This window comes from Nonomuraea sp. NPDC003709, assembly GCF_040610775.1.
GTDB lineage: Bacteria > Actinomycetota > Actinomycetes > Streptosporangiales > Streptosporangiaceae > Nonomuraea > Nonomuraea angiospora_A.
The window spans coordinates 1-56,321 of sequence record NZ_JBEXMW010000045.1 but is presented as its reverse complement, the minus strand read 5'-3'; the positions used below and the strand labels follow the sequence as shown (position 1 = coordinate 56,321).

The following is a 56,321-nucleotide window of genomic DNA, read 5'->3' as shown; positions in this document are numbered from 1 at the left end:
GCTGCGCCGTCGCCGTTTCCGCGTCGTCGAGGGACACCAGGCCCAGTCCGGCCAGGGCCCCGCCCGAGCCACTCACGACCTGGGCCAGCGCGTCGTTGAAGGCGTCCACGTACGGTGCGGCGGGGCCGGCGACCGGGAAGGCGAACGGAGGAGCCGAGAGCACCCGGACCCCGATCCCGGCGGCGGCCATGTCGTCCAGGATCGCGGGCACGTCGCTCATCGCCCGGGTCGGGATGGACAGGGGGACGTCGCCGAGGTGGAGTTCGCCGTCGCGGTCGTGCAACGGGCCGTACGGCGCCCCCGGCGGGAGGTCGAACAACTCGGGCGGCAGCCAGTGCGCGTGGACGTCGATCGGGCCGTCCGCGAGGGGACCGATCATCGACCGGCCCCGGGCAGCGGGAGCGGCGCGTTCGCGCTGTCGAGGTGCTCCACGGTGGTGAAGACGAGGTCGGTGTCGCCGATGTTCTCGATGTCGTGCAACAGGTACTGCCCCGCCCCGAAGACGAAGTGCCGGGTCTCACCGGCGGAGTAGGAGACCTCGCGCGTGGTCCCGTCACTGGTGTGCTGGCGACTGCGGCCGGCGTTCACCGCGGTCCAGAAGTAGTCCAGGACGTGCCGATGGGCGTGCCAGCGCTCGCCGGGCGCGAGCCTGATCTCCCAGACCCGGACCCGGTCGGTCTCGCTGAGCAGCCTCGAGCCCACCTCGCCGTCGTGGGCGTGCGCGTCGAACTCGGCGCGAAGGTCGTCGGACCAGCCGTCGAAGCCGGTGGCCACCAGGTCGCCGGCCAGCGGCAGGTCGGACAGGGAAGCGGTGTCGGACATCTCATCTCCTCATCTGGTTGTGTGTCAGCGGCCGGGGCCGTAGAGCCCGAAGCGCAGGCTGGGGTCTCCGGGCGTCCAGGTGTTGTGGACCTGTGAGCGTTCCCCCATCGCCACCACGCGCTCCAGCAGCCTGGCGCTGAGTTCGAGCTGCCCGGGCTCCCATTTGCGCAGGGCGGCGGGGATGTCGCCGTCGGCGGATGCGAGGGCGTCGGCGAGCGCCCAGGCGTCCGCGGCCGCCTTGGCGGTGCCCGCGGCGGCGTGTGGGCGTGCTGCCGCGGCCGCGTCGCCGACCAGGGCCACCCTGCCGTCGGCCATCCGCGTGGAGCGGATGTCGGAGACCACTTGGATGAAGGGGTGTTCGGTGGCCGCGATGACCTCGGCCGCGGCGGGCGCGAGCGACCGGGCGGCCGCCTCGCGCATGTCCTCGACGTAGCGGTCCTGGACCTGGCCCGGGTGCAGGGACACGGTGCCGGTGAAGCCGCGCTTGTCGATGAGCATCTCCGCGAGCTGTCCGCCTGCCGGCACGTTGCGGTACCAGACGTAGTTCATCAGCCGGTCCCGCGGGCCGGTGCCGCGCTCGCCGGGGATCGGGTAGAGCGTGATGTGCGAGTGCGGCACCACGCTGTAGGAGATGGCGTCGCCGAGCAGGGCGCGGGTCGTCCCGCTCAGCTCGTGCTCCGGTACGGTGCCCCGCCAGCCGATGTAGCCGGAGTATTCGAGCCGGGCGCCGGGGTCGAGCAGGGGACGGCCGGTCGAGGTGATGCCGTCGGCGAAGACGACCAGTTCGGCCTCGGCCCGGCGGCCGCTGACGAACCGGACGGTGGCGTGCTCGGCCTCCTGCGCGACGCCACAGGCGAACTCCCCGAGGTGGTAGTGGTCGGTGCCGAAGTCCGCGAGCAGGCCCCGGTAGAAGGTGCCCCAGGAGGTATGGGTCCAGCGGCGCCGATCGCGGTGCACGATCCCGTTGTCGCGGTCGAGGTACTGGACGTACTCCGTCGCGGTGCTCAGAGCGTCGAGGCTCTGCGTACTGCGCTCGGTGAACCACCGTACGGTGTCGGGCTGCAGGACGATCCCGCCGCCCCGCCCGTCCAGCGGGGTGGGGGTGCGCTCGAACACCTCGACCGAGAACCCGAGGTCGCGCAGCAGCAGGGCGGCGGTCAGCCCGCCGATGGAGCCGCCGATGACGGCGGCGCGGGCACCTTCGTAGCGGGACGTCACCGGGTCTCCTCTCCGGCGCTGACCGCGTCGCGGTCGGGATGGCTCGACGGGGCGGCGGGCACGGGATCGTCCGGGAGCGGGGCGCCGCGGGTCTCGGGTGCGGCGAACAGGGCCAGCGAGCCCAGCATCCCGACGGCGACGACGCAGGTCGTGGCGAGCCCGAGGTCCCCGCCGAACCAGGAGGCGGCGACGACGCCGGCGACCAGCGGGCCGCTCGCGGTGATATAGCGTCCGATCCCGTTGTAGAGCGCGATGCCGGTCGCCCGCACGCTCGGCGGGAAGAGCTCGGGTCCGTAGACGAGGATCCCCGACAGGGCGCCGTACAGGCCGAACCCGACGATCGGGATGACCAGCAGGAACGTGGTGTGGGTGTGGGAGAAGGGGAACAGGAACGCCACGCTCGCGCCGGAGATCGCGAAGCTGGTGGCGAAGGCCCTGCGGCGGCCGATCACGTCGGCGAGGAAGCCCCAGCTGGCGTAGCCGAGGATGCCGCCCGCGTTGAACAGCATCGACGCGACCGCGACGCGCTCGTTGGCGACGGCGGCGGGCAGGTCCGCGGCCGCGGCCGCCTGCCGGATCACCTGCGGGTACCAGGTCGAGACGCTCCAGAAGGCGACCAGGGAACCGGTGGCCAGCCCGGTCCCGATCAGCGTGTGCCTCAGCAACGGGCGGGTCAGCAGCCGCCGCAGCACGAACCGGTCCTGCGCGGTGCGGTGCCCGCGGGCCTTGCGCTCCCGGCGCGCGGCGATGCTGCCGCTGATCTCCGGCGGCTCGGGGACGTGCCGGCGGATGAAGTACACCAGCAGCGCGGGGATGACGGCGATGCCCATCATCAGCCGCCAGCCGTGCCCGCCGAGGACGGCGTAGGCCAGCGCGGCGATGAAGAAGCCCATGGCGTAGCCGGACATCATCACGCCGGATGCCCGGGCCCGGTGGCGGTTGCGCCAGGCCTCGGCGACCAGCGCGGTGCCGACCGGAGCTTCCACGCCGGACCCGAGGCCGGCGATGAACCGGAACACGCCGAGCTGCCACCAGGTGTCGGCGAAGGCGGCCAGCGCGGTGAACACGGCGTACGTGATGATGCCGGCCGACAGCACTTTGACGCGTCCGAAGTGGTCCGCCAGCATTCCGAACAGGATGCCGCCCGTGCCCCATCCCAGGAGGAACAGCGCGACGGTGAGGCCGCCGTAGAGGCCGATGCTTCCGGCGTCCGCGGCGATACCGCTGTGCGGCAGCAGCTCGATCATCGCCGGGCCCAGGACCAGCCCGTACAGGCTGGCCGCGAACCCGTCGAGGGCCCAGCCCATCGTCGTGCCCGCCAGGACCAGCCACTGCGTGCGGGTGATCTCGGCGCGCCAGTGGCCGGGCGGTGATTCGTACGATTCTTTCGGCATGGACGTTCTCCTTGGCCGGGGGGTGCGGAGGTCAGTTGAGGCGGCCGGGCGTGTCCGCGCCGTACCAGTCGACGTCGTCGGGCGCGGTGCGGGCCACGACGGTCTTGATCCAGGTGAAGTCGTCGAAGGACTCGGCGCCCGCGTCGCGGCCGGTGCCGGACTCCTTGATCCCGCCCCAGGGCAGCGAGGGCTCCAGGCGGTGGTGGTCGTTGACCCAGACCATCCCGGCCGCGATCCGGTCCGCGACGCGGTGTCCGCGGGCGAGGTCGCGGGTCCAGACGCCGGCGCCGAGGCCGTACCGGTTGTCGTTGGCCTTCGCGACGGCGTCGGCCTCGTCCTCGAACGGCACCACGACGGCGACCGGGCCGAAGATCTCCTCCTGCGCCACCCGCATGTCGTTCAAGGCGCCGGCCAGGACGGTGGGGCGGACGAAGAAGCCGCCGCTCAGCGGCTCGGGCAGATCGGGGACGCCGCCGCCCGCGACGAGCCGCGCGCCCTCCTCCACGCCCACGGCGATCATCCGCAGGACCTTGTCCCGTTGCGCGGCGCTCACCATCGGGCCGAGCTGGGTGCGAGCGTCGGACGGGGCGCCGATCCGGATCGCCTCGGCACGGCGGGCCAGCGCCGAGACGAAGCGGTCGTAGCCGCTTCGCTGCACGAGGAACCGGGATCCGGCCACGCAGGACTGGCCTGCCGCGACGAAGGCCGCGAACGCCGCGCCCTCCGCGGCCACCTCGGGATCGACGTCGTCGAAGACCACGATCGGTGTCTTGCCGCCGAGCTCGGCGGTGACGCGCGCGAACCGCGCCGCGGTCGCCACGGCGGCGGCGCGCCCGGCCTCGGTGCCGCCGGTCAACGTGACCTTGGCGATGTCCGGGTGTCCGGTGAGCCGCTCGCCGACCTCGCGACCGCCGGTCACGACGGTGACCACGTCCTCCGGCAGGCCCGCCTTGTGCAGGAGGCCGACCAGTTCGAGCGTGGACAGAGGGGTCAGTTCGGACGGCTTCACCACGACCGTGTTGCCCGTGGCCAGGGCGGCGGAGAGGCTGCGCGCCAGGATGAGCAGCGGGTGGTTGAAGGGCGTGATGATGCCGCAGACGCCCAGCGGCGCCCTGCGCTGGTAGGTGAGGTAGGGGCCGTCGGACGGCAGCACCGCGTCGCGCTGTGCGGCGAGCAGGCCGGCGTTGTAGCGGAACCACTCGGGGACCCGGGAGAGCTGGGCGCGCGTCTCGGTGACCGGCCGGCCGTTGTTGCGGGTCTCCAGCCGGTACAGCGACTCCGCCGCGTCCTCGATCACGTCGGCCGCGCGGAGCAGCAGCCGGCCCCGCCGGCTCCGGGTCAGCGCCGGCCACGGCCCGTCCAGGAACGCCGCCCGCGCCCGGCGGATCGCCGCGTCGACCTCGCCCGGAGTGCTGTCCGGCACCGTACGGATCACGGCGCCGGTGGCCGGATCGATGATCGGCCGGTCCCTGGGTTCCTCGGGGGAGTTCGACATGCCATGACCTCCGGTGGTGCGACTTCGATGAACTCAGTGTTACGGCGAAGTGTCGCCAGGACCATGTTCGAAATGACACTGTTTTCGGCATCAAGTGTTGCGATGTACATTCACGGCATGGACGGTGGAGATGCCACGGAGCTGCGCAGCTGGCTGGCGGCGGTCAGCGCCCTGACGGCGGCGGTCAACGCCGGCAGGGGGCTGCGGGACGTCCTCGACCTCGTCGCCGCGACCGCCCGGGAGCTGCTCGGGCTCGACTTCTGCGGCGTGCTGGTGCCGGACCCCGCGGAGCGGAACCTCGTGATCGCCGGCTGGAGCGGGCTCACCGAGGAGTACGTCGCCCGGGTCAACTCCGACCGGCCGGTCCGGCTGGAGGCCGACGCGTCCGGCGGCGCTCCGTCCAGCCGGGCGTACCGGTCGGGCCGGCCGTGCGCGGTCGCCGACATCTCCCTCGAGCCCGACTTCATCTGGGGCGGCGTCGCCCGCGAGCAGGGCTACCGGTCCATGCTGTCGGTCCCCCTGGTCACCGCCTCCGGCGTGATCGGCACGTTGAACAGCTATCGCTCGGCCGTGCACGAGTTCGGCCCCGAGGAGATCGACCGGCTGCAGTTGCTCGCCGAGCACGCGGCCCTCGCCATCACCTCGGCACGGGTGCTGGACGATCTGCGCGACCAGCGCGACCTCGTGATGCGCTCGGAGAAGATCCACGAACGCCTGCTGCGCGTCGCCGTACGCGCGGGCGGGGTCGAGGGCATCGCCGGCGCCCTGCACGATCTTCTCGGCGCTCCGGTGCTGGTCCAGGGCGTGCGCGGCGAGGTCCTCGCCCAGGCCGGAGGTCCGCCCGATCTCCCTGGTGATGCCGGTTACGGCCGGCGCGCCGACGGGGGCGGGCTCGTCCGCGAGCAGGGCCCGCACGTCGTCGCCGACGTCGTCCTCGAAGGGGAGGTGGCCGCCCGGGTCTGGGTTCCGGGCCGGGCCGGCGAGCTCGCACCTCTGGACCGCCGGGCCCTCGAGCACGCCTCCATCGTGCTGTCCCTCGAACTCCTGCGCCGGCGCACCGCCCTTGAGGTCGAGCAGAACCTGCGCGGCGACCTCCTCGCCGACCTCCTCGCCGGCGCCGACCCCACGTCACCCTCCGTACGTGATCGCGCCGGCCTGCTCGGCCACGATCTCGTCCGGGACCATCTCACCCTGGTCGCCCAGGTGACCACGGGCGGAGGCCCGGCTCCGGCGGGCGCCGTCCAGCGCGCGCTGACCGAGGCCGTCGCGCTCGCGTCGGGTGTGCGTCCCCGACCGCTCGTCGCGGTTCACCGCGACGTCATCGTCGCCCTGTGGCCCGTCGTCGCAACCGGCCCCGCGGCGGGCAGACCCGCCGCCGACGCGCTCCGGCGGAGCGTGCGTTCTGCCCGCGGGGTCGACGACGCCACCGTCGCCGTGGCCGACCCGGCCCAGCGCGACCTCCTGAACGCTTACCGCACGGCACGCGGCGCGCTCACTGTCGCCGGCCATGCCGGGCGGAGCGGCAGCACGATCACCCTCGACGATCTCGGCGTCGCGGGGCTTCTCCTGCAACTCGGCGATCCCGTGCGGCTGCGGGCGTACGCCGACCGTACGCTCGGCGCCCTGCTCAGGTACGACCACGACCACGGAGCCGCGCTGCTGCGAACCCTCCGCACCTACCTCGACTCGGGCGTGGACCGCCACCTGACGGCCCGGGGCCTCACCCTGCACCCGAACACCGTGAGCCAGCGCCTTCGCCGCATCGAAGCCCTCACCGGCCTCGATCTCCGCTCGTCCCAGGCAGTGGTCGACGCCCGTGCCGCCCTCATCGTGCTCGACGTGGCGGAAGGAACCGACGCCGCGCACGACCGGGTGTGAGCCTGTCTCCCGGCTCGGCGTCGGTTCCGCCGATGGTCCGGGTCACGCGGTCACGAAGGTCGTCACGCTTCGAGCGGGAAGCGTGACGGTGAAGGAACCGTTCGACACGCTGGTCGTGCCCTGGGGTGCGACGTTCCTGCCCGCGTCGGTCAGCCAGGACGAGACCCTGGACGCGGTGCTGTTCCTCAGGGTGAACTGCTGGCTCACCGCGGAGGTCCCCTTGTTGATGGCGACCACGACGATCGTGGAGCTGCCACCCCGGTACGCCGACACGTAGAGGTTCGACGCCGGGCTCGCCGTCGCCTCGATCCGCACATACCCGGGGCGGACGAACCTGGCGAAGTGTGCCATGTTGGCACCGCGCTTGCTGATCTGGCCGTCCTCGCGCATGGGGCCGTAGCCGCGCCGGATGTACCACCAGATGTACGCCTGGAACTCCGCCTCCACCATGGCGCGGTGGAGGTGCTCCCCCACGTCGAGCGCCTGGGGCCACAGGTCCGCCGAATCGGAGCTGTTGGGGTAGTAGACCTCGGTCATCCAGAGTTCTTTGCCCGCGCCCTTCTGCTTGAAGAGGGGATAGGGGAAGTTCGCGAACGATGTGCCGTAGAGGTGCGCCCCGATGATGTCCACGTTGGCGAGCGCCGTGGAGTCGTTGAGGATCGGGTCCGACATGTTCTTCAGGTACTGGAAGGACTCGGGCGCGATGACCCTGGTGCCGATCGAGCCGGCGTTCTCCCGAAGGAACCGCACCATTTCGGTGGGAGTCCACCACGTCCAGTCATGCGCGTAATCGGGCTCGTTCTGCACCGATATGCCGTACAGATTCACCCCGTTGTTCCGCAGGTAGGTGGTGAAGTCGTTCAGGTGCTGGGCGTAGGCGCCGTACATGTCGTATCTGAGTCGCCTGGCGTTGGTCTGACTGCCGCGGACGAAGGTCTCGACCATGCGGGCGGGGGGATTCCACGGCGACGCGATGACGGCCGCCCCGAGCTCGCTCGCGCGCCTGGCCGTCGCCAGATCACGGCCCCAGTCCGCCTGGTTCTCGGGGACGGGGATCCTCAGCACCGAGAACCCCAGCCGGCCCTCGCCGGTGCCGAACGCCGTGTCCCGCTGGGCAGCCGTCAGGTCGCCGATCCAGGCGGTGTGGGTCATGCCGCCGAAGCCCCGTATCGTCTGCCGCTGCACCGACGCATCGATGACCGCAGCGGCGGCAGCCATCGCGGCCGGTGTCGCGGCCGTGAGGACCGGCAGGGCTCCCATCGTCGCCAGGACGGTTCTCCGGCTCAGCGATCGCCGCTCGCCGCCGACGGGCTCGTTCCGACCTTGCGTCATGTCTCCTCCTCGTGGCTGTTGGTGCCGAGCCCTTTGGGAGCGCTCCCACTTTAGGGATGCGCCCCGGCCTGGCATCGGCAGCAAGAGTGTCCAGAGTCGCTGATTTCCCGCGTACGGCCTGCGCTGATTGTTCGCGCTAACATCTCTGCAGGAACGTAAAGCCCTTACTGCGACCCGTCAACCGGCGCGGCGGCACGGCCCTTCCTGCAGGCGACAAATCAACTCCTTATCCGCCGCAAATTACGCAGTTTCCGACGGGTGAATTCTGTGAAACTTTCACCTGCGCGGGCAATGCGGCGCGGGCCGCCGGCAGGCACGTCAGCCGGCCGTCGGGGCCTCTGTCCGTTCGCGGGAGGTGGCGGGCGGGAAGAGCGTGGCGACGGCGCGGATGACGGCGGCGCGGCGGGCGGCCGGGCTGGGGTCGGCGGCGGTACGGGGGGCGACGGCGCCGAGTTCGGTCTGGTCGATCCAGGTCATGGCGATCTGGACGACCAGCGCCAGGATGTCGATGGGATCCCAGGCGGGATCGAGATCACCGTTGGCTTGGGCGGCCCGGATTTTTTCGATCTTGGCGGGGAGCGTGCGCAGGACGGCGCCGGTGTAGGGGGTCTCACTGGGTGCGGCGGCCCGTTCCAGGCGGCCCCAGAGGATGAACCGGTGCCGGTCGGGGTTGGCCGTGAAGTAGTCGAACAGCTGGCCGGCGTAGGAGGGCAGGTCGGCGGGGTCCAGGTGGGCGGCGTCGGCGGCGGCGACGAGTTCGGCGGAGGCGACGTGCTCGTACAGCCCTTCCTTGCTGCGGAAGTAGGCGTAGACGCGTTCCTTGCTGGTGCTGGCGGCCTTGGCGATCCGGTCGACGCGGGCGCCGGCGATCCCGTGCTGGGCGAACTCAGCGCGGGCGGCGGCGATGATCCGGTCGTGGGTGGAATCGGTGCTGGCCATGCCCCAACTGTAGTCAACCGAACCGTTCGGTTTGACCTCGCCGATCCGGCGAGTAGTGTGAGAAGCGTTCATACCAAACGGTTTGGTTTGACTTTGGAGGAATTGCTGTGCAGGAGCGCACTCTTGGCCGTCAGGGTCTGGCCGCCTCAGCCATCGGCTTCGGGTCGATGGGCATCTCCTTCGCCTACGGGCCCGCCGACGAGACCGGTGGGGCGGCCTCGATCCAGCGGGCCCACGAGCTGGGCGTCACCCACTTCGACACCGCGGAGCTGTACGGGTGGGGCGAGAACGAGAAGCTGGTCGGCAAGACCGTCGCGGCGTTCCGGGACGAGATCACCATCGCCACCAAGTTCGGATTCACCCGCGACTACGGCACCGACTCGCGTCCCGAGCACATCCGCGAGGTGCTCGACAACAGCCTGCGCCACCTCGGCGTGGACCACGTGGACGTGCTCTACCAGCACCGGGTCGACCCGAAGGTGCCGATCGAGGACGTCGCCGGGGCCGTCGGGGAGCTGATCGAGGCCGGGAAGGTGAAGTACCTCGGCCTGTCCGAGGCGGGGCCGGAGACGATCCGCAAGGCCCACGCCGTGCAGCCGGTGTCGGTCCTGCAGACCGAGTACTCGCTGTTCGAGCGGGACGTGGAGCAGCTGTTCCCGACGCTGCGGGAGCTGGGGATCGGGTTCGTCGCCTACTCCCCTCTGGGCCGCGGCTTCCTGACCGGCACCGCCCAGCCCGCCGGATCCTACGACCAGGGCGACATGCGCAACCGCGACCTGCGCTGGCAGCCGGGCAACTTCGAGAAGAACGTCGAGGCCGTACGGCAGCTGTCGGAGCTCGCCGCCGGCAAGGGCGCCACTGTCGCCCAGCTCGCTCTGGCGTGGATCCTCGCCCAGGGCGAGGACATCGTGCCGATCCCGGGCACCCGCACCCCCGAGCGAGTGGAGGAGAACACCGCCGCCGCCGACCTCGTCCTCACCCCCGCCGACCTGGACGCCATCGCGGCGATCCTGCCCACCGGCGGCTTCGGCGGCCGCTACGCCGAGGCCTCCCTCCCCACCTGGGTCTGAACCCCGACCTCCGCAGCCACCCGGGGCCCGCACGGCGTGCGGCACCCCGAGGTGGGCAGCGGCTGCGGGTCCTCGGGTTCTCGGCGCGACGGTGAGCGGCCGGGCCGGGCAAGCCCGCGGGCACTCGCAGGGCTTCAGCGGGCGGCGAAGCGGGCCCCGACCCAGGCGAGGATGTCGGCCATCGCGCCGTCGTCGATCCCGGTCGCGGCACCGTAGGTGTCGTGCTCCAGGCCGTCGTAGACGCGGTAGGTGACCTGGGAGCCGGTGCCGCGGAGTTCGGCGGCGACCTTGGTGTTGACCGATTCGGGGGTGACGGTGTCCGCGCCGCCCTGCAGGAACAGCACCGGACCTGCGACGCGCTTCTGGCCGACGCTGTTGTCGCGCAGGTATCGGGTGAAGCGCGGGTCGCCGGAGTAGCCCGGCTGGATCAGCGCCGGCCCGGTCAGATCCGCGTACACCGCGGTGGCCACGCCCAGGCAGCCGTTCCTGGCGCCGTCCATGCGGGCCACGGCGACCGGGGTCAGCAGGCGTCCGACGTCGATCGCCGGGTCGCTGTACGCGGCGCCCTGGGCCAGCAGCGGGGCGAATCCGCCGTACGGGACGGTCGTGGCGACGTGGGCGGCCAGGGTGGGCAGGTCGGCGGCGGGCGAGGTGACGACCACGCCCCGGTAGCCCGGCACCGGGCGGGTCAGCTGGCGTTCGGCGAAGGCGAGTGCGGCGCCGCCGCCCTGCGAGTGGCCCCACAGCACCCACTCGCCCGACAGGCCTGGCACCGCCTGGCGCGCGGACCGTACCGCACCGGCGATGTCCTCCGCCGCGGCGGCCTTGTTCAGCAGTTCCGGACGGCCGGTCGTGCCCAGGCCCGCGTAGTCCGGGGCGACCACCGCGTAGCCCTGCTCCAGGAACCGGACCATCTGGTTGCCGTGGTAGAGGTCGCGCATCAGCGACGGCGCGCAGCCCGCCGCGATGCCGCTGGCACCGTGCGCGTCCACGACCACCTTCCAGCCACCGGCCGGACGCGGGCGGTCCTGCGGCACCAGGACGACGCCGGAGGCCGCCACGTCCCGGCCCCGGGAGGTACGGGAGTGGTACAGCACGCGGACGGCTTCGACCGGCTTGCCCTCCACCACGTAGTCGGAGGTGGTCTTCGCGCGGATCAGGGTCCCGCCCGGTGCCCACGGCAGCGGGTCGGGCGCATCGTAGAAGGCGGTGCGAGGCAGGGCGTTCTGCCGCTGGGCGGCCCAGGCCCAGTCGATCTGGCAGGCCTGGTCGCAATCGTCGGCGTTCGCGCCGGTGGCAGACACGGTGGCAGACACGGTGGCAGACACGGTGGCAGGCACGGTGGCAGACACGGTGGCAGGCACGGTGGCCAGGACGGCACCGACCGCGGCGGCCAGGGAGAGCCGGCGGACGCCGGTCAGCAGGGCATGACGAACAGACCTCATGGGAGGCTCCTCTTCATTGGGGATTGGTCAGCGGGAACGAACGGGACCTGCCGCGTGGCGGCCGTCGACCTGCTTTCCGCTGGGTCCGTAGACGAAGTCGGCCGTGGTGTCCAGGATGAACTCCATCGGGAAGCCCAGCTCGATCGCGGCGGCCTCCTCCAGCCGGTTCACCGCCTCTCCGGGCAGGTCCAGCTCGATCGCGGCGAGGTTGTCGGTCAGCTGGTCCAGGGTGCGGGCGCCGAGGATCGGGTGGATCCAGGGCCGGTGCGCTCGCGTCCAGGCGATGGCGACCTGCGACGAGGAAACGCCGAGTTCGTCGGCCACGGCGTCCACCGTACGGGCGACGGCCAGGTCGCGCTCGGAGACGGTGGCCCGCTCGACCCGGGAGGGGCCCTCGGCGCCGCTCCTGGTGAACTTGCCCGACAGGACGCCTCCGGCCAGCGGCGACCACGCGGCCACCGACAGTTCCAGGGCGGCGGCCATGGGCAGCAGTTCCCGCTCGATGTCGCGTTTGACGAGGCTGTAGGGCAATTGGAGGCCGGCGAACGGGGTCCACCCGCGGAACTCGGCGATGGTGTTCGCCTGGGCGATCAGCCAGGCGGGCGCGTCGGAGATCCCGACGTACAGCACCTTGCCCGCCCGTACGAGATCGTCGAGGGCCCGCATGGTCTCCTCGACGGGCGTGTTGGGATCCCAGATGTGGACCCACAGGAGGTCGAGGTAGTCGGTGCCCAGCCGCTGCAGGCTGGCCTCGACCGAACGGACCAGGTTCTTGCGGTGGTTGCCACTGGCGTTGGGGTCGGTGCCGTCCATGGTCAGGGTGTACTTCGTGGCCAGCACGAAACGGTCGCGGTCGGAGCCGAGCAGCTCTCCGACGATCCGCTCGCTGCTGCCCTCGGTGTACCGGTTGGCGGTGTCGATCACGTTCCCGCCCGCTTCGGCGTAGGCGGTGAACATCTTGCGGCACTCCTCGACGGAGGCGCCCCACCCCCACTCTTGTCCGAAGGTCATCGTTCCCAGGAACATGTCCGACACCCGCAGACCGGTGCGGCCAAGCAGCCGGTAACGCATCACATGCTCCTGTCGAAGAACGAAACGGTCCAATCAATGGCAGGGATTACGTAACGGTCGTCGTCGTACAACTCGATGTGGTTGCCGGTGTCGAGCAGGAAGAGTTCCTTGGGCTCGGGCGCCGCCGCGAAGGCGGCCTGCGCGTCGGCCACGGGAATGGCCTGGTCGCCGGTGCCGTGCACGATCAGCAGAGGAGCGGAGACCAGCGGCAGGTAGGAGTCGACGTCCAGCGCCAGCTCCTGCAGCACCGACAGCGCCGTGCAGCGGTTCTCCCAGCCGGGCCGGGCCCCTCGCTCCGTCCCGTAGTACTCGTACGGTTCCGGGCCGGGGTTCCCCGCGGGCATGCCTTCGGGGTTGACGGCGGGCCAGTACTCGATCTCGCCGGTGTCGGACTGCCGCTGCGCCATCTGCGCGAACTGGGCCATCAGCGCCGCGAAGTTCTCCGCGCCGAACCGGTCACGGATCAGCTCGGGGTTGTTGTAGGCGGCCGCGATCAACGCGACGGCCCTGACCCGGGGGTCGAACGCGGCGAGCTGCACCGAGTAGATCCCGCCCAGGCACACCCCGCACAGCGCGATCTTGTCGGGGTCGACCTCCGGCCGGGTGGCCAGGAAGCCGACCGCGTTGCGCAGGTCCGAGACCTTCGCTGAGGCGTCCTCGTGCTGACGCGGTTCGCCCTCGCTGTCACCCCAGTTGCGGTGGTCGAAGGCCAGGGCCACATATCCACGCTGCGCGAACCGCTCCGCGTAGTAGCCGGTGACCTGGTCCCTCACCCCGGAGAACGGGCCGGTCAGCACCACCGCGCCGCGGCCGGTCCCGGGCTCGGGCAGGTGAAGGTCGCCGGTCAGCCGGTGCCCGTCGCTGCCGAACTCGACCTTTTCCATCGACATCAGGAATCTCCTTCGCTCTCACGCAGGCGTCACCTGCGGAGTACGGCGCTTGCCGGAGAGGAGATTTTCAAATCTGACGGGCCGCTCGATAGCGTGTCCGTCACCTGTTGAGCTGTGAATTTTTCATAGCGACGGGCGGCCTCAGATCCAGCCCGCCTCGGTGGCGATCCTGATGGCGTCGACGCGATTGCGAGCGTCCAGTTTCGCCGCCGCGGACGTGAGGTAGTTGCGGACGGTCCCGGGGGTGAGGAAGAGCTGTTCGGCGATCTCCCCAGGGGAGGCGCCCGTGGCCGACAGGCGCAGCACCATCGTCTCCCGCTGCGACATGGGGCTTGCCGACGCCTCCAGCGCCGCTGCCGTGAGCGCCGGGTCCAGCACCCGGCCTCCCGAGGCGACGGTCCTGATCGCACCGGTCAGCTCGGCGTGCCGTACGTCCTTGGGCAGGAACCCCGCCACCTGAGCGGCGAGCGCCCGGCGGAGCTGGCCCGGCCGGTTCAGACCGGTCAGGATGAGCACCCGGCACCCGGGCAGCCGCTCGCGGAGCCGTTCGGCGGCGGTCAGGCCGTCCACCTCGGGCAGGTCGATGTCGAGCACGGCCACGTCAGGCCGGACCTCCAGCGCGGTCGGCACGATGAGCGCGCCAGAGGCGAGCTCCGCCACCACCTGGAGGTCGTCTTCCAAGGACAGCAGCCCCACCAGCGCCGAACGCAGCAGCTCCACATCCTCGGCGAGCAGAATCCTGATCACGCCGAACATTATCACCAGGCCTTCCGGCAACCCGGTGTGGTGTCAAGCAGGTGGTACCGGATGATTGGTCCCACTAATCTCCATTTTCCCGACGCGGCAGTGAAGGACGACCCGGTGGACGACGAGTTGGACGACACTCGGGATACGCGGCTGCGGTTGGTGCGGGCGATGATGTGGGCCGCCCTCGGCCTGATCATGACCTTCCGGCTGATGGTGGCGTTGGAGGAAGGGCTGGGGTGGCCGGTCGTGCTCGTCACGATGGCTCCCTATCCGCCGCTGGTGGCGTTGCTGACCGGGCCGCATCGCCTCCGGGTCCGCAACGGCCTGCTGGCGGCGCTGGTGATCCTGTACGCCGTGCCGTTCGCCGTCGCGGGCACGCACTGGGAGTGGCTGCCGTGGCCGCTGGCGGTCGCGGTGCTGTGCTCCTTCCGGGGGCGGGTGGCCTGGCCGCTGTTCGGGCTCCTCCTGGTCGCCACGGGCGTGGCCGGATTGTGGGCCGGCGACGACGTGCTGACGACGATCATCAGAACGCTGAAGACCGCCACCAACGGTCTGATCGTCTTCGGCCTGTACGCCCTGACGGTGATGGCGGCCAGGCTCGACGCGGCGCGCGGGGATCTGGCGCGGTTGGAGCTGCAGCGGGAACGGCGACGGCTCGGCGGCGAACTGGGCGCGGTCGTCGGCGAGCACCTGCGAGCGGTCTCGGAGCGGCTCGCGCAAGCCGTCGACGCCGAACCGGAGATCGCACGCGACCGGCTCCACGTGGCCGTCGGCGCCGCCCGGCAGGCGCTGGCCGACATCCGCGCGACGGCCGCCGGCTACCGCGTCTCGCCCCCTCTGCCGCCGCCGATCGAGTCGCCGAAGGTGGCGCGCCTCATGCTGGCCGCGCTGATCGCCTGCCAGGCCACGCTTCACGCGGTCGTCTCCGTCGTGACCTACCACCGGCCGTGGACCCTGCTCCTGACGGTGCCGTTGATGGCCGCGGCCGGAGCGGTCCAGCTGCTGATGAAGCCGTCACGCAAGCAGCTGATCCTTCTCGGGCTGCTGCTGGGTGTCCCCGTCATACCGTTCGGCTACCTGCTCTGGGAGCTCGTCTTCCTCACCTGCCTGTGGCCCTTCTTCCTCGGGCTGGTGCTCACCCGCATGCGGCCGCCGCGCTCCCTGATCCTCACCGGTGTGGCGGTGGCGCTGTACATCGCGCTCCTCTTCTACCCGCCGCCGGCATCCAACCTGGCGGGGATGGCGGCGAACCTGATATCCCTGACCATCCTCACCTGGGTCTCCTACGGTTTGATCCGGCTGTCGAATCTGGTGGTCCTGCTGCACCAGGCCGAGCGGGACCTGACCCGCGAAGCCCTCATCCAGGAGCGCACCCGGGTCGCCCGCGACCTGCACGACCTGCTGTCCTTCAGCCTGTCGGCGGTGGCGCTCAAGGGAGAGCTGTGCGAGCGGCTGCTGGACATCGACCCGGCACGCGCCCGCGCCGAACTGGCCGCACTGCCCGAACTGGTCGAGCGCGCACGGGCCGAACTGGAATCAGTGGCCCACGCGACCGTGGGGCTGAACCTTGACCAGGAACTCGCCGCGGCGCACACCGTCCTGGAGACCGCCGGGATACGGACCGTCGCCACCGTCGAGACCGGACCCCTGCCACCCGAGGTGGACACGGCGATGGCCGCGGCATTGCGCGAGGCGGTCACCAACGTCGTACGGCACAGCACCGCCCGAACCTGCACCATCACCATCGTCTCCGTGGGCCACACGGTCCGGCTGCGCGTCGTCAACGACGGAGCCGCCGAAGCCCCGCCCTCAGCCCCGCGACCGGGCCCCGGCGGATCAGGGCTGACCGGCCTGGCCGAACGCACCGGAGGCCGGCTCACCGCCGGATCGCAAAGGGGCGGCCGCTTCGAACTGGTCGCCGAATTCGCCACAGGCCCTTAGGGCCGGGAGGAGTGTGCGTCGGCTAGGCGATGTGGTAGCCGACTCCGGGCGTTGTCGCGATGACCGGCGGGTCGCCGAGCTTGCGCCGCAGCCGGCCCATCGTCACTGCGACGGTGTTGGTGAACCGGTCGGCGCTCTCGTCCCACACCTGTTCGAGCAGGGTTTCGGCGCTCAGAAAGCCGGGGCTCGTCCGCAGCAGCGCCTCCAGCACGGCGAACTCCTTCACCGAGAGGTCCAGTTGCCGCCCGTCGCGAACGACCGTGCGGCGGACCGGGTCCAGCTCGATCCCGGCCGCGCGCAGCGTCCGGGGCCGCGCGTCGGGCTTGCGGCGGGCCAGGGCGTGGATGCGCAGGACGAGTTCCGGGAAGTGGAAGGGCTTGGCGAGATAGTCGTCCGCGCCGAGGGTCAGCCCGCTGACCCGGTCGCCGGGCGCGCTCGCCGCGGTCAGCATCAGCACCATCGGCCGCGCCGCCCGGTCGGTCATCATCTGGCACACCGTGTCACCGTGCAGGCCGGGCAGGTCCCGATCCAGGACCACCACGTCGTACGGGGTGAAGTCGAGCTTGGCCGCGGCGGCCAGCTGCCGGATGCGCTGCTGCGCCTGGCCGGAGGGATTCCCAGCGGGGCCGTTGCTCTTGCGCTCGCCGGAGAACAGGAAGGTCAGGCCCAGCAGTCCGACACCCGAAAGGAGGAACACGACGGCGTACAAGAGGGTGAACCGTAACCCGACGGTCCCGCTGCGCAGCCCGATCATGCCTCCAGCATGCCCCGGAGCACCTAACAGCAGCGTGACAACGCCGCTTCGGGCCGCGTTACGGTCCGATCTGTAGAACCGGCGCCATGTCGACGACCCAACTCATCCGGTCCGAGTGGCCCGCGTTCCGTCGCTCGGGCAGGCTGATCGCCCTGGCCGCCGCCGGGCTCATCGTGATCGCGGTGGGCCTGCAGTTCGCCTCCGGCAACCGCTCAGGCTGCGACGGTCCCTGCCGGCAACTGGTCTCCTACGACGACACCGTCGTCAGAGACCAGTTCTCGTTCCTGCACCGCGACCTGGGCCGCGAGGGCGGCATCACGGTCCGGCTGACCTCGATGACCGGCACGATCACCTATCCGCCGCCGAACCACGACCAGATCGTGCCCGGGCTGGTGCCGTGGGCGAAAGCCGGCATCGTCATCAAGGACGGCGTGCGGCCGGGCTCCCGGTACGCGGCGCTCATGATGACCGGCGGCCACGGCGTACGTTTCCAGTACGACTACACGCACGACGTCGCCGGACGCGGCGGCGACGTCTCGCAGCAGTCCCCTCGCTGGCTGCGCCTGACCCGCTCGGGCGACAACATCACCGGCGCCGAGTCCACCGACGGCAGGCAATGGCACACCGTCGCCTCGGCGAAGCTCGACGGGCTCCCGGACAACGTCCAGGTCGGCCTCTTCGCCACCTCCCCCAACAACCTCACGCTCCGCAAGGCCGGCCTTGGCGGCGCGATGGGGCAGGAACGGCATACCCAAGCTGTCGGCGTCTTCGACAACGTCACTCTCGACGGTGCCGCCGCCGGCGCGTGGCACAGCGAACCGGTGGGCGGCGCGAGCACAGCCGACTGGGAGAAGCGCAACCCGTCGAGGGCCGTGGAGAAGGACGGCGTCATCACGGTCAGCGGCAGCGGCGACATCGGGCCGTCCGGCGACGAGGGTGTCAAGGCTCTCCTGCTCGGGCTGCCGATCGGGCTGATCATCGTGCTCATCGTCGCGGCCCACTACGGCGCAGCCCTCGAGGCGCCGTCCCGGCGGGTGATCGACGCCCGGACGATCGTCGTCGCCGCGGCGACCTTCGTCACCGGTCTCGTGGCCGTCGGCATCGTCGTGCCGGCGGGGATGGCGATCTTGAAGGGCAACGGCATCCTGGTGCCGGTGCCCATGCTGACCGGCGCCCGCGTGGTCACCGGCCTCGCCGTCGTGCTCGCCCTCTGCGGAATCCCCGCCTTCGGACTCGGTCTGCGGCTGCGCCGCGGCTGGACGGCGAACCTCATCGGACTGTCGTTGATCGCCCTGCCGTACACGGTCGCCACGCTCCCGCTGCTGCCCGACCCCGTCTCGGAGTGGCTGCTGCGGCTCACCCCCGCCGCCGGCTTCGCCGTCCAGCAGACGATGACCGAGTACCCGCAGGTGACCGCGCATTACGCGCCGTCGGCCGGCTACTTCCCGCTCCCCTGGTGGGCCGGGCTCGCCGTGCTCGGCGCCTACACGGTGATCGTCATGTGGATCGCCGTCGGCCGGAAACCGGTCGCGGACACCGACTGGCGATAGCGGACGTGCGGGACGGGAGGGCCTGACGGGCGTCGGCCGGCCGGCGGGAAGTTTGGTGAGCTTCTGGACGGCTTCTATCGCTTTGCTGGACTGCCTCCACAACGGCGGTTCCTAGGGTCGTGGACGTTCCCCTGGCCCCGACGGCCGGACGACGCGTCCGGGCGCGGTGCCGTCCCCCACCTTGATGGAGGCTTCGTCGATGAAGGCCATAACCCGTGTCCTTGCCGGTGTTCCGCTTGCCGTGATGCTGTTCGGGCTCGTCGGCTGCGGCGGCTCGCAGCAGCCGGCCGCAGCACCAGTGGCCGGCGCGCAGGCGGGCGAAAAGAAGGAAGAGCCGCCGCTGACCGGTGAGGTCAAGCAGAAGGCCGAGGAGGCGGCGCTGGCCGCCTATCCGGGCACGGTGCTGAAGTCCGAGCACGACGCCGAGAAGCCCGGCATGTACGCCGTGGAGGTTCAGCAGGCCGACGGCAGCGCGGTCGAGGTCTACCTGGACAAGAGCTACAAGGTCGTCGACACCAAGAAGGAAGGCACCGAAGAAGAAGACGAGGACTGACCGCCGGCCTGACCTTTTATCAGCTGCGAAGGAGAACAACGTGTCGGCTCCTCGGAAACCCCGTCTGCCACGTGCGGGGCGCGTGCTCCCGCTCCGCCGGACTGTCGCCGCGCAGGCCCCCGACGAGGCGGGCGGCGAGTCCGTACGGCAACGCCTCGGCGACGGCCACCGTGACGCTGCCGTCCCTGGCGTGCGCCGCTGGACGGTGCTGGCCTTCGCCGTCGCGGCGCTGGCGGTGCCCGGCTTCACGGTGGCCATGACGATGGTGAGCGAGTCGGCCTCGCAACCCGTCCCGTCGGTGACCTGGTCGCGTGGCGAAGTACCGATCGGGGTGTCGCAGGAGTCGTCGGCCGGCCCTGCCGACACGCCTGCCGCGACGCCCGGTCAACGATCCGCCTCCCCGGCCGGTCCGCGCCCCGGCCGGAGCGCCGAAACGCAGCCGACAGGCGCGCCCGCCGATGACCGGACCGATGACCGGACCGATGACCAGGCCGATGACCAGGCCGATGACTGGGCCGATGACTGGGCCGATGACGAGCGGCGTGACGGGGAGCGCGGTGGCGGCGATGATGACGGGCGCCACTGAGGCGTCCACCGCCGTGCGGCAGGTCGTCCACCCCGCACCCGGACCGGAGCGCTCGGATAAGCTCGGTGCCGGTCCGACTCCCCAGCAGGTTGTGGTGTTCACTCCTCCCGCGGTGCCCGGATTGTGTCAGCCTGACGGCATGCTGGTGCTGCTGATCGAGGATGACGACCGGATCGCCGACCCGCTGACCGAGGGCCTGGGCCACCACGGCTTCACGGTGGCCCGCGCCCGCACCGGCGCCGAGGCGCTGGCCCTGGCCGGCCGGGCCGCCGATCGGCCGGAGATGGTTCTACTGGACCTCGGGTTACCCGATATGGACGGCCTGGACGTGTGCCGGGCGCTGAGGACGGGTTCGGACGTGCCGATCATCATGATCACCGCGCGCGGTGAGGAGATCGACCGGGTCCTGGGGCTGGAGCTGGGGGCCGATGACTACCTGGCCAAGCCCTTCGGTGTACGGGAACTGGTGGCGAGGATCCGCGCGGTGATGCGCCGCGTCCGTGCCGGCAGTCCGGCTCTGACCTCCCCCATCGCCGACGCGACCCCGTCCGCGGCGGCGGACGGAGTACAGCATGTCGGAGCGCTGGCCATCGATCGCCGCACCCGCCAGGTGCGTCTGGCCGGGAACGAGGTGGCGTTGACGCCCAAGGAGTTCGACCTGCTGGCGTATCTGGCCACCGACGCCGGCGCGGTCTACTCCCGTCAGCAGATCCTGGACGAGGTGTGGGACCCGCACTTCTTCGGTCCCACCAAGACGCTGGACGCGCACATCGCGGCCCTGCGCCGCAAGCTCGGCGATTCGGCGTGGATCGCCACCGTGCGCGGGGTCGGCTTCCGCCTGGTGGACCCCGTCGCCGAGACTCCCGCCGTCCAGGCTGCCGGGCGGTGTGGTGCGGTGCCGCGGTGACCCGGCGGCTGCTGCTCAGCTACCTGGGCCTGGTGCTGCTCGCGCTGGCCGCCCTGGAGATCCCCCTCGGCCTGGTCTACGCCAGTGGGGAGCGGGACCGCTTCGCCGCCTCGGCCGAACGGGACGCCGCGATGCTGGCCGAGCTGGCCGAGGAGGAGATCGAGGAAGGCAACCTCGCCGCCCTGCCCGACCTGGCCCGCCAGTACGCCGGGCGCACCGGCGGGCGGGTGGTCGTGGTCGACCGGCGCGGGCTCGTCCTGGCCGACTCCGGCGCGCGGGAAGCAGGGGCCGACCTGTCCGGTGAAGCGGACATCGCCTCGGCCTTGGGCAACCGGCCCACGATCGGCACCCGGGCCACCCCGGCCGGTGAGGTGCTGTCGGCCACCATGCCCGGTGCCTCGGGCGCCACCGTACGCGGGGCGCTGCGCCTGACCTACCCCATGAGCGCCGTCACCGACCGGGTGCGTACCCTCTGGCTCGCGCTGGCCCTCGGCGGCGCATGCGTGCTGGCCGCCGCCGCCCTGATCGCGTTCGCCCTGGCCCGATGGGTGACCCGCCCGGTCCGCGCTCTGGAGGCGGCCACCGCCGCGCTGGCCGACGGGCACGAGCCCGACCCGGCCCTGTCCAGGCTCGGGCCGCCCGAGCTGCGCCGCCTGGCCGCCACCTTCACCCGCACCGCCACCCGGTTACGGCATCTGCTGCACGCCCAGCGCGCGTTCGCCTCCGAGGCATCCCACCAGCTCAAGACCCCACTGACCGCGCTGCGGCTGCGCCTGGAGAACTTCGAACCCTACCTGCACCCACGCGCCCACCCCAGCCTGGATGAGGCCGTCGGCGAGGTGGATCGGCTGGCCCGGATGGTCAACGGGCTGCTCGCGCTGGCCCGGCTGGAGCACGCGGCCACCGTACCCGAGCCGGTCGACCTGGACGCGGTGCTGGCCGACCGGGCCGCCGTCTGGGCCGCCCTGGCCGCCGAACACCACGTGCACCTCACCCTGAGCGGCCAACCTGCGGGGAAAGTGCAGGCCATCCCGGGGGCTCTGGAGCAGATCGTCGACAACCTGGTCTCCAACGCGCTGCGTGTCGCACCGCCCGCCAGCACGATCACGCTGCACCGCGAGCCCGCCACCGCATCCGACGGCACGCTGTACGTCCAGCTGCATGTGATCGATCAGGGGCCGGGCATGAGCGCGGCCGACCGCACCCGTGCCTTCGACCGGTTCTGGCGTGCCCCCGGCACCACCCACCACGACGGCACCGGCCTTGGACTGCCGATCGTCCAGCAGCTTGCGCAGGCCGGCGGCGGCCAGATCACCCTCAACCCCGCCTCCGGCGGTGGCCTGGACGCCACCGTCCGCCTCCACCCCGCCGCTGCCGTCCGCCGGGCCGCACCTGCCGAGCGGACTCGGCACCGATCCCGCACCGGCATACGCACCCGTTGAGGTCCTGCGCGGCTCGTGCTCGCCCGGGAGCTCGTCGAAGACATTTGACAAACGGAATTTTCAAATCCACTATGCGTCTATGGCTGCGGAACTCGATGTGGTACGCGGATCGCTGTCACCACTGCGCAAGCGGGTGCTGGAGGAACTGCGCGAGCCGGCATCTGCCACCACGGTCGCCGCGCGGCTGGGGGAAACCCGGCAGCGGGTCAACTACCACCTCCGCGAGCTGGAGAAGGCCGGGCTGGTCGAGGTGGTGGAGCTGCGTCAGCGGCGCGGCCGCCAGGAGCGGATCGTGCGCGCGACCGCGCGGACCGTGGTGGTGGCGCCGGAGGTGGTCGGCGCGCCCTCTCCCGGCGAGCAGGACCGTTTCGCGGCCGACACGCTCCTGGCCGTGACCGCCCGCACGTTCGGCGACGTGGCCGAGATGCGCGAGCAAGCCGCGCAGGAGGGCAAGCGGCTGGTCACCTTCACCATCGAGACCGACGTGGGCTTCGCCGAACCGGCCGACATCAGCCGGTTCGCCACCGACCTGGCCGCCCGCGTGGCCGACCTGGTGGCCTCCTACGACTCACCCGAGTCGACTCGCCGGTACCGCCTCATCATCGGCGGCCACCCCACGCCCGTAAGCGATCAAGAACGAGAGGACAGGCCATGAGTCACCAGAAGCGTCCGTTGGTCGAGCTGACCGTCAACGCGCGCCAGGACGCGGTCTGGCGTGCCGTCAGCACGCCGGAGGGATTGCACGAGTGGTTCGGCTACGACTATGACGCGAGCCACACCGCTCCGGCCAGGCCTGCCACGGGCCTGGCGGAGGAGATCCGATCCTTCGTCGACGACTCTGAGCTGCATCCGCCCGAGCGGGTCGCCTTCGACGACGGCACCGAGCTGACCTTGACCGCCGACGATACGCGCACGGTGGTTCGGCTCGTGGTGCCCAACCTGGAAGGCGCGGACTGGCAGGACCTGTACGGCGGAGTCGCCGAAGGATGGCGGTTCTACCTGGAGCAGCTCCGCTTCTACTTGGACAGAGCTCCGTCGGGGCGCCGCCGTACCATCTACCTGGCAGGCCAGGCCACCGGGGCGCAGGTGATCGAGATCATCGGCCCGGGCACCCGCTGGCACGAGGCCGGCATCGTGAACGACGAGGGCCACCTCGTCTCGGTCGGCGCCGACCCCGCCGATCCCCAACCTGCCCAGGTCAACGTCATCGTCAGCACCTACGGCCTGGACGACGGCGACTTCGCCGCACTACGCGACCGGTGGGCCGCCCGCTGGCAGGCGAACGTCAAGGACCCCGAGGTCATCCCGTAACGCCGGGGAGTCGAGAGGATCAGGCCGCCGCTGCACCACCGCGAGCGAGAACGACAGCAACCCGCCCACGATTGCGCCGTCATTCCGCCTCTTGAGGACCGGTGGACGCTCTGTCCAGCCCGGTTAGCCGGGCCAGAACGGCGAAGCCGTCGTCGGTGCCAGGCCAGTGCCTGCGTACGGCGGGCAGCCCGGCGCGGCGTACGACAGAGCGCAGGACGGCGGTGACGATGATGGCGTCGTCGGCGTAGCCGAGCAGGGGGATGAAGTCGGGCACCAGGTCGATGGGCAGGGCCAGGTACGCCAGCAGCAGCGCCAGCCGGACCCGTACCCCGCGCGGCAGACCGGGATCGGCCGCCAGCCGGCGCACCAAGCGCAGCACATCCGGCAGCAGCCGCAACGCCTCACGCAACAGGCCGCCACGGGGCCGGACGATCGCCAGCGCGCCGATCAGCACCACCCAGGCCACCAGCAGCGCCACCACGATCCCGATCAACAGGTCCCAGAACCACGAGCCGGTCATGCCTCATCACCCTCACGCACATCCGACGGCCCGACGCCGATCGGGGCCTCGGCCGCCAGCGCCGCCTGCTCGAAGGCGGCCAGGTCGGCGGACGCCTCCTCGACCGCCGCCTGAGCCGCCGCGCCGGTCGGGGCGGCGAAGTAGTCCCGCGCGTCGATCTTGGCCATCCAGGAGCGGAACCGTTCCAGATCCGCCTCCGACTCCTCGACCTCGGCGTAGGTGGCCCGGCCCCGCTCCCGCTCCGTGGCCAGCTCGCCGCGGAAGGCGGGCAGGCGCTCCAGCACCTCGGCGTACTCGGCGTCGCGGGCGGCGTTGAACTCGCCGATGACCTGCCGCTCCTCCGCCGCGTCGGTCAGGGTCAGACGCAACATGCGGCCCGTACCGCCCTGCTGGCGCACCCGATCCAGCAACCGCCGCACCTGCCGCAACGTCTGCTCCCGCTCGGGCAGCAGACATACCGACTGCTGCAGATACAACGCACCCAGCGAACGCAGCTTGCGCCACACCTGCACACGAAGCGTCGGCGCGGCCCCGGCCGTGGACACGCTGACCAGCAACCATCCCGCCTCGTCCGTATGATCCGTCACGCCGCCATGTTACATCCGTAACAAATGGCAGCAAGAGGTGTACATCGCATCGGATGCACACCCGCGCCGTCGCCCGGGGTCGGCGGTGCGGGTGCTCCTGGTTGTGGGAGGGGCGCTGGTCGTCCCCTTGCCGATGGCGCAGGCTGAGGCTCTGCTCGCGCCTCCTCGGCCCCGCACGAGTGAGCTGTCGTGATCGAACTTTATTCGGGCCGGGCGCATCGAATCCCGCATAGTCACTGACAAACGGGGATGATGCATGGCGACGAAACTGCTGGATGGGGATCCGCAGCGGCTGGGGCAGTACTGGCTGGCAGGGCGGCTGGGCGCGGGCGGCCAGGGGATCGTCTATGAGGCCTACACGGAGGACGCCCGCCGCGTCGCGATCAAGGTCCTGCACAGCGACCAGGCCGCCCAGCTGGGCAGGGAGATGACGGCCGCGCAGCGGGTGGCCTCGTTCTGCACCGCGCGCGTGCTCGACGCCCAGTTGGAGGGGACTCGCCCGTACATCGTCAGTGAGTACGTCGAAGGGCCGAGCCTGCGTCAGGTCGTCCTCGACGGCCGCCGGTTCGTGGGCGGGGACCTGCACCGGCTGGCCACCGCCATCGCCACCGCCCTGACCGCCGTCCACGAGGCAGGCGTGATCCACCGTGATCTGAAGCCGGACAACGTGCTGCTCGGGCCGGACGGCCCGCGAGTGATCGACTTCGGCATCTCCCGGACGATGGAGATGTCGCTCACCGAGACCGGCCTGGTCTCGGGAACGCCCACGTACATGGCCCCGGAGGTGTTCACCGGGCACCGGGCGGGGGCGCCGGCGGACGTGTTCGCCTGGGCCGGCATCATGATGTTCGCCGCCACCGGCGAGGACCCGTTCCAGGCCGAGAGCCTGGGCGGGGTCATGCACCGCGTGTTGTCCGCCAGCCCGGATCTCAGCGTGCTGCCGGAGTCGCTGCACCCGCTGGTGGCCGCCGCCCTGGCCAAGGATCCGCTCGACCGTCCGACCTCCCGGGAGCTGCTGCTCGGCCTGGTCAGCGGCGGCGGGCAGCTGGATGTCGCCGGGCTGCTCGCCATGGGCGGCCGCGAGGCCACCCGGATCGCGGTGACGGCCGACGATCCCGCGCTGGGCGCGCTGGCGGAGGAGGCGTACGCGATGCTCGGGCCGGCCGAGCGCGAGATGGTGGCCGAGGTCTTCCTGCGGCTGGTCACCGTGGACGAGCATGGGGAGCTGATCGGACGGCGGGCGGCCCGGGCCGAGCTCCTCCAGGGGAGAGGGCAGCACGAGACGGCGGCGATCAACCGGATTCTGGAGGTGTTCACGTACCTCCTGGCCACGGGCGGCGAGGAGATCTGGCTGGCGCGGCCGGCCCTGCCGCACGCCTGGCCCAGGTACAGGCACTGGATCGGCAACAACCGCGACGGGCTGGCGGTCCACCGGGAGATCCTCACGGCGGCGCGCCGGTGGGACGGGGCCGGCCGGCGGGACGGCGATCTGTTCCGCGGCAGCAGTCTGGACGACGCCCTGCAGTGGGCGGCCAACTCGCGGCGCGATATCACGCTGGCCCCGGTGGAGCGAGGTTTCCTCCAGGCGAGCGCGGACCTGTCCAGACGCGGCGCCAAGCGTGCCCGGCTGGTGTCGCTGGCCCTGGGCGGGCTGCTGGTGATCTCGCTGGCGGCCGGCGGGCTGGCCGTCCAGCAGGGCTTGGTCGCCGATCGGCGCGCTGAGGAGGTCACCGCGTCGCTCGGCAGGTCGGAGGCGACCCGGCTGGCCGGGCTCGTGCAACAGGTACGCGTCACGGATCCGATGCTGGCGATGCGGCTGAGCGTGGCGGCGTGGAGCCTGGACCGCACGCCGCTCACCAGGGCAGGGCTGATGACGGCGCTCGCGCAGCGCGAGTCGGCGACGTTCACGGATCGGGTGAGCGCCGGCGACACGGTCCGGGCCCTCGGTGCCGACGGGCGTACCCTGGCCGACGTCAGCCAGGACACCGCCCAGGTGTGGGACGTGCGCACCGGGAAGCGGATCGGTGGGATCAACCGGCTGGGGCTGGCCGGAGACCAGGTGACCGCGGTGGCCCTGGCCCCTTCGGGCCGTACGCTCGTCGTCCTGACGGACAAGCGGATCCGGGCCTGGGAGCTGTCCGGCGGAACGGCCATCGGGACCTGGGTCTTCGATCGCCCGCTCGACCTCGTGAACGGCTGGGCGGAGATCGTCCGCGCGGACGACCGGACGGTGGTGATCCGTGATCCCGACAAGTACCAGCAGTGGAATCCGCAGACCGGCGAGCGCACGCGGCCTTCCACGGTCGCCGCGACGGCGAGCGCGGACGGCAGGTGGCAGGCGACGCCGCGGGCGAAGTCGGTGCGCCTGACCGACGTCGAGGACAGGTCCGTCGTGGACATCGGTGTCAAGGACGGCGCCGGCACACAGGGGACCTGGAACCGCGGCGCGGTGACGGTCAGCGGGGACGGGAAGCTGCTCGCCTCGATCACCGGCAAGGAGGTCCAGTTCTGGCGGATGGCCGATGCCCAGCTGCTCACCGCGGTGCCGCTGCTGGGCAACATGGACACTGACGGCGAGCAGCCCCAGGGCGCCTTCGACGGCCGGACGTTCCGCTACCTCGTCGAGGACCGGGTCTTCTCCGTCGACGTCTCCGACCTCTCCGTCACCCCGGCGGACTCTTCGACCAATTTCGGCAGGCTGAGCCCGGACGGGCAGCTCTCGGTGACCCAGACCGGCGACCGGACCCAGCTACGCGACGTGCGCGGCAACAAAGCGGTGGGCGCCCTGCCCGCCATGGAGGAGGCGTACTTCAGCAAGGACGGCAGGCTGCTGGCCGCGGTGGACCAGGGCACGGTGAAGATCGTGGACGTCGCCACGCGAGCCGCCCTGGGCCAGATCGACCCGGGAGATCTGGAGCCCCACGTGGTGAGCTTCAGCCCGGACGGCACCCGCCTCGCGCTCGTCCTGCGCAGCCCGGACGATGGCCGCGCCGTGCTCAGGTACGCCGCCCAGGTATGGGACTGGAAGGCCAGGCGGAAGCTCTGGAACACGACGCTCCCGGAGACGAACGACGTGGCCTTCTCCCCCGACGGCAAGCGGCTGGCTCTCGCCGGTGCCGGCCAGCGCCTGCTCGACGCCGCCACCGGACGGCCGGTGACCGGGCCCTTCAGCGCCAGCGGAAGGGACACCGTCGGCCGCCGGATCTTCTTCCGCCACAACGGCGGCGGCGTGGTGGTCCTGGACTCCCGAGGCCGCCTGACGCTGTGGGACACCGCCGGCAAGCGCCTCGGGCCGGTCGTCCGCGACAAGTCCGGCGATCTGTCGATCGCCGCCTACTCCCCGCGTGACGACGTCGTCGCGGTCGGCGCGACGGACGGCAGGGTGCGGTTGTTCGATCCGGTCACGGGAACGAGCCTCGGTACGCTACGTGACTTTGGGGGAGGTCGGGATTCGGAGATGGGGCAGCTCCAGTCGATCGCCTTCACGGCTGACGGGGCCGGCGTCGTCACCCTTGATCTCAACGGGGTGGCGCGGACGCACGTCGTCGAGCCTGCCGGCGTCATCCGGGCGATCTGCCGGCGGGCGGGCGGCTCCCTCACCACCGCTGAATGGAGGGCCTACGTCCCGGATCTTCCGTACCGTGACAGCTGCTCTTGAGCGCCGGAGCCCCAGTCCGCGAGTTCGGTGAGCAGGAGTGCCTCGGCGAGGCAGGCGCGTTCGAAGTCGGCCAGGTGCAGGTTCTCGTCGGTGCTGTGGGCGCGGGCGGCTGGGTCGCCTCCGGGGCTCGTGATGAGGACGGCGGCTTTCGGGTACGCGGCGGCGAATTCCGCGACGAAGGGGATGGCGCCGCCGCCTCCGAGATCGACCACGTCGGCGTCGAAGGCCCGCTGATAGGCGCGGCGTGCCGCGTCGAAGGCCGGACCCCGGGTGTCGACCGCGTATGGCTGCGCGATCTCCGCCTCGGTGACCTCGACCTGCGCGCCCCAGGGTGCGTGGTCGCGGAGGTGCCTGGCCAGTGCGGCGCGGGCCCGTACCGCGTCGTCGCCCGGCGCGATGCGCAGGCTCACCTTGGCTCGGGCGGATGCGGTGAGGGCGTTGGCGGCTCCGGATACGGCGGGCGCGTCGATGGCCAGGACGGTCGCCGCGGGTCCGGTCCAGACCCGTTCGGGGATGCCGCCCGAGCCGAGCAGCCGGACGCCGTCGAGCACGCCCGCCTCGGCCCGGAACCGTTCCGCGGGGTAGCCCGTCCGCGGCGGGCGGCCGGAGACCAGGCCGTCCACCGCGACGTGGCCGTCCTCGTCGTGGAGGGTGGCGAGCAGGCGGCACAGCGTGGTGAGCGCGTCGGGAGCGGCCCCGCCGTACGTGCCGGAATGCACGCTCTCGGCCAGCGTCCGCACCTCGACGACGCAGTTGGCCATGCCGCGCAACGTGGTGGTGAACGAAGGGACGCCGACGTCGATGTTCTCCGAGTCGGCGAGCACGATCACGTCAGCGGCGAGCCTGTCACGGTGCCGGTCGAGGAAGGCGCCGAGCGTCGGGGAGCCGATCTCCTCCTCTCCTTCGACGATGACGACGACCCCGACCGGCGGACGCCCGCCGTGCGCGCGCAACGCGGCCAGGTGGGTGGCGATTCCCGCCTTGTCGTCGGCGGATCCGCGGCCGTACAGCCGCCCGCCGCTTTCGCGCGGCTCGAACGGCCTGCTCGACCACAGGGCCGGATCGCCGGCGGGCTGCACGTCGTAGTGGGCGTACAGCAGCACGGTGGGACGGCCGGGTGGTGCGGGACAACAGGCGAGGACCACCGGCCGGCCGCCGGGGACGTCGTCCAGGATCTCCACCTCCTGCGCGGCGCCGGAGCGGAAGAGCTGTGCCGTCAGCTCCGCGCAACGGCGCACGTCCTCGGCCGCGGCCGGGTCGGCGCTCACCGAGGGGATGCGGATGAGGGCTTCGAGGTCGGCTCGTACGCCCGGCAGCGCCTTCTGCACGGCGCGCCGCAGGTCATCGCTCATTGATGGGCTTCCTTTCCGATCGGGTGTCGAGCCAGGAGGGAAGAACGGCGAGAGCCAGCACCGCGACGATCAGCGCGAACCCCGCCGGATATCCCGCGGGCCCGGCCACGAGTCCGAACCCGACGGCGCCGATCCCCATCCCGCCGTCGTAGGCGAGGTTCCACAGCGCGCTCACCCGGCCGAACGCGGAGGAGGAGGACCGCGCGAGCATCAGCACCAGGGTGACGTTCTGGGCGGCGCCGAAACCGGCGCCGAAGAGCGCCGCCCCCGCGATCACCGCGTAGGGGTTGTCGAGCCAGACGATCCCGGCCATCCCGATGACCGCGGCGAACACGGCCGGCATCAGCAGGACGGACTGGCCGTGGCGGTCGCCGTATCGGCCGGCCGCCCACCGTGCGAGCGGCATCGCGCAGGAGTGTGCGAGCAGCGCCGTCGCGGCCGTCCCCGCTGAGCTGGCGGGGACGGCCAGCGGCAGGAACGTCAGCAGCACGCCGGCCGCCAGTGTGATCGTCGCGAAGACGATGACGGGCCGGGCGAGACCGGCGTGGCGCAGAGCGCGAAGGACGCCTCCATGCTGCTCGACCGGCGCCGCCCTCGCGGGCAGCCCGGGAATCCCGATGAGCGCGAGCAGCGCCAGCCCCGTCCCCGCGAGGAAGACCGGACCGTAGCCGATGAGCGGAACCAGCCACAAGCCGGTCGGCAGCCCCAGGATCGCGGGGATCCCGACGGCCACGCCGTACGCGCCCAGCGCCTCGCCCCGGCGTTCGGCCGGGGCCAGCTCGGCCACCATGGCGGGGCCCACCACGACCACGATGGCCAGGCCGGCCCCGCGCGCCAGGCTCGTGGCCAGCACCATCGGCAACGCGGAGGACAGGACCAGCAGGGCCGGGGGAACGCCGAGAAGGAGGACGCCCAGCGCCATGCCGACGCGGTAGCCGTACCGGGCCAGCAACGCCGGCATGGCCAGTTCCATGAGCACCGTCGCCAGCATGGTGACGCCGGTGGACAACCCGGCGCCCATATCCCCCGAACCACCTGACGCCGTGTACAGCGGAACGATCGGAACAAGCAGGTAGAAGCTCGTCATCGCAGCGACCGAGGTCATCCCCAGGACGACCATCGGACGGCTGAGCAGCGGTTGCACACCGGTCTGGATCACCGGGCCAGCCTCGCCAGAACGGCCGCCGAACACATCGGGCGAATGCCCTATCCGCCATCCCTAGGTTTCATCCCGATCTGAGAGCCTGTGTCCCATGGTCTTCGTAGGCAGGGACGCGGAGCTGACCGCTCTGGGCGAGGCCTACGCGCATGCCCGGGAAGGCTCTCCCGCGACCGTGCTGCTCGGCGGCGAAGCCGGGGTGGGCAAGTCCCGGCTGATCGCCGAGTTCACGGCGCCGCTGACTGGAGAGGCGTGGCTGCTCTCGGGCGACTGCCCCCAGGTGGGCGAGAACGGCCTGGCGTTCGCGCCGTTCACCGCCATGCTGCGCCGCCTGCTGCGCGAGATCGGCGCGGACGGCTTCCTCCGCCTCCTGCCCCGTGGCGAGCCCGGTGAGCTCGGCAGGCTGCTGCCGCTCCTGGGCCGGCCCGCCGGCGACGGCGATCCCGCCCTGACGCAGGCGCGGCTCTTCGAAGAGTTCCTCACCCTGTTCGAGAACCTCGCCGAGGACCGGCCCTTGGTGATCGTCGCCGAGGACGCGCACTGGAGCGATCGCTCCAGCCGGGAGCTGCTCGACTTCCTCATCAGGAACCAGCAGGCGGCCGCGGCGTTCCTCCTGGTCGTGACCTACCGGAGCGACCACCTGCACCGGACGCATCCGCTCCGCCCCGTGCTGGCCGAATGGGATCGCCGGCCGTGGACGACCCGGATGGAGCTCGGCCGGCTCAGCAGGGGCGAGGTGGTCCGGCAGCTTCGCGGCCTGCTCGGCGGCGAGCCGGCCCCCGCGGTCATCGAGGACGTCGTCCGGCGCAGCGAGGGCAACCCGCTGTTCGTCGAGGCGCTGTCTGCCCGGGCGGGCGCGCCGGTGCCCGCGTCCATTCGCGACCTGCTGATCACCCCGCTCGACCGGCTGCCGCGGGAAACCCGCCGGGTGGTCCACGCCGCGGCCGTCGGCGGCGCCCGGGTCGGCCACGCGCTGCTGCGCACCGTCACGGGGCTGGACGACGCCGGCCTCACCGACGCGCTGCGCCCCGCGGTGAGCGCGAACCTCCTGCTGATCGAGGAGGAGGTGTACGCGTTCCGTCACACGCTGATCCAGGAGGTGCTCTACGAGGACGTGCTTCCCGGGGAACGCGGGCACCTTCACGTACGCTATGCCGAAGCCCTGGAGACGGACCCGGAGCTCGCCCCGCTGGGCCGGGCGGCGTACGAGTCCGCCCTGCACTGGCACGCCGCCAAGCGCCATCCGGCCAGGACGCTGGCGGCCGCCCGCCGTGCCGCCGCCGAGGCCGCGGCGTCCCTGGCGCACGCGGAACACCTGCACATGCTGCTTCGCGTGCTGGAGCTGTGGGATCAGGCGCCCGATCCGGCCGCCTCCAAGGCAGACGTGCTCGACGAAGCGATACGCGCCGCCATCGCCGCGGGCGAGAACTCGACCGCCGTCCAGCTGGTCGAGACAGCGCTCCCGGCCGAGGTCGATCCCGCGCGTGCCGGCTGGCTGATCGCCCACCGCGGCGAACTGCGCCACCTCCTCGGCCTGCCGGGCGACCTGGACGACCTACGCGAAGCGGCCCGGCTCACACCGGACGAGCATCCGGCAAGCGCGACCGTACTCAATCTGCTCGCCAATCGCCTCCTCACGGTCCCGCTGGAAGAGGAAGGCCGCGTCGCCGCCCGCGAGGCGCGGGAAGCGGCGCAGGCCGCGGGCGATGCCAGGGCTGAGGTCATGGCCACCGTCAACCTGACGTACGCGCGGGCACGCGCGGGCGACCTCGACGCCCAACTGCCTCACCTGATCACCGCCCAGGCGACGGCCCGCCGCATCGGTGACGAGGGCGCGCTTTTGCACGCTTATCGCTGTGAGGCCGACGTCCTGCAGGGCGCCGGCAGGTACGCCGAAGCGGCCGAGGCGGCCCGCCGGGGACTCGCCGCCGCCACGCGGGCGGGTCTCGCCCGCACCGCGGGCCCGACCCACGCGGGCAACCTCGCGGAGGCGCTGATCGCGCTGGGCCGGTGGGACGAGGCCACCGAGATCGTCGAACACGCCCTGCGGATCACCCCGACACCCAGCCTTCGCGCGTACCTGATGGTGCTGACCGGCACGATCGCGCTGGCCAGAGGCGACCTCGCAGGCGCCGAGCACGCCGCGACCCACGCCCGCGAGGTCTTCACCAGAGGCACGTCCTATGCCCAGGACCACCTGTTGCTGGTGCGCCTGGAAGTGGATCTGCGCAGAGCGCAGGGGCGCACGGCCGACGCCGCGCGACTCGTGGAGGAGGCGCTGAGCAGCGGAAGAACGAGCCCGCGCTACCTGTGGCCGGTGATCGAGGCGGGCGCGTCCCTGCCCGTACCCGGCCTGGCCGAGACCGCGGCCGCGTTGCCGGTGATCGGGCCCGTCCAGGAGGCCCACCGCCTCGCCCGCACCGCCGCGACCGGACAGCCGGACCTTTGGGCCCGCGTCGCGGCCGCGTGGAGAGATCTTCGCCAGCCGTACCCCCAGGCTCTGGCCCTGCTGCGGGCCGCGGAACACGCCGCGGAGACGGGAGACCGCTCCGCGGCCTCCTCCCATCTGACCGACGCCTCCCGGGAGGCGGGCCGCCTGCGGGCAGATCCCTTGATCGTCCGGATCGAACGGCTGGCGCGCCTGGCCCGGATCCCCCTCGCCGTGCAGGTCGGGACCGAGCCGGACGAGGAGCGCGAATTCGGCCTCACGCCGCGCGAGCGGGACGTGCTGCGCCTGGTCGCCGACGGCCGTACCAATCGGCAGATCGCCGAGGAGCTGTTCATCTCGGTCAAGACGGCGGGCGCGCACGTGAGCAACATCCTCGCCAAGCTCGGCGTACGCAGCCGCGTCCAAGCCGCCACGGCCGCCCACCGGCACGAGTTGATCTAGTTCTTCTGAAGGCGTAGGCGGTCAGGACCCGGGCAGGTCTCGGGCGGCCGTGGCGCTGTGACGCTGGTAGTGGCGTGCCGCCCGGGCGCGGTTGCCGCAGGACGGCTTGCACCACTCCTGCCGCCCGTGGCTCTTGACGAAGTAGCGTACGCAGCGCGGCGCGTTGCAGGACCGCAACTGCTCACGCTGCGGACCGCTCAAGAAGTCGATGGCGGCCCGCGCCAGGCCGGCGATCAGCCGGACGCCGGCGTCGCGCTCGCCCGACAACACTGCCGTACGAGGTGTCCCGCCCTCGGGCCAGTCAAGTTGCGGGACGATCGCCTCACGGGCGGCCGCCGCGTTGAGGTGCGCCAGCGCCTGCTCGGCGGGCATCAGCCGATGGGCGTCGGCCCGGCTGGGCGGCGCCGGGCTGACCGCCCGCGCGAACAGCGCCCGCACGGCCCGGCGCAACTCGACGATCTCGCTCCTGAGCTCCTCGCCCATCGTCAGCCCCGCAAGGTCGACGTGGCCGGCCAGCAGCTCGGCCTGCTGGTGGATCCAGCGGGTCGCGCTCTGCAAGGTCGCCAGGTCGTCGGCGACACCGCCGTCGCCGTCGTGACGGATCGTGCTCGCCAGTTCCAGGGCCGGCCAGCGCTCCACTCGAACCTCCCGGTTGCTTGCGTCCCATCCATACCTTATGTTCCTAACGCTAAATCTTATTTAACCATTAGAGACCAAGCGGGAGATCGTACGATGACGTTGCTGCTGGCCCAGATCAGCGACCTGCACCTCGACGGCACCGACAGGGCCACCCGGCGCGCCACCCGGGTCATGGACTATCTGAGAGCCCTGCCCCGCCCGGTCGACGCCCTGCTGGTCACCGGCGACATCGCCGATCACGGCGAGGAGGCCGAGTACGAGCAGGCCGCCGAGATCCTGGCCGCCCCCTTCCCGGTGCTCACCTGCCCCGGCAATCACGACGTCCGCCCCGCCTACCGCAAGGCGCTGCTGCGCCGCCCACCCGGCCCCGGCCCCGGCCCCGTCAACCAGGTGCACCACATCGCCGGCACCGCCATCCTGATGTGCGACTCCACCATCCCCGGCCATGACGAGGGCCGCCTGGACCCCGAAACCCTCGCCTGGATGCACACCACCCTCGACGGGCTCGCCCCGGACACCCCCGCGCTGATCGCCTTCCACCAGCCGCCCGTCGAACTCCACCACCCGTTGCCCGACTCCGCACGGCTACAAGAGCCCGAAGCCCTGGCCGCGCTGCTCCACGCCCACCCCCAAGTCGTCGCCGTGCTCACCGGCCACGCTCACACCGCCGCCGCCTCCACCTTCGCCGGCCGCCCCCTGATCGTCGGACCGGCCGTCACCTGGACCTTGCGCCTGCCGTGGGAGGGCGACCGGCCCGCCGACCGCGGGCAACCGCCCGGCCTCGCCTTCCACATCCTGGACGACGACCTCCGCCTCACCACCCACTACCGCGTCGTGCTCCCGGCATGATCCACCCGTACGCGGTCGCCGCGTTCCTCCTGGCGATCCTGCCCGTCATCGCCACTCCGGGCGCCAGCCTGACCCTGCTGATCCAGCACGTCACGACCGGCGGCCGCCGCCAGGCTCTCCCCGTCATCCTCGGCACGGTCACCGGCCTGTACGCGCACGCGACCCTGGCCGTCGCCGGCCTGTCGGCGCTCGTCATGCACTCCAGCCAGGCCTTCGCCGTCGTCAAACTCCTCGGCGCGGCCTACCTCGTCGGCCTGGGCCTGTGGACCTGGCGCTCCACCACCCTGCCCCCACCTCCCCCGCGCACGGAACAGCCGGAACGGACCGGCTCCGTCTACACCCAAGCCCTGCTCGCGAACGTACTCAACCCGAAGGCCGCCTCCATCTACCTGACCCTGGTCCCGCAGTTCGTCCAGCCCGGTCGTCCCCTCGGCGGGCAGATCCTCACCCTGGCCACCGCCCACGCCCTGCTGATCGCGGTGTGGCTGCTGACCTGGACGGCCCTCATCCACCAAGGGGCGCACCTCGTGCGCAAGGCCCGCTTCAAGCGGGCGCTCGGCAAGGTGACAGCCGTGGTGCTCGTCATCCTCGGCGTCCGGGCCGCCGCGACGTAGGCGCCGCCTTCCGGATCGCCGCGCTTATTGCACCAATCGGTTCAGTGTCGTAAAGTAAACCATATGGTTCAGCAAGAGGTCCTCGATCGCACGTTCGCCGCCCTCGCGGACGGAACCCGGCGGCAGATACTCATCCGGCTCGGCCAGGGTCCCGCCACGATCGGCGAGCTGGCCGAGCCCTTCGGCATGTCGCTCACCGGCATGAAGAAGCACGTGCACGTCCTGGAGAACGCCGGACTGGTCACGACAGAGAAGGTCGGCCGAGCGCGGCAGTGCCGGCTGGGAGCCGAGCGCCTGGAGGACGCCATGTCGTGGATCACGTTCTACCAGCGCCTGTGGGAGCGCCGGCTCGACGGCCTCGACGCCTACTTCACCCTCAAGAACGCCCCTGAGGCGAACACCGGGAAGGACACCGAGCGATGACGCGGAACGACACCGAGGCCATCCAGTTGCGCAAGACCCGCGTGCTGCCCGCGACCCCCGAGGAGGTCTTCGACGCCTACACCGACGCCGAGAAGCAGAAGATCTGGTTCAGCATCCTCGACGAGGAGCCCGGCATCGTCGAGATCGAGGTCGACCTGCGCGTGGGAGGCCGGCAGACCGCGGTCTGGGGACCGGACGCCGACAACCTGTTCCGTGAGACGCAGACCTTCCTGGAGATCGACCGCCCGCACCGCCTGCTCACCGAGTCCACCGGCAGCACGCCCGACGGCATGACCATGACCACCACTGTCGAGGTCACCTTCGAGGAGCACGAGGGCGGCACCCTGCTCACGGTCGTGCAGAGCGGCTTCCCGGCGCCCGAGATCCGCGACTTCTTCGTGAAGGAGGTCTGGGCGGGCGCGCTCGACCGGATCGAGGCGTACCTGCGCCGCGCGGGACAGCCGTCCTGACGCAGAACGCGGAGACGACCCTGACAGCAGGCGCCTGAGCCATGCGTGACGGGCTCGGCCGGGATCGGATCGCAGGGTTCAGGAACGGGGGCGGTGTTCGTCGAGGGCTGTGGTGAGCAGTGCATGGGCTGACCACCGCATGGTGTCCGCCGCCTGCTGCCGGGTGAGCCCGGCGATGTCGGTGAGCCAGATGAGCGATTCGATGCCGGTGGCCGAGCGGATGGTCACGGCCAGCCGGCGGATGTCCAGGCCGGGGTGGGTGTCGCGGAGCGGGGCCAGGGCGTCTTCGATCCAGCCGATGGCCCGCCCACCGCGCAGTGCCGGCTGGCCGCTCTCGGGTTGCAGGGACAGGCGCAGCGAGGCCCGCAATTGCGGCTCCCAGTCGAGGGTGAGCTGGGTGAAGGCCTTCATCACCAGCTCCAGCCGGGCCGCGGGGTCGGCAGGCGGATCTGGGGGCAGCAGGGATGCCTGCTCGATCTGGGGGTGGGCGGCGGCCAGCAGGGCGTGCTGGTTGGGGAAGTACCGGTAGGCGGTGGTGCGGGAGATCCCGGCCGCGGCGGCGGCGTCTTCGACGGTGGGGTCGGTGCCTTCGGCCAGCAGGTGACGGGCGGCCTCGACCAGGGATCGGCGGGTGCGGGCTTTCTGCTGTCGGCGGCCGGTCAGCTCATATGGTACTGACATGCCCATCATGGTACCGTCGTCCCATGTAGCCGTTGATGAGCCGAAGCCTCTGCGAGGTGTTCATGAGCGCCGATCCCGCGGTGACGAACCCGGATCTGTACACGGTGGTCTTCGAGAACGAGCGGGTCAGGGTGCTCCGCTACCGGGACCGGCCAGGGGACGCGACCTCCCCGCACGGACATCCCGACAGCGTGATGGTCACGTTGTCGTCCTTCACCCGCCGCCTCACCTCGGGCGGGCATCAGGTCGAGCTCGCGCTGGAGGCGGGGCAGGTTCGGTGGCTGAGCGCGCAAGAGCACGCCGGGCAGAACATCGGCGACACCGAAACGTACGCGATCTTCGTCGAGCTCAAGGAGGCGGCGAGCACGGTCCCGGCCAGGACGGCGCTCGGCCCTGAGACGTGAGGCGGGGGCAGGAGCCGGGCGGCGCGCCGATCCCGGAGGTGCTCGACGAGGTGACCGCCCTCCACCGCGTGGATCACCCTCTGAGTCGTGGCACCGCCGCCAGCAGCGCGCGCGTGTAGTCATGCGCCGGCTCGCCCACCACCTGCTCGGCGGGCCCGTGCTCGACGATCCGGCCGTGGTGCATGACGGCTATCGTGTCGGCGACGTACCGGACGACGGCCAGGTTGTGCGAGATGAACAACATCGACAGTCCGAGTTCGTCGCGCAGCCCGCGGACCAGGTTGAGCACGGCCCCCTGGACCGACACGTCGAGCGAGCCGGTGATCTCGTCGGCGACCAGCAGGGCGGGGTCGCCGCCCAGGGCACGGGCGATCGCCACCCGCTGCCGCTGACCGCCCGACAGCTCGCGCGGGTAACGTCCGGCCAGCTCGGCGGGCAGTTGGACGAGACCGAGCAGCCGCGGCACCTCCGTGGCACGGCGGCGCTTCTCGATGCCCTCCCCGACCGTCTCGCCGATCGTCATGCGCGGGTCCAGCGACGCGTACGGATCCTGGAACACCATCTGGATCCGCGGCGCTCCTTCGATCCCGCCCGTGTAGGGCACGAGCCCGCTCACAGCCCTGGCCAGCGACGACTTGCCCGATCCCGACTCGCCGACGAGGCCGACGACGTGGCCGTCGGGGATCTCCAGGGTGACGTCGTCGACCGCGGTGAAGCCGCCGTAGCGCACGGTCAGCCCTTCGATCCTCACGAGGTGACCTCCCAGCAGGCGACCCGCTGCCGCGGGCCATGGACCACGAGTTCGGGACGTTCCGTCCGGCATTGTTCGGTGGCGAGCGAGCACCGGCCGGCGAACGCGCAGCCCGCGCCGACCTGCGCCGGGGCCGGCTGGGTGCCGGGGATGCCGGCCAACGGGCGGCTCCGGTCGGTGTCGAGGTCGGGCAGGGACGCGATGAGCGCCTTGGTGTAGGGGTGCGCGGCACCGTCGGCGAGCCGGTCGGCGGACAGTTCCTCGACCACCCGGCCCGCGTACATGACGACGACGCGGTCGCACAGCTCGCCGACGACGGCGATGTCGTGGGAGATGAACAGCAGGGCCGCGCCCGTCTCCTCGACGACCTCGCGCAGCAGCCGCAGGATCTGCCGCTGCACGGTCACGTCGAGGGCGGTCGTGGGCTCGTCGGCGATGATCAGGCGTGGCGTGCCCATGAGGCCCATCGCGATGACCGCGCGCTGGCGCATGCCGCCGGACAGCTCGTGCGGATGCTGGACGGCGTGCTTGGCGGGGTCGGGCAGCTGGACGTGGCGCAGCCGGTCGACGGCGCGGCGGCGGGCATCCGCGCGGCTCGCGCCCTGGTGGACGACGGCCACCTCGGCGAGCTGGCCGCCGACCTTCAGCGCGGGGTTGAGCGAGGCCATCGGGTCCTGGAACACCATGGCGAGCGCGGTGCCCAGTTCCTTGCCGGACATGGTGGCGACGTCGGCTCCGCCGAGGACCAGCCGGCCGTACGTCACTGATCCGGGATAGGGAACGAGGCCGCCGATGGCGGCGGCGGTCAGGCTCTTGCCGCTGCCGGACTCTCCCACCAGGCCGACGATCTCCCCCGGCGCCACGGTCAGAGACAGCTCGCGTACGGGGGTCGAACCGCCCGGGAACGAGACGGTCAGGTCGCGGACCTCGAGGACGGCGTCCGGGTCCGGCGGCCCGGCCGGGTCCGGTGGCTCAGGGCGGACGCTGTCGCGCTGCCCGGCCGGGGATCGGGCGGCGGCCCTGGCCAGGGTGTCGCCCAGCAGGTTGAAGCCGATGCCGGCCAGCGCGACGGCCGCCGCTGGACCGACCGCGACCACGGGCGTGACGTAGATCCGCGCGAACCCGTCGAACAGCAGGCGCCCCCAGTCGAAGTCCGGCGGCTGCACGCCGAGGCCGAGGAACGACATGCCGGCCAGGCCGAGCAGCGCGCCGCCGAGCGACTGGGCGAGGTTGAGGATGAGCGGTTCGGCGATGTTGGGCAGAATGTGCCGGGCGAGGATGCGGCGGCGGGGCACGCCGAGCATGCGGGCCGCGGCCACGTAGTCGGCGCCGGAGACCGAGGCGGCCAGGGTCTGGGTGAGCCGCGCGAAGCCGGGCGCGATGGCCACGCCGATCCCGAGCACCGCACCACGCGCGCCGAGCCCGCTGACCACCGCCGTGAACATGGCCAGCAGCAGGCCGGGGAAGGCCACCAGCGCGTTGACCGTGCCGGTGACCATCCGGGCGGCCCGGCGGGGCAGCACGGACGGGAGCGCGCCGAGCAGGATGCCCCCGACGGCGCCGATGAGCGTGGCCGCCAGCGCCAGGGCCAGCGAGTAACGGCCCGCCACCAGGACCCGGGCGAGCAGGTCGCGGCCCAGGTTGTCGGTGCCGAGCGGGTGTTCGGCGGAGGCGCCCTGGAGGATGGCGCCGGCGTCGATGCGTTCCGCGGCCTCGCCCCAGATGATGGGCCCGGCCACGGCCAGCACCGCCATGAGCAGCACCAGCACGCCGCCGATCAGCGCCGGGGCGCTGCGCCACAGGCCGCCCCGGGACCTCGGCCCCTTCTTCGCGTGGCCGTCCACGGCCCGGGGGCCGTCCGGTGCCGTCCTGGCCCACATCAGGCCGAGACCTCCTTGATCTCCGAGGTGGGATCGAGCGCGCCGAGCACCAGGTCCACGACGAGGTTCACGACCAGCACGATGGCGCCGTACACGAGGATCACGGCCTGCGCGACCGGGTAGTCCTTCTGCGTGATCGACTCGACGATCTTCAGGCCGAGTCCGGGCCAGGCGAAGACGTACTCGACCAGGACGCTGCCCGCGATCAGCGAGGTCAGCAGCAGGCCGCCCACGGTCAGGGTGGCCGTGAGCGTGTTGGGCAGCACGTGCCGCAGGTGGAGCCGGGCCGCGGGCAGCCGCTTGGCGCGGGCCAGGCGCACGTAGTCGGTGCCCAGCTCTCGCAGGGTCTCGACGCGGGTGATCCGGGCGATCATGGCGATCGGCCCGGCCGACAGGGCTGCGACGGGCAGCACGTACGTGAGCGGCCCGGCCTTGCCCGCGGGCGGAAACCAGCCGAGGCCGACGGCCAGCGCGGCCACCAGCGCGATCGAGTACAGGAACTCGGGCACGGCCACGGCGGTGCCGGTGACCGTGCCGAAGGCCAGGTCGGTGCCGCGGTTGCGGCCGTTCTCGGTGCGTACGGCGGCCCACATCCCGAGCGGCACCGCCACGATCAGCGCCACGGCGGTGGCCAGGAGGGCCAGAGTCAGGGTGTTCGGCAGGCGGGCCGCGATGACGTCGCCCACCGCCTCCCCCGTCAGGAAGGACGTGCCGAAGTCACCGGTCAGGACGTGGCCGACGTACGTGATGAACTGCTCAGGCAGGGGGCGGTCGAGGCCGAGCGCGGCCGTACGGGCCTCTATCAGCTCGATCGGGGCGGCCGGCCCGAGCGAGGCGCGCACCGGGTCGCCCGGGATGAGGTGGATCATCGCGAACGGCGCCACCAGCAGCGCCGCCAGCGACACGGCGAACCGCACGATCCGGCGCACGGCCGTACGCAGCGTCCTGCGCACGGTCATGCTTCCCGACTTGCTGCCCGGGCGCCGCGTGGTCCGGGGGTCGCTCACTAGTCTCCTTGCGTGAGGCGGATCGAGGTGGGCACCAGGCTCCCGGCCGTGGTGCGGAACGTGGCGCCCTTGCCGGCCAGCAGCGCCGTGCTGTCCACCACGGGCACCAGGTCGGCGCTTTCGAACAGGGCCGACTCCGACTCCAGCCACAACGGGCAGGCCTCGGCGGCGGGGAGCTTGCTCGCCTTGGAGACGAGCTCCTCGTAGCGCTTGTTGGCCAGGTGGGCGAAGTTGGCGCCCTTGGGGGCGGACGGCCCCGACAGGAAGCCGACGAGCTGGCTGGGCAGGGTGACGCCGATCGGCAGCCACACGACGTCCCAGTCCTGGGTGGCGTTGAGCGACTCCGACAGCTTGGTGTCGATCACGCCGTTCAGCTTCACCTCGACGCCGAGCTTCTTCCACGCCTCCGCCATGTACTCGGCGGCGGCCTGGAAGCCGGGGCCGCGGGTGGTGGCGTACATGTAGCGCAGGCTGAGCCGCTTGCCGTCCCTGGCCCTGAAACCGTCGGCGCCGAGCTTCCACCCGGCCGCGTCGAGGGCGGCCGCGGCGGCCGCGGCGTCGTAGCCGGGCACGTGACCGGCTACGGAGTCGCCCGGGCAGGGACGGGGCGCCAGGACCAGGCCGGTGGCCGGCTTGCCGGTGCCGCCGGAGGCGATGCCGGCCAGCTCCTGGAGGTTGAGCGCCCGCGTGAGGGCCTTGCGGACCTCCGGGTCGCGGGCCGGCCGGTCTTCGCCCTGGTGATAGAAGAACTGGCCGTTGCCAGCCGTGATCGACTGTTTGGTCACGCCCGGGGACGCCTCGACGCGGGACCGGTCGGCACCGTTGAAGAGGGCGCCGTTGAGGGAGCCGGCGATGAGCAGGTTGGCGGAGGTCTGCTCGTTCGGCACGACCTTCATCACGAGCGTCTCCGGCAGGTCCTTGGCGGTGGCGCCGGCGGGGCCCCAGGCGTAGTCGCGGCGGACCTTGAACGTGTAGTGGTCGCTGGGGACGGCCTCGGTGAGCTGGTAAGGCCCGCTGCCGGAGGTGGCCCGAGCGATCGAGGCACGGTCCTTCACCCCTTTGCCGCAGACGATGAACATCGTCCGCGTGCTCTCCAGGATGAAGCTGAACGGCTCGGGCATGGACAGGGTCACGGTGCCGGCGGCGTCGTCGGCCTTCGCCTTCATGCCCACGGGCACCAGCACGCCGTAGATCGGCGACTTGGCGGCGGGGTCGGCGATGTGGTTGACGTTGTCGGCCACGTTCGAGGGGGTCACCGGGGAGCCGTCCGAGCAGGTGACCCCCTTCCGCAGGGTGAAGGTGACCGACTCGGGCTTGACGTCCCACTTCTCGGCCAGCTCGGGGATGATCTTCCCTGATTCGTCGACGGAGACGAGCGTGTCGTAAGCCAGAGCGAGCACGTTGTTGGTGACTGTCAGCACGCCCGTGGCCGGGTCGAGGACGCCGGGATCGGCCGGGATCGCGAACGTGAAGGTGCCGCCGGTGGCCGGCTTGCCCTGCTGCTCGGGACCGCTCGTCGTGCCTCCGCACGCGGCCGTGAGCAGAGCGAGCCCGGCGAGGGCCGCGACTGCTGGTTTTGTCATGAGGACTCCAGACGAGCACGGGGGGTGTGCACAACCTTCCTGCCTGCGCAGATCCGGTTCTATGTGCCTGCACACGAAAAAGCCGGGCAGGCTCGTGCTAGCGACCGAAGATCCGCATCTGCAGCATCGCGGTGAGCCGGGCGTCGGGGTCGGACAGGTCGAGGCCGCTGATCTCGACCAGGCGCTTGAGCCGGTAGCGGAAGGTGTTGGCGTGCACGTGCACCTGGGCGCTGGCCGCGTTGACGTCGCCGAACGCGTCGAGGTAGGCCCGCAGGGTGGGGGCCAGCTCGGTGCCGTGCTCGGCGTCGTGGTCGAGCAACCGCTGATAGGGACCGGTGGGCGTCTGCTCCTCGGCCGCGGCCACGTCGGCGACCTGCAGCAGCAGCGACTCGAAGTGCACGGTCGTGTAGCCGGCGACCTGGCCGGTGGTGCCGCGGGCGCCCAGCACGCGCAGCGCCCGGTCGGCGTCCGCGCGCGACCTGGCCACCTGGGAAAGGTTGGCGGCCAGGCGTCCCACGCCGATGTTGGCGGCATGGCGGGGCCCGACCCTGGCCAGGAAGCTCTCCGCCACGCGTACGGCCCGCGCCTCCTCGTCTCCTATCGAGTGCAGCGGCAGCACGGCATACGCGACGGAGCCGACGAGCGCGGCGGCGGCCTTGGGGTGGATGGCGGCGACGTGGAGCGCCAGCGCGTCGCAGAACCGCTGCCGATCGCTCTCGCCGCGGGCGGGATCGGCGGCGGTGTCGTCCGGGACGAGCTGGGCGGCCAGCACGCAGAGCCGGGCGGTGGCGATGCCGAGCCGCCCTGCCGCCTCGGGCGCGTCGCCGCCACCGGCCAGCACGGTGGACAGCAGGTCGGCGCGCAGGCGCCGCTGGGTGTCGGCCCCGGCCCGCTCGCGCAGCAACTGCAGCGCGACGATCTTGGCGGCGTCGGCGAGCGCGCGTTGGCGCTGCTCGCTGAGCGGCTCGCGCACGGCTACCCAGATCGAGCCGAGGATCTCGTCGCCGCTGCGCACGGCCACGGCGGCCCGGTTGATCACACCCTCGTCCTCGAGCTCCATGTAGACGGGCGCGCGGCTCTGGTAGAGCTGTTTGAAGAAGCCGCGCTCGTCGAGCATCCGCAGGTAGCGCTCGGGCACCTGACGGCCGAGGACGGTCTCCACGCGGCCCGGGTCGGCCTCGTCCTGCCGGCCGGAGAAGGCGAGCACCCGGGACGACCTGTCCTCGATGGTGACGGGCGCGTCGAGCAGCGCGCAGACGGCGTTGGCCAGCGAGAACAGGTCTCCCTGCGGCCCTTGCTCGGGCTCGGCCAGGTCGGCCTCGGCCAGCAGGGAACGCAGCAGCGCGGCGACCTGCGCCCAGGAGGCGGCCCGGGTGAGGCCGAGCACGGCGACGCCGGTCTCCAGCACGGTGGCGCGGACCTGCTCGTCGACGTCCACGGGCAGCTTCACGACGACGCCCGCGGCGGCGGGCGCGCGTTCGATGAGTGAGCAGATCTCCGCGGCGCCCCGCACGCCGACCGCGAGCAGGATCCCACCCGGGGGGACGATCAGCTCGTCGAGCGGATCGAAGATGTGCACGCCGGTGACCTCGGCGTCGAGGTCACCGGGTGAGGCCGCCACGTCGAGGACGGTGGTGCCGAGGTCCTGCAGGATCCGTCCCAGGCTGGCACGGGGACGGTTCCTCACACGGTCACGATAGTCCACGAAAACCGACATCAGCGGAGCCGGTCGACGGCCAGGCGGGCGGCACGGCCGATGGCGGCGTCCGCAGCAGGCAGGCGGGACCGGATGACGTCACTTCGTACGAACACGGCGACGGCGTACCGCTTGCCGTCGGGGTACTCGACCACGCCCGACTCGTTGCGGATCCCCCACAGGGTGCCTGTCTTGCCCGACACCTTCACCTCGTCGGGGAAGCCCGCGGCCAGCCGGTGCGGCCAGATCTGCTCGCCCATGACCTTCCGCACCTCCGCGCACGCCTCGGGAGGGCCGGCCTGGTCGCGCCAGATGAGGCCCAGCAGCATGCTGATCTCGCGCGGGGTGCCGGCGGTGGTGCGGGCCGGGTCGCGCACGGCCATGGCCCGCAGCTCGTCCTCGGTGGCGGCGTCCCAGTCCGCACCGATGTCCTCGGTGACCTGCCGAAAAAGCTCCGCGCACCCGCCTATGAGCCGCGTGCGGCTCAACCCGAGCGTGGCGAGGGTGCCGTTGACCCGATCGAGCCCGACGCGGCGCAGCAGCACGTCGGTCGCCGCGTTGTCGGACATCGTGATCATGAAGTGGGCCAGGTCGCGCAGGGTGAGCGACACGTCGTCGAGGCAGCCGGAGGTGCCGATGCCGCCGTCCTTGTCGGCCGCGGTGACGGTGAGCCGCTCGCCGCGGGCGATCTCGCCCGCGGCGGCCTGCCGGGCGTACTCCAGCGCGATCGCGATCTTGAAGACCGAGGCGAGCACGACGGGTTCGTCTGGGTCCAGCCCGATCTCGGCGTCGCCGTCCACCTCTCGGGCGTGCAGGAAGCCCCGCACGCCCGCTTCGTCGAACACCTCCCGCAGGTCAGGCACGGGCCACCGCACGGCCGTTGTGCAGGTAGGCGGCCGTCCCGTCCCGCATCACGAACGTGACCACGTCGTGCCGGCCGCCCTCGGCCTCGACGGCGATGAACGACTCGCCGTGAAGGTGCACGTACCGGGTGGTCGTGCGGGTGGAGCCCATGCTCTCCATGAGCGGGCCGGGGATGAGCGTGACGTCCAGGCCGTCTCCGGCGGCGGCGACCTCGTAGCCGAGCTGCGGGCCGGTGTAGCGGCCCGCGTACGGAGCGCCGTCCACGGGCTTCGGCGCCTGCGGCGGCAGCGGCCGCGCGGGCATCGTCAGGCCGGTCGCCTCCTCGATGACCGGCCGCGCCACGTCGTCCATGAGGCCGAAGAACGAGCCGCCGTTCCCGCTCATCGCGATCACGAAGCCCGACTCGGGAACGACGCGCCAGAACGTGCTCTGCCCGGGCGTGCCACCGTCGTGGCCGAACGCGCCCCAGCCGAACAGCTCCACTCCGAGACCCCAGCGGTCGGCCAGCGCGCCGCCCACCCCGGGCACGTGGATCTGCGGCGTGAGCATCGCGGCCACCGACTCCTCCGACAGCAGCCGGGTGCCGTTCGGTGCCAGGCCGCCGGCCGCCAGCGCCCGGCCGAACACGACCAGCTCGCGCGGCGCCAGGCACATGGTGGAGCCGGCCGGAGCGTTGGAGCGGGGCATCTGCCAGCGGGGGTAGACGGCGGCGTCCGGTCCGACGTGCCCCGCCGACGCGCGGAAGAGCACGGCCTCCTCGCCGAACAGCGCCGCGTGCGTGGCGCCCAAGGGGGTGAGCAGGCGCTCGCGCATCGCCTGCTCCCAGGTGCCGCCGCGCAGCCTGGCCACCAGCGCGCCGAGCACGCAGTAGCCGGCGTTGCAGTAGGAGAACAGCTCGCCCGGCTCGTGCACGTGCCCCGCGGTGCGCAGGTGGTCGAGGAACGTGTCCAGGCAGTCGTCGCCGCGCCCGGTGTCCTCGAACACGTCGCCGTCGAAGCCGGCCGTGTGCATGAGCAACTGCCGGACGGTGACGCCGCCGAACGCGAAGTCCGGCAGGTGCTCCCCCACCGGTTGGTCGAGCTCGACCAGGCCGTCCTCCACGAGCTGCATGACCAGCGCCGCCGTCCACACCTTCGTGGTGGAGCCGACCTGGAACACGCTGTCCTTCGTGGTCTCCACGCCGGTGGCCGTGTTGACCATGCCCGTGGCGGCCTCGTGCAGCTCGCCGTCGTGCCACACCGCGACGGCCGCGCCGGGCACGCCATGCTCGCGCGCCGCCTCGGCGAGGCGATCCCGCAGGTCCATGTCCTTCTCCTCAGCCGACCTTGGGAGTGGCGCGAGCGCCCATGTGCATGTACAGAGTGCCATCGGCCAGCTCGAAGAACACGGCCGCCATCCAGTCGCGGGTGCCCGGCGCCTGGAACAGGAACAGGTTCTCATCGACCGGGACGAAGTCGGACTCCTCGGGCTCCTGCAGGGCGGCCAGTTCGCCGGTGGCCTCCAAGCGCAGGCGGGCCTTGCCGTCGTCGAGCACGCTCACCGTGATCCGGGCGCCGGCCCGCTCGTAGACGCCCGCGTACGGCGCGACGTCCACGCCGGCCGGTGTCTCCGGCAGGGACGGCGCGGGCGGCACGGTCAGGCCGTCGAGCTCGGCGAACAACTCGGTGGCGACGGCTCGGGTGAACTCGCCGCTGCGGCCCCCGTTGGCGGTCACGCAGACGACGGTCCCGGTGTCGGGCACGGCCCACAGCATGGCGTGCTGGCCGATGGTGTTGCCGCCGTGGGAGATGACCTTGTGCCCGCTCCACTCGTCGATGATCCAGCCGATGCCCCACTGCCTGCCCAGCGTGTACGGGTTGGGGATGTCGACCTGCGGCTCCCACATGGCGGCCGGGTTCTCCAGCAGGCCGCCCTCCAGGTGGGCGCGGCCGAAGGCGACCACGTCGGCCGGGCGGGCGCAGATCAGCCCGGCCGGGCCCATCGACCGCATGAGGCCCCACACCGGGGCGGTCTCGCCGTCCTCGTGGCCCATCGCGGCGCGGAAGCGCAGCACGTTCTCCGGCAGCGTCCAGGTGTGGGTGAGGCCGAGCGGCTCGCAGATGCCCTCGCGCAGGACGTCGTCCCAGCGCTTGCCGGTCAGTTGCTCCAGCACCCGGCCCGCGATGACGAACCCGGAGTTGCAGTAGGACTGGGTGACGCCGAGCGGGTGGTTCTGTGCCAGGGTCGCGCAGGCCTCCACGTACTTCTCCACGCAGTCGTCGCCGCGGCCCGTGTCGATGAACTGGTCGCCGTCGATGCCGCTGGTGTGGGAGAGCAGGTGCCTGATCGTCACGTTCTTGGTGACCTCGGGGTCGGCCACCCTGAACTCGGGCAGTACCTCGATGACCGGCGTGTCCAGCGTGAGCCGGCCCTGTTCGACCTGCTGCATGATCAGAGTCGCGGTCCACACCTTGGTGACCGAGCCGATCTGGTAGAGCGCGTCGGTGGTCGCCTCGACGCCGGTGTCGACGTTCAGCGTGCCGGCCGCGAACTCGTGCAGCTCGCCCTGGTGCCAGTACGCCAGCGCCGAGCCGGGAACCTCGTACTCGGCGATCAGCTCGGCGAGCCGCTGACCCATTGCTCCAGCCACGCGATGATCCTTTCGTTGTAGTCGTACCTGTGCGAGGGGCGCCCGCTCAGGATGAACAGATGGCTCGCGCCGGGATAGCGCACCAGCTCGACGGGCACCCGGCGCTCGCGCAGCGCGGTGAACCACTGCTCGGCCTGGCCCACGGGACAGCGGTCGTCGTCCTGGCCGTGCAGGATGAGCGTCGGGGCGGTGACGTCCGCGACGTGCGTGATCGGCGACTGGGCGGCCAGGTCACCGGCGTACTCGTGCACCTTCATCAGGTGGCCGAGGTCGGAGGTGCCGCTCAGGCTCGTCAGGTCGCTCACGCAGCCGCCCGGGATCGCGGCCTTGAACCTGCCGGTGGTGGCCGACAGCCAGCAGCTCATGTAGCCGCCGTAGCTGTAGCCGGTGACGGCCAGCCGGTCGGGGTCGGCGACGCCGTCGGCGACCAGGGCGTCGATGGGGGCGAGCAGGTCCTGGGCGTCGCTCACCCCCCAGGCGCCGAGGGAGGCGGTGTAGAAGTCCTCGCCGTACCCGTCGCTGGCGCGCGGGTTGACGGTGAGGACGGTCCAGCCGCGGGCGGCGAGGAGCTGGTGGTAGAGGTGGAAGCCGTCGAAGACGGGCGACCAGGCGTTGTGCGGGCCACCGTGCACGTCGAGCAGCAGGGGGCCGGGCGTCCGCGCGGTCTCGTCGCGCAGGACGAAACCCTCGACCTGGGTGCCGTCGGGGGCGGTGAACGTGCGGCGGCGGGCGGTGAACAACTCGACGTAGTCGAGGCCGTAGTCGGTGAGCCGGGATATATCCGGCGCTAACGCGCCAGATATATCCGACATTTCGCCCGACGTTGCTTTTTTCGGGCTTGGGGTCATCAGGTAGACGTCTCCCGCGCTGTGCTGCGTCGCCGCCACGTACGCGACCGCCCCCGCCGCCGTGCTGATCCCCGAGATGTTGACCTCACCGGGCACCAGCCGCTCGCCGGGCGCCCCATCGGAGACACGGTAGAGGTGCGTCGAGCCACCATCGCGCGCACAGAACAGCAGGTCCTCGCCGAGCAGCGCCGGGGTGCCGCCGGGGTAGCCGGGGGCGCCGGTCATGACGTTCCGGTCGAGGGCCGTCTCCACCTCGGCCCACCCGCCAGGGCCGAGCGCGAACAGCCGTTCGTGCCCCACCACGGAGCCCTTCAGCCCCGCGACGACCAGCCGGTCGCCGAGCCACCAGACGCCGCCGCAGATGAGGCCGGGATCCGTCAGCCGCTCCGGCACACCACCCTTGGCCGCCTCGACGGCGTACGCGGCCCCGCCCGCCTCCAGGTCGCGGTCGGCGTCCATGGCGGCGGCGAACGCCAGGCGCAGACCGTCGGGCGACCACGACGGCTCGCCCGCGTGGAAGTCACCCTGGGTGACCTGGACGGTCTCGCCGCCGGCCAGGTCCGTGACGAACAGGTGCCTGGTCAGGCCGCGCAGCAGCCCGGCGCCGTCGGCTTTGTGGTCGAGCCGGTCGGCCACAACAGGGGCGTTCGGGTCGGGCATCCCGCCGTCCTCACCCGTTCCGACGGGTGCGGCGAACGCGATGCGGGAGCCGTCCGGAGACCAGACGGGCGCGCCGGCGCCGAGCTTCGCGGAGGTCACCGGTGCGGGCTCGCCACCGTCCATCGACATCAGGTGGATCTGCGGCCTGCCGTCCAGCGGCCGCAGGAACGCCAGCGTCCGGCCGTCCGGCGACCACCGCGCGGCACTGCCCGCGGCGAGGCGCCGGGGCTCGGCGCCGGGAGCGGCCAGCCAGATCTCGGTGCGGTTCTCGTCGGAGTCCCGGACGGCGGTCGTCAGCGTGTACGCCACCGCTCCCCCGTCGGGACGCACCTGGGGATCGGAAGGGATGGCGAGGCGGTACAGGTCGTCGAGCGCGAGATGCGGCATGAACGAACCGTAAGCCTCCGCCGTCCGGGCATCTTCGGCGCTCCCGACGAACGACGCTGCCCGGCTTGTGCGGGAGCCCAACGTCCGGACCGTCCCGGAGCGGAATCAGGCGCCCCGTCGGCTTCCTGCCGCTCTTGCCAGAAGCCCCGTGGAACCACCGCTCATGCCGCCGCTGCGGCGCCGGCAGTAACGCGCCGGGCCTTCTCCCTTGCCCATCGGCACGGAACCGGAGCGGAAGCAGAACGGAACAGCGGTTTCGTAGGGTCCTCCGACAGCGGCAACGGCCAGATGGGAGCCGACGCCCTGCCCGAGCCGCTCGACGAAACCTTCCTCCGCGCACGGGGCGAGCAGGCCATCCGCGAACTCACCTTTACGCAGCTCCTAATGAATATTAGATGCGTAAAAATGGATGTAGCGCCACAAGTCTGAAGAAAGTAGGCTCATGATCTTTGGAGCCAACGGCCCGACCGGGCGGCTCGCCACTACCCAGGCGCTCGCCGAGGGCCGTGCCACCGCCGCGGTCACCGAGCCGGCCGATCAACGATAGGAGAACTGTGCCAAGAAGAACTTCCCTGCTGGCCACCGCCCTCGTGGTGTTCGCGACGTTGTTAACCGCTCCAATGGCCAACGCGACGGTGACCGGAGAGGACGTCACGGATGCCATCGGCAAGCGCGGCATCACCTGGGGGCCGTGCGAGGAGGAGCCCACCGTCGAGTGCGGCCTGCTGGCCGTACCGATCAACTGGTCCAACCCGAACGGACCCACAGTCAACCTGACCCTCGCCCGGCGCAAGGCCGCCGACCCCTCCGCGAGAATCGGGTCCCTGCTGACCAACCCGGGCGGACCCGGCAACTCCGGTGTGAACGACATCCTTCGCCCCTCCGGCTTCAGCGAGGACGTCCAGCGGCGGTTCGACATCGTCGGCTACGACCCCCGGGGCGTTGCCCGCAGTGGCTCGGTGACCTGCTCGGCTTCGGTGTACAACGAGATGCCGTACCCGGTCATGACCAGCCAGGCCGACTACGACAACTGGGTCGCCTTCAACAAGAAGCTGCGCGCGGACTGCCGCAAGCTCACCGGCCCTCTGTACGACCACATCGACTCGGCCAACGTGGCGCGTGACATGGACGCCATTCGCGCCGCGCTCGGCGAGGAGAAGCTGACCTCGTACGGCGTCTCCTACGGCACGCTCGCCCAGCAGATGTACGCCGAGCTCTTCCCGAACCGGATCCGGGCCATGGTGCTGGACAGCAACATGGACCACAGCCTGAACGTCAAGGCGTTCCAGGTGACCGAGGCGGCCACCGTCCAGGACAGCTTCGCCGAGTTCGTCGCCTGGTGTGACCGGAGCACAGACTGCGTCCTGCACGGGCGCGACGTCCGGGCGCTGTGGAAGGGACTGCTCGAGAAGGCGGACCGCGGCGAGCTGTACTGGCCGGGCGTCACCGACCGCCCGGTGAGCGCTCATAACCTCCTCTGGCTGGGCGTGGTGCTCAACGAGGCGCCCGCCTGGCGGCAGGAGGCCAAGGTGCTCCTCGCCCTGGACGGCGGGCCGGTGCCGGATGACATGCCGGGCCCTCCCGGCAACGGGCCCGTGGGCGGTGAGTTCGCCGAACTCCCCACCGCGATCCTCTGCGAGGACTTCAACCTGTCGCTCCGGAACTACAACGAGTACGCCGACGTGATGCGCAGCTCCAACGCGGTGGCCCCGGACCTGCGGTACAACCCGATGCCGATGGGCGACATGCCGATCTGCCAGGGCCACCCGGTCAACAACCCGCAGCACCGGCTGCGGTACACGGGTAGCGCTCCGCTGCTGGTGGGCACCTCCATGCACGACCCCGACACACCGTACGAATGGTCGGCCAACGTGGCCCGGCAGCTCGGCTCCAAGGCCACGCTGCTCACGTACGAGGGCTGGGGCCACGGCGTCTACGGCATGACCCAGTGCAGCACGGCCGCCATGGACGACTACCTGATCTCGCTGACCGTGCCCGCGCGGGGCACCCGCTGCCCGGCGGAAGAGCCCCAAGGCTAGATCTTCACGCCGGGTTCTCCAGGTCGTTCTGGGAGCCTGTGGGGTAGTCCACGAACGCGAACGCCGACCCGTCGGGCGCCCAGCTGGGGACGTTGATCGTGCCCTGCCCACCGTGCAGCGCCACCAGCGTCTCCGGCTCCTGCCAGGCGTCGACTGACACGAGCCGCAGCTCGACGGGGAGGTCGGCGGGGTGCCCGGTCGTGCCGGGCGGGTAGCTGAGGTACACGGCGACATCGCCGGTGGGTGCGACGTGCGGGAACCAGTTCACCCGCTCGTCGAAGGTGAGCTGCTCCAGCCCGGTCCCGTCCGGCCGCACCCGGGCCAGCTGCGCGTGCCCTGGGGCGGTGGAGAACTGTTCGGTGTTGAACACGATCCACTCGCCCTCGGGCGTCCACGCGCACCCGTCCGCCGGGCCCGGGTCGGTGGTGACCGCGACGTCGTCCTGCCCGTCCAGCCCGACGGTGTGGATGGTGGCCGACGCCCACCAGTTGTCCCCTTCCGGTTCCAGGCGCACGTAGCCGAGGCGCCGCCCGTCGGGGCTGACGCCGTGCAGGAAATGCATCCCCCCGTCCTCGGCGGTCACTCGGCGAGCCTGCCCACCGGCGAGAGGGGCCTCCCAGATGTGCCAGTCGTTCGCGGAGGCGAACACTGTGACGCCATCGGGGGCGAGCACGTGGTCGTTGTTGACGTCGGGCAGGCCCGTCACGGGGATCTGACGTGGCGGGGCCGAACCGTCAGCAGAACCGTCAGCGGGGCCGTCGGCGGGCAGGAGCCAGAGCCTGCCGTCACCGTTGACGAGCAACTGCCCGTCCGTCGTCCAGTTCGGCGCCTCGTAGAGCCGGTCGCGGGACTCGAACACGGTACGCACGGTGCGGGTCGCGCGCTCCCAGATGCGGATGCGCGCGGACTGACCAGGCCGCAGCACCCGCTGGGGGATCTTCTCGTCACTCACTTTCCGGCCTCCTCGGCGAGGTGAGCCCGGATCCCGGCGACGATGAGGTCATGGTCCTCCATCGATGACAGGCCGGACGCGGTCGCGGCGGCGACGACACCGACCCCGCGGACACGGATGGGGAACGATCCGCCGGTGACCGCGTAGTCCGCACCCAGCCATCCGACCGCTGCCGGGTCCACACCGGCAGCGGACAGGCGAGCGTCGACCAGGGCGCTGCTGTTCTCCATGCGCAGCACCACCGCGGCCTTGCGGGCGATCCACACGTCCTGGTCAGGGGTGATGCCCGGCAGCGCGGCGCGGAACAGGATCAGACCGGGCCGGCGGATGTCGATGCCGACCTTGTGCCCGGCTTCCTGCGCGATCGCGGTGATGCGGGAGCCCAGCCGCCAGGCGTCGGCGTGGTCGAACGCGTCGAAAACCAGCTCCTGTTCCTGCTGCTCCAGCGCGGTGATCAGATCCGTCATGGGCGGGCTCTCCCTCGGGTCGCGGATGGCTTCACGACCCTACGAGCTGGGCTCGGGCCTGGTCGATGGTAGCGATGATCGAGACGGTCTCCTCCAGCGGGTGCACGGGCGACTCGGTGCGGCCCTCGCCGACGAATCGGGCCAGGGCGGTCGCCTCCCAAGAGAGCCCGTCGAAGCCGCGCAACCCGGTCGGGTCGCTCCACCGCAGCGTCGGCGAGAAGTGGTCGGCACCGGACAGGGTGAACGAGGTCGGCGTGAAGAAGGGGCCGTCGATGCTGAGCGTCGCCTCGGTCCCGGCGATCGCTCCGGTCATCGGAGTGCGTGCCTGGATGGACGAGTACAGCGTCGACAGCGCGCCCTGCTCGTGACTGAGCACGAGCGTCGAGTACGCGTCCACCCCGGTGTCCGTCATCCCGCCGACCGCGACAACCCGCGTGGGGGCACCGAGGACCATCGAGGAGAACTGCACCGGGTAGACGCCCAGATCCAGCAACGCCCCGCCACCCAGCTCGGGACGGTTGAGCCGGTGCTGCGGATCCGCGGTGATCGCCTGCCCGTGGTCGGCCAGTACCGCCCGCACGTCCCCGAACACTCCGTCGGCGAGGAGCTTGCGGATCACCGAGGTCTGCGGCAGGTACCGGCTCCACATCGCCTCCATCACCAGCACGCTGGCAGCGGTGACGTCGTCCCAGGACATGCCGCGCGGCACTGGCACCGCCTTCCTCGGAGAAGTCGCTCTCGAGCACCTCGGCGCGCTCCGCGAGTCCAACCGCGGCCATCGCGCTCCGGTACGCCTCGGCACGAAGACGGCCCACGGCTCCACCTCGTCCGCCGACATAGACGATGTCGCGATGCCCGAGCTCCACGAGGTGCTCGACCGCCAGACGAAGCCCCTCGATCTCATCGACATGGACGTTGTCGACGTCGAGCTCGTCCACCCATTCCCCGAGCCACACCACAGGCACGAGCTCGCGCGCATCCGCGAGGGCGCGCGACGCCGGATCCGGATTGAACGCGACCAGCGCCTCGACCCGCTCCTCCATCAGCTCCGCGACCACCACGTCGGTCGGCCGATCCGACGTCGTCGGCCCCAGCACCAGCCCGAAACCCCGCTCCGCGGCACGAACGAACAAGCGCTCGATCAAGCGTACCTGGAACGGATTGCGCATCCAGAAAAGCGCGCCGATCAGACGCGTACGGTTCTGGCGCAGCAGCCGCGCTGACGCATTCGGCCGGTAGCCAAGCTCATCGGCCGCGGCCAGGATCCGTTCCCTCGACTCTTCGCTCGGCCCCGGGACGCCCCTCATCACGAGCGAGACCAGCTGACGCGACACGCCCAGATGGTCCGCGACATCCTTCATCGTCGGGAGCCGGCCCGCGCCCCTGCCCGCTCGACGTTTCTGCGCGCCACCCACCCCGGTCGCCATGGCCCCAGTCTCGCACGTGCCGGCGCAGCGGCTCGGCTCAGCGCAGGCATGCCTCCCCCGGCCGCGAATCCCCGGGGAGGAAGTCCTCGTTTCAGGCGTTGGGGTCCTGGACATAGCGCTGGAAGCGGGGGATGAAGCGGGTGCCCAGCAACCGTCGCCAGCCGCGTGGCCGCCCGGCCATCGCCAGGGCGAGCGGAGCCAAGTCGAAGTACGAGATCCGCTCGGCGATCAGCCCGTCCACAAGGACGAAGCGATCGACCGCCGTCCAGGCCAGTTCGCGGCCGCCGAACGTCCCGCTGAGAGTGAACTCAATGAAGATCGCGTCATCGGTGGCGCTCCAGCGGTGAACGGTCGCGTGAAGGTCCGGGACGAGTTCGAAGAGCCGGGCGAACGCGACGCGGCACTCGTCACGTCCCCGCAGCGTGCCCATCAGCGGCTGAACGAGGACGATCTGATCACTCCACAGAGCCTCGTGCTTGCGCAGATCGGGCGTCCGCCAGCCGTCCTTGAACCTCTCGACGAACGCGGCCGCCGCATCGTGATCAATGACGTCAGGAGTGAAGGCTGCCCGCATGATCCGACTCTAGAACGCGCACCGAGGCGTGTCATTCGCGCTCCTGCGAGCGCGGCCTTCGCGGGCGCCGCCGTATTCGCCCGCATCGCTCAACCGGCGAACGGGGCAGGCGTTCTCCCTCACCCAGCCGGTAGTGCCCGTCGCGCCGTCCGGTCGACGGCGGGGGTCTGCACGTCCGGCCCGGTCTCGCCGCCGTACGTGGCGATCTTGTACTCGACGGCCGTCAGGGAAAGGGTCAGCTCACGGATCCGACGGCGGATCGTGTCGCGATGCTCGATGAGCAGGTCGAGCCGCTCGGGCACCGTGTGCTCCCCGGCGTCGACGAGCGAGATGTAGTCCTGCAGGTCGCGCATCGCCATCCCGGACAGCCGCATCCGGGTCAGGAACACCAGCCGCCGCACCGCGGCGCCGTCGTAGACGCGATGACCGTTGCCGTCCCGGGCCACCTCGACCAGCCCGGCCCGCTCGTAGTAACGCAACGTGTGCGGCGAGATCCCGAGCAGGCCGGCGACCTCAGCGATCGCCATCGGCTCGGACACCTCGGCCGGCTCGGTGAGGGAGTGGATCGCCTCGACCGACATCGCGCCGTCGTCGCCGAGCGTGTCGAGCGCCCTGGTCATCAGATCGTCGGTGGCCATGACCACCAGCCTAAATCGGCCGGACCGATGCCGGGAGGTCCGGGAAGTCGGCGCTGCGGGCGGTCTCGGCCCACCGCTCGACCTCCTCCAGGCCACGCCGGTACGCCCCTGAGATCCGCTCGACGGCCTCGCGCCCGAGTGGCAGCCGCAGCGGCACCTGCTCGCCGTGCGCGAGGGACACGATGATCTCGGCCGCCCGCACCGGGTCGCCCTCCTGGCGGCCGTCGGCGCCGGCCATGTCCGAGCGGACGGCGGCCAGCAGCTCACGGTAGGTCTGCGACGCCTCCACGAACTCCAGCGTCTCACCCGCGTGGAACTCGGTCCGGAA

General features: G+C 71.6%; 50 protein-coding genes and 2 pseudogenes (1 of these 52 running past the window's edge). 18 read left to right on the top strand and 34 right to left on the bottom strand.

Translation table 11 applies throughout. The features are described 5' to 3' along the window. The 5 genes in view from ABZX61_RS61940 to ABZX61_RS61920 are tightly spaced (at most 31 nt apart) and all read right to left on the bottom strand, a layout consistent with a single transcriptional unit that may run on beyond the window. Positions 1–379, bottom strand: partial view of an amidohydrolase family protein gene (locus ABZX61_RS61940; protein WP_355211679.1) — the 5' end (the start) only. 593 nt of this gene lie to the left of the window's left edge; only the first 379 of its 972 coding nucleotides appear in the window; it begins with the start codon at positions 377–379; the stop codon falls past the left edge of the window. Then, positions 376–822 (bottom strand): hypothetical protein, encoded by a 447-nt coding sequence (locus tag ABZX61_RS61935; RefSeq protein ID WP_355211676.1) that lies wholly within the window; start codon positions 820–822, stop codon positions 376–378. The genes ABZX61_RS61940 and ABZX61_RS61935 overlap by 4 nt, the downstream gene beginning before the upstream one ends. A gap of 24 nt (positions 823–846) precedes the next feature. Beyond that, a complete protein-coding gene (locus ABZX61_RS61930) occupies positions 847–2,040 on the bottom strand; it encodes an FAD-dependent monooxygenase (RefSeq protein ID WP_355211673.1) in 1,194 nt (397 codons plus the stop codon). Beyond that, entirely contained in the window at positions 2,037–3,434 is a 1,398-nt protein-coding gene (locus ABZX61_RS61925; protein ID WP_355211670.1) for an MFS transporter, read from the bottom strand. Before ABZX61_RS61925 ends, ABZX61_RS61930 begins: the two co-directional genes overlap by 4 nt. Before the next feature lie 31 nt (positions 3,435–3,465). After that, on the bottom strand, positions 3,466–4,929 hold the full coding sequence (locus tag ABZX61_RS61920; protein ID WP_355211667.1) for an aldehyde dehydrogenase family protein: 1,464 nt from the start codon (positions 4,927–4,929) through the stop codon (positions 3,466–3,468). Between the two features lie 117 nt (positions 4,930–5,046). Between ABZX61_RS61920 and ABZX61_RS61915 the strand changes: the two genes are divergently transcribed. Further along, entirely contained in the window at positions 5,047–6,807 is a 1,761-nt protein-coding gene (locus tag ABZX61_RS61915) for a GAF domain-containing protein (RefSeq protein ID WP_355211664.1), read from the top strand. Between the two features lie 42 nt (positions 6,808–6,849). Here ABZX61_RS61915 and ABZX61_RS61910 read toward each other — a convergent pair whose 3' ends face one another. Next, positions 6,850–8,139 (bottom strand): glycoside hydrolase family 30 beta sandwich domain-containing protein, encoded by a 1,290-nt coding sequence (locus tag ABZX61_RS61910; protein ID WP_355211662.1) that lies wholly within the window; start codon positions 8,137–8,139, stop codon positions 6,850–6,852. A 318-nt stretch (positions 8,140–8,457) separates the two neighbouring features. Beyond that, entirely contained in the window at positions 8,458–9,078 is a 621-nt protein-coding gene (locus tag ABZX61_RS61905) for a TetR family transcriptional regulator (protein ID WP_350742078.1), read from the bottom strand. Positions 9,079–9,185: 107 nt separating this feature from the next. Here ABZX61_RS61905 and ABZX61_RS61900 point away from each other — a divergent pair, with 107 nt between their 5' ends. Continuing rightward, complete coding sequence (locus ABZX61_RS61900; protein ID WP_355211658.1) at positions 9,186–10,148, top strand: aldo/keto reductase; 963 nt, start codon at positions 9,186–9,188, stop codon at positions 10,146–10,148. 134 nt (positions 10,149–10,282) lie between these two features. On the opposite strand, the gene ABZX61_RS61895 is transcribed toward ABZX61_RS61900, so the two are convergent. The 4 genes from ABZX61_RS61895 to ABZX61_RS61880 form a co-directional block, all read right to left on the bottom strand. After that, positions 10,283–11,593, bottom strand: coding sequence for an alpha/beta fold hydrolase (locus ABZX61_RS61895; RefSeq protein WP_355211655.1), 1,311 nt, complete (start codon positions 11,591–11,593; stop codon positions 10,283–10,285). Positions 11,594–11,620: 27 nt separating this feature from the next. Next, complete coding sequence (locus tag ABZX61_RS61890; protein WP_355211652.1) at positions 11,621–12,664, bottom strand: aldo/keto reductase; 1,044 nt, start codon at positions 12,662–12,664, stop codon at positions 11,621–11,623. After that, positions 12,664–13,554 (bottom strand): alpha/beta hydrolase, encoded by an 891-nt coding sequence (locus ABZX61_RS61885; RefSeq protein WP_355211649.1) that lies wholly within the window; start codon positions 13,552–13,554, stop codon positions 12,664–12,666. Before ABZX61_RS61885 ends, ABZX61_RS61890 begins: the two co-directional genes overlap by 1 nt. A gap of 141 nt (positions 13,555–13,695) precedes the next feature. Further along, complete coding sequence (locus ABZX61_RS61880; protein WP_355211647.1) at positions 13,696–14,301, bottom strand: response regulator transcription factor; 606 nt, start codon at positions 14,299–14,301, stop codon at positions 13,696–13,698. Between the two features lie 114 nt (positions 14,302–14,415). On the opposite strand from ABZX61_RS61880, the gene ABZX61_RS61875 reads away from it, so the two are divergent. Continuing rightward, complete coding sequence (locus ABZX61_RS61875) at positions 14,416–16,242, top strand: histidine kinase (RefSeq protein WP_355211644.1); 1,827 nt, start codon at positions 14,416–14,418, stop codon at positions 16,240–16,242. Between the two features lie 22 nt (positions 16,243–16,264). Here ABZX61_RS61875 and ABZX61_RS61870 read toward each other — a convergent pair whose 3' ends face one another. Then, positions 16,265–16,996, bottom strand: coding sequence for a response regulator transcription factor (locus ABZX61_RS61870; protein ID WP_355211641.1), 732 nt, complete (start codon positions 16,994–16,996; stop codon positions 16,265–16,267). A gap of 86 nt (positions 16,997–17,082) precedes the next feature. Here ABZX61_RS61870 and ABZX61_RS61865 point away from each other — a divergent pair, with 86 nt between their 5' ends. The 7 genes from ABZX61_RS61865 to ABZX61_RS61835 all read left to right on the top strand — a co-directional run bounded on the left by ABZX61_RS61865 (position 17,083) and on the right by ABZX61_RS61835 (position 23,345). Further along, complete coding sequence (locus ABZX61_RS61865) at positions 17,083–18,546, top strand: hypothetical protein (protein ID WP_355211638.1); 1,464 nt, start codon at positions 17,083–17,085, stop codon at positions 18,544–18,546. Positions 18,547–18,745: 199 nt separating this feature from the next. After that, positions 18,746–19,099: a hypothetical protein gene (locus tag ABZX61_RS61860; protein WP_355211635.1), complete on the top strand. Its 354-nt coding sequence runs from the start codon at positions 18,746–18,748 to the stop codon at positions 19,097–19,099. Positions 19,100–19,181: 82 nt separating this feature from the next. Next, positions 19,182–19,685 (top strand): hypothetical protein, encoded by a 504-nt coding sequence (locus ABZX61_RS61855; RefSeq protein ID WP_355211632.1) that lies wholly within the window; start codon positions 19,182–19,184, stop codon positions 19,683–19,685. Positions 19,686–19,824: 139 nt separating this feature from the next. Then, on the top strand, positions 19,825–20,592 hold the full coding sequence (locus ABZX61_RS61850; RefSeq protein ID WP_355211630.1) for a response regulator transcription factor: 768 nt from the start codon (positions 19,825–19,827) through the stop codon (positions 20,590–20,592). Further along, positions 20,589–22,034, top strand: coding sequence for a HAMP domain-containing sensor histidine kinase (locus ABZX61_RS61845; protein ID WP_355211627.1), 1,446 nt, complete (start codon positions 20,589–20,591; stop codon positions 22,032–22,034). Before ABZX61_RS61850 ends, ABZX61_RS61845 begins: the two co-directional genes overlap by 4 nt. 79 nt (positions 22,035–22,113) lie before the next feature. Further along, the gene (locus ABZX61_RS61840) at positions 22,114–22,689 is read left to right on the top strand and encodes a helix-turn-helix domain-containing protein (RefSeq protein WP_355211625.1); all 576 of its coding nucleotides are present in this window, start codon (positions 22,114–22,116) and stop codon (positions 22,687–22,689) included. Then, complete coding sequence (locus ABZX61_RS61835) at positions 22,686–23,345, top strand: SRPBCC domain-containing protein (RefSeq protein WP_355211622.1); 660 nt, start codon at positions 22,686–22,688, stop codon at positions 23,343–23,345. Before ABZX61_RS61840 ends, ABZX61_RS61835 begins: the two co-directional genes overlap by 4 nt. A 79-nt stretch (positions 23,346–23,424) precedes the next feature. Here the strand turns inward: ABZX61_RS61835 and ABZX61_RS61830 are convergent, their stop codons facing one another. Together ABZX61_RS61830 and ABZX61_RS61825 are read right to left on the bottom strand one after the other, a co-directional pair. Next, a complete protein-coding gene (locus ABZX61_RS61830) occupies positions 23,425–23,865 on the bottom strand; it encodes a DUF1232 domain-containing protein (RefSeq protein WP_355211620.1) in 441 nt (146 codons plus the stop codon). Continuing rightward, a complete protein-coding gene (locus ABZX61_RS61825; protein ID WP_355211617.1) occupies positions 23,862–24,452 on the bottom strand; it encodes a Chromate resistance protein ChrB in 591 nt (196 codons plus the stop codon). The genes ABZX61_RS61830 and ABZX61_RS61825 overlap by 4 nt, the downstream gene beginning before the upstream one ends. 256 nt (positions 24,453–24,708) lie before the next feature. On the opposite strand from ABZX61_RS61825, the gene ABZX61_RS61820 reads away from it, so the two are divergent. After that, on the top strand, positions 24,709–28,110 hold the full coding sequence (locus tag ABZX61_RS61820) for a serine/threonine-protein kinase (RefSeq protein ID WP_355211614.1): 3,402 nt from the start codon (positions 24,709–24,711) through the stop codon (positions 28,108–28,110). Here ABZX61_RS61820 and ABZX61_RS61815 read toward each other — a convergent pair. Together ABZX61_RS61815 and ABZX61_RS61810 are read right to left on the bottom strand one after the other, a co-directional pair. Beyond that, positions 28,071–29,462 carry a M20/M25/M40 family metallo-hydrolase gene (locus tag ABZX61_RS61815; protein WP_355211611.1) on the bottom strand — a complete coding sequence of 464 codons (1,392 nt, stop codon included), beginning with the start codon at positions 29,460–29,462 and terminating at the stop codon, positions 28,071–28,073. The genes ABZX61_RS61820 and ABZX61_RS61815 overlap by 40 nt on opposite strands. Further along, on the bottom strand, positions 29,452–30,621 hold the full coding sequence (locus ABZX61_RS61810; protein ID WP_355211608.1) for an MFS transporter: 1,170 nt from the start codon (positions 30,619–30,621) through the stop codon (positions 29,452–29,454). Before ABZX61_RS61810 ends, ABZX61_RS61815 begins: the two co-directional genes overlap by 11 nt. Positions 30,622–30,715: 94 nt before the next feature. Between ABZX61_RS61810 and ABZX61_RS61805 the strand changes: the two genes are divergently transcribed. Then, positions 30,716–33,511 carry an AAA family ATPase gene (locus ABZX61_RS61805; protein ID WP_355211605.1) on the top strand — a complete coding sequence of 932 codons (2,796 nt, stop codon included), beginning with the start codon at positions 30,716–30,718 and terminating at the stop codon, positions 33,509–33,511. A 21-nt stretch (positions 33,512–33,532) separates the two neighbouring features. Here the strand turns inward: ABZX61_RS61805 and ABZX61_RS61800 are convergent, their stop codons facing one another. Beyond that, on the bottom strand, positions 33,533–34,150 hold the full coding sequence (locus ABZX61_RS61800) for a CGNR zinc finger domain-containing protein (RefSeq protein WP_355211602.1): 618 nt from the start codon (positions 34,148–34,150) through the stop codon (positions 33,533–33,535). A 93-nt stretch (positions 34,151–34,243) separates the two neighbouring features. On the opposite strand from ABZX61_RS61800, the gene ABZX61_RS61795 reads away from it, so the two are divergent. The 4 genes from ABZX61_RS61795 (at position 34,244) to ABZX61_RS61780 (ending at position 36,506) form a co-directional block, all read left to right on the top strand. Beyond that, positions 34,244–34,999 carry a metallophosphoesterase gene (locus ABZX61_RS61795; protein ID WP_355211600.1) on the top strand — a complete coding sequence of 252 codons (756 nt, stop codon included), beginning with the start codon at positions 34,244–34,246 and terminating at the stop codon, positions 34,997–34,999. Beyond that, a complete protein-coding gene (locus tag ABZX61_RS61790) occupies positions 34,996–35,613 on the top strand; it encodes a LysE family translocator (protein WP_355211597.1) in 618 nt (205 codons plus the stop codon). Before ABZX61_RS61795 ends, ABZX61_RS61790 begins: the two co-directional genes overlap by 4 nt. Positions 35,614–35,676: 63 nt before the next feature. Next, positions 35,677–36,036: a metalloregulator ArsR/SmtB family transcription factor gene (locus ABZX61_RS61785; RefSeq protein ID WP_350742115.1), complete on the top strand. Its 360-nt coding sequence runs from the start codon at positions 35,677–35,679 to the stop codon at positions 36,034–36,036. Continuing rightward, positions 36,033–36,506, top strand: coding sequence for an SRPBCC domain-containing protein (locus tag ABZX61_RS61780; protein ID WP_350742117.1), 474 nt, complete (start codon positions 36,033–36,035; stop codon positions 36,504–36,506). Before ABZX61_RS61785 ends, ABZX61_RS61780 begins: the two co-directional genes overlap by 4 nt. Positions 36,507–36,584: 78 nt before the next feature. Here the strand turns inward: ABZX61_RS61780 and ABZX61_RS61775 are convergent, their stop codons facing one another. Next, entirely contained in the window at positions 36,585–37,187 is a 603-nt protein-coding gene (locus ABZX61_RS61775; RefSeq protein WP_355211593.1) for a helix-turn-helix domain-containing protein, read from the bottom strand. Between the two features lie 35 nt (positions 37,188–37,222). Here ABZX61_RS61775 and ABZX61_RS61770 point away from each other — a divergent pair, with 35 nt between their 5' ends. Further along, a complete protein-coding gene (locus ABZX61_RS61770; protein WP_355211591.1) occupies positions 37,223–37,591 on the top strand; it encodes a hypothetical protein in 369 nt (122 codons plus the stop codon). A 73-nt stretch (positions 37,592–37,664) separates the two neighbouring features. Here the strand turns inward: ABZX61_RS61770 and ABZX61_RS61765 are convergent, their stop codons facing one another. The 9 genes from ABZX61_RS61765 to ABZX61_RS61725 all read right to left on the bottom strand — a co-directional run bounded on the left by ABZX61_RS61765 (position 37,665) and on the right by ABZX61_RS61725 (position 49,896). After that, complete coding sequence (locus tag ABZX61_RS61765; RefSeq protein ID WP_355211588.1) at positions 37,665–38,342, bottom strand: ATP-binding cassette domain-containing protein; 678 nt, start codon at positions 38,340–38,342, stop codon at positions 37,665–37,667. Further along, on the bottom strand, positions 38,339–40,222 hold the full coding sequence (locus tag ABZX61_RS61760; RefSeq protein WP_355211585.1) for a dipeptide/oligopeptide/nickel ABC transporter permease/ATP-binding protein: 1,884 nt from the start codon (positions 40,220–40,222) through the stop codon (positions 38,339–38,341). Before ABZX61_RS61760 ends, ABZX61_RS61765 begins: the two co-directional genes overlap by 4 nt. Further along, on the bottom strand, positions 40,222–41,229 hold the full coding sequence (locus tag ABZX61_RS61755) for an ABC transporter permease (RefSeq protein WP_355211582.1): 1,008 nt from the start codon (positions 41,227–41,229) through the stop codon (positions 40,222–40,224). Before ABZX61_RS61755 ends, ABZX61_RS61760 begins: the two co-directional genes overlap by 1 nt. After that, positions 41,229–42,812, bottom strand: coding sequence for an ABC transporter substrate-binding protein (locus ABZX61_RS61750; protein WP_355211579.1), 1,584 nt, complete (start codon positions 42,810–42,812; stop codon positions 41,229–41,231). The genes ABZX61_RS61755 and ABZX61_RS61750 overlap by 1 nt, the downstream gene beginning before the upstream one ends. Before the next feature lie 97 nt (positions 42,813–42,909). After that, positions 42,910–44,499: a helix-turn-helix domain-containing protein gene (locus ABZX61_RS61745; RefSeq protein WP_355211576.1), complete on the bottom strand. Its 1,590-nt coding sequence runs from the start codon at positions 44,497–44,499 to the stop codon at positions 42,910–42,912. A 29-nt stretch (positions 44,500–44,528) separates the two neighbouring features. Further along, a complete protein-coding gene (locus ABZX61_RS61740) occupies positions 44,529–45,371 on the bottom strand; it encodes a serine hydrolase (protein WP_355211573.1) in 843 nt (280 codons plus the stop codon). Beyond that, positions 45,364–46,677, bottom strand: coding sequence for a serine hydrolase domain-containing protein (locus ABZX61_RS61735; RefSeq protein WP_355211570.1), 1,314 nt, complete (start codon positions 46,675–46,677; stop codon positions 45,364–45,366). Before ABZX61_RS61735 ends, ABZX61_RS61740 begins: the two co-directional genes overlap by 8 nt. A 10-nt stretch (positions 46,678–46,687) precedes the next feature. After that, complete coding sequence (locus ABZX61_RS61730) at positions 46,688–48,001, bottom strand: serine hydrolase domain-containing protein (protein ID WP_355211568.1); 1,314 nt, start codon at positions 47,999–48,001, stop codon at positions 46,688–46,690. Continuing rightward, a complete protein-coding gene (locus ABZX61_RS61725; RefSeq protein WP_355211565.1) occupies positions 47,965–49,896 on the bottom strand; it encodes a S9 family peptidase in 1,932 nt (643 codons plus the stop codon). Before ABZX61_RS61725 ends, ABZX61_RS61730 begins: the two co-directional genes overlap by 37 nt. A gap of 554 nt (positions 49,897–50,450) precedes the next feature. Here ABZX61_RS61725 and ABZX61_RS61720 point away from each other — a divergent pair. Continuing rightward, the gene (locus tag ABZX61_RS61720) at positions 50,451–51,935 is read left to right on the top strand and encodes an alpha/beta fold hydrolase (protein ID WP_355211562.1); all 1,485 of its coding nucleotides are present in this window, start codon (positions 50,451–50,453) and stop codon (positions 51,933–51,935) included. A 4-nt stretch (positions 51,936–51,939) separates the two neighbouring features. On the opposite strand, the gene ABZX61_RS61715 is transcribed toward ABZX61_RS61720, so the two are convergent. The 7 genes and pseudogenes from ABZX61_RS61715 to ABZX61_RS61685 form a co-directional block, all read right to left on the bottom strand. Next, positions 51,940–52,887 carry a hypothetical protein gene (locus tag ABZX61_RS61715; RefSeq protein ID WP_355211560.1) on the bottom strand — a complete coding sequence of 316 codons (948 nt, stop codon included), beginning with the start codon at positions 52,885–52,887 and terminating at the stop codon, positions 51,940–51,942. Then, the gene (locus ABZX61_RS61710; protein ID WP_355211557.1) at positions 52,884–53,354 is read right to left on the bottom strand and encodes a heme-degrading domain-containing protein; all 471 of its coding nucleotides are present in this window, start codon (positions 53,352–53,354) and stop codon (positions 52,884–52,886) included. Before ABZX61_RS61710 ends, ABZX61_RS61715 begins: the two co-directional genes overlap by 4 nt. Before the next feature lie 31 nt (positions 53,355–53,385). Further along, positions 53,386–54,051: a Gfo/Idh/MocA family oxidoreductase gene (locus tag ABZX61_RS61705; protein ID WP_355211555.1), complete on the bottom strand. Its 666-nt coding sequence runs from the start codon at positions 54,049–54,051 to the stop codon at positions 53,386–53,388. Between the two features lie 40 nt (positions 54,052–54,091). Further along, positions 54,092–54,715 (bottom strand): annotated as a pseudogene (locus ABZX61_RS61700) (LacI family DNA-binding transcriptional regulator); the annotation flags it as partial. 157 nt (positions 54,716–54,872) lie between these two features. Beyond that, the gene (locus ABZX61_RS61695) at positions 54,873–55,355 is read right to left on the bottom strand and encodes a nuclear transport factor 2 family protein (RefSeq protein WP_355211553.1); all 483 of its coding nucleotides are present in this window, start codon (positions 55,353–55,355) and stop codon (positions 54,873–54,875) included. A 119-nt stretch (positions 55,356–55,474) separates the two neighbouring features. Further along, positions 55,475–55,993 carry a MerR family transcriptional regulator gene (locus ABZX61_RS61690; protein WP_355211550.1) on the bottom strand — a complete coding sequence of 173 codons (519 nt, stop codon included), beginning with the start codon at positions 55,991–55,993 and terminating at the stop codon, positions 55,475–55,477. 10 nt (positions 55,994–56,003) lie between these two features. Beyond that, positions 56,004–56,321, bottom strand: a pseudogene (locus tag ABZX61_RS61685) (short-chain dehydrogenase/reductase); the annotation flags it as partial.

What these genes read in the sequence shown, in the direction of transcription:
- ABZX61_RS61725 (WP_355211565.1), bottom strand. Translation starts at nt 49,896, where the DNA reads ATGCCGCATCTCGCGCTCGACGACCTGTACCGCCTCGCCATCCCTTCC.
- ABZX61_RS61790 (WP_355211597.1), top strand. Translation starts at nt 34,996, where the DNA reads ATGATCCACCCGTACGCGGTCGCCGCGTTCCTCCTGGCGATCCTGCCC.
- ABZX61_RS61820 (WP_355211614.1), top strand. Translation starts at nt 24,709, where the DNA reads ATGGCGACGAAACTGCTGGATGGGGATCCGCAGCGGCTGGGGCAGTAC.
- ABZX61_RS61850 (WP_355211630.1), top strand. Translation starts at nt 19,825, where the DNA reads ATGCTGGTGCTGCTGATCGAGGATGACGACCGGATCGCCGACCCGCTG.
- ABZX61_RS61925 (WP_355211670.1), bottom strand. Translation starts at nt 3,434, where the DNA reads ATGCCGAAAGAATCGTACGAATCACCGCCCGGCCACTGGCGCGCCGAG.
- ABZX61_RS61835 (WP_355211622.1), top strand. Translation starts at nt 22,686, where the DNA reads ATGAGTCACCAGAAGCGTCCGTTGGTCGAGCTGACCGTCAACGCGCGC.
- ABZX61_RS61735 (WP_355211570.1), bottom strand. Translation starts at nt 46,677, where the DNA reads ATGGACCTGCGGGATCGCCTCGCCGAGGCGGCGCGCGAGCATGGCGTG.
- ABZX61_RS61750 (WP_355211579.1), bottom strand. Translation starts at nt 42,812, where the DNA reads ATGACAAAACCAGCAGTCGCGGCCCTCGCCGGGCTCGCTCTGCTCACG.
- ABZX61_RS61865 (WP_355211638.1), top strand. Translation starts at nt 17,083, where the DNA reads ATGTCGACGACCCAACTCATCCGGTCCGAGTGGCCCGCGTTCCGTCGC.
- ABZX61_RS61690 (WP_355211550.1), bottom strand. Translation starts at nt 55,993, where the DNA reads ATGGCCACCGACGATCTGATGACCAGGGCGCTCGACACGCTCGGCGAC.
- ABZX61_RS61770 (WP_355211591.1), top strand. Translation starts at nt 37,223, where the DNA reads ATGAGCCGAAGCCTCTGCGAGGTGTTCATGAGCGCCGATCCCGCGGTG.
- ABZX61_RS61805 (WP_355211605.1), top strand. Translation starts at nt 30,716, where the DNA reads ATGGTCTTCGTAGGCAGGGACGCGGAGCTGACCGCTCTGGGCGAGGCC.
- ABZX61_RS61815 (WP_355211611.1), bottom strand. Translation starts at nt 29,462, where the DNA reads ATGAGCGATGACCTGCGGCGCGCCGTGCAGAAGGCGCTGCCGGGCGTA.
- ABZX61_RS61870 (WP_355211641.1), bottom strand. Translation starts at nt 16,996, where the DNA reads ATGATCGGGCTGCGCAGCGGGACCGTCGGGTTACGGTTCACCCTCTTG.
- ABZX61_RS61840 (WP_355211625.1), top strand. Translation starts at nt 22,114, where the DNA reads ATGGCTGCGGAACTCGATGTGGTACGCGGATCGCTGTCACCACTGCGC.
- ABZX61_RS61795 (WP_355211600.1), top strand. Translation starts at nt 34,244, where the DNA reads ATGACGTTGCTGCTGGCCCAGATCAGCGACCTGCACCTCGACGGCACC.
- ABZX61_RS61830 (WP_355211620.1), bottom strand. Translation starts at nt 23,865, where the DNA reads ATGACCGGCTCGTGGTTCTGGGACCTGTTGATCGGGATCGTGGTGGCG.
- ABZX61_RS61890 (WP_355211652.1), bottom strand. Translation starts at nt 12,664, where the DNA reads ATGCGTTACCGGCTGCTTGGCCGCACCGGTCTGCGGGTGTCGGACATG.
- ABZX61_RS61710 (WP_355211557.1), bottom strand. Translation starts at nt 53,354, where the DNA reads ATGACGGATCTGATCACCGCGCTGGAGCAGCAGGAACAGGAGCTGGTT.
- ABZX61_RS61785 (WP_350742115.1), top strand. Translation starts at nt 35,677, where the DNA reads ATGGTTCAGCAAGAGGTCCTCGATCGCACGTTCGCCGCCCTCGCGGAC.
- ABZX61_RS61905 (WP_350742078.1), bottom strand. Translation starts at nt 9,078, where the DNA reads ATGGCCAGCACCGATTCCACCCACGACCGGATCATCGCCGCCGCCCGC.
- ABZX61_RS61935 (WP_355211676.1), bottom strand. Translation starts at nt 822, where the DNA reads ATGTCCGACACCGCTTCCCTGTCCGACCTGCCGCTGGCCGGCGACCTG.
- ABZX61_RS61775 (WP_355211593.1), bottom strand. Translation starts at nt 37,187, where the DNA reads ATGTCAGTACCATATGAGCTGACCGGCCGCCGACAGCAGAAAGCCCGC.
- ABZX61_RS61920 (WP_355211667.1), bottom strand. Translation starts at nt 4,929, where the DNA reads ATGTCGAACTCCCCCGAGGAACCCAGGGACCGGCCGATCATCGATCCG.
- ABZX61_RS61895 (WP_355211655.1), bottom strand. Translation starts at nt 11,593, where the DNA reads ATGAGGTCTGTTCGTCATGCCCTGCTGACCGGCGTCCGCCGGCTCTCC.
- ABZX61_RS61705 (WP_355211555.1), bottom strand. Translation starts at nt 54,051, where the DNA reads ATGTCCTGGGACGACGTCACCGCTGCCAGCGTGCTGGTGATGGAGGCG.
- ABZX61_RS61760 (WP_355211585.1), bottom strand. Translation starts at nt 40,222, where the DNA reads ATGTGGGCCAGGACGGCACCGGACGGCCCCCGGGCCGTGGACGGCCAC.
- ABZX61_RS61885 (WP_355211649.1), bottom strand. Translation starts at nt 13,554, where the DNA reads ATGTCGATGGAAAAGGTCGAGTTCGGCAGCGACGGGCACCGGCTGACC.
- ABZX61_RS61860 (WP_355211635.1), top strand. Translation starts at nt 18,746, where the DNA reads ATGAAGGCCATAACCCGTGTCCTTGCCGGTGTTCCGCTTGCCGTGATG.
- ABZX61_RS61910 (WP_355211662.1), bottom strand. Translation starts at nt 8,139, where the DNA reads ATGACGCAAGGTCGGAACGAGCCCGTCGGCGGCGAGCGGCGATCGCTG.
- ABZX61_RS61915 (WP_355211664.1), top strand. Translation starts at nt 5,047, where the DNA reads ATGGACGGTGGAGATGCCACGGAGCTGCGCAGCTGGCTGGCGGCGGTC.
- ABZX61_RS61780 (WP_350742117.1), top strand. Translation starts at nt 36,033, where the DNA reads ATGACGCGGAACGACACCGAGGCCATCCAGTTGCGCAAGACCCGCGTG.
- ABZX61_RS61695 (WP_355211553.1), bottom strand. Translation starts at nt 55,355, where the DNA reads ATGCGGGCAGCCTTCACTCCTGACGTCATTGATCACGATGCGGCGGCC.